Origin of the sequence: Chelativorans petroleitrophicus (assembly GCF_025398195.1) — a bacterium.
Lineage (GTDB): Bacteria > Pseudomonadota > Alphaproteobacteria > Rhizobiales > Rhizobiaceae > Chelativorans > Chelativorans petroleitrophicus.
Genome location: NZ_JAODNV010000003.1, coordinates 112,011 through 167,106, shown reverse-complemented (window position 1 = coordinate 167,106; position 55,096 = coordinate 112,011). Strand labels below are relative to the sequence as shown.

At 63.8% G+C, this 55,096-nt stretch carries 57 protein-coding genes, 1 tRNA gene and 1 other RNA gene (1 of these 59 running past the window's edge); 16 read left to right on the top strand and 43 right to left on the bottom strand.

What is annotated here, in order from left to right; all coding sequences use genetic code 11:
- The 10 genes from NYR54_RS01745 to NYR54_RS01700 all read left to right on the top strand — a co-directional run.
- Positions 1–225 carry the 3' portion of a hypothetical protein gene (locus tag NYR54_RS01745; RefSeq protein WP_261513684.1) on the top strand. The gene continues 144 nt to the left of window position 1, outside the view, so the window shows 225 of its 369 coding nt (coding positions 145–369); its start codon lies beyond the left edge, outside the window; it ends in the stop codon at positions 223–225.
- Entirely contained in the window at positions 222–1,835 is a 1,614-nt protein-coding gene (locus tag NYR54_RS01740; protein WP_261513683.1) for a terminase large subunit domain-containing protein, read from the top strand. The genes NYR54_RS01745 and NYR54_RS01740 overlap by 4 nt, the downstream gene beginning before the upstream one ends.
- The gene (locus tag NYR54_RS01735) at positions 1,826–2,167 is read left to right on the top strand and encodes an HNH endonuclease (protein WP_261513682.1); all 342 of its coding nucleotides are present in this window, start codon (positions 1,826–1,828) and stop codon (positions 2,165–2,167) included. Before NYR54_RS01740 ends, NYR54_RS01735 begins: the two co-directional genes overlap by 10 nt.
- Positions 2,152–3,411 carry a phage major capsid protein gene (locus NYR54_RS01730; protein ID WP_261513681.1) on the top strand — a complete coding sequence of 420 codons (1,260 nt, stop codon included), beginning with the start codon at positions 2,152–2,154 and terminating at the stop codon, positions 3,409–3,411. The genes NYR54_RS01735 and NYR54_RS01730 overlap by 16 nt, the downstream gene beginning before the upstream one ends.
- The gene (locus NYR54_RS01725) at positions 3,411–4,133 is read left to right on the top strand and encodes an HK97 family phage prohead protease (protein WP_261513680.1); all 723 of its coding nucleotides are present in this window, start codon (positions 3,411–3,413) and stop codon (positions 4,131–4,133) included. The genes NYR54_RS01730 and NYR54_RS01725 overlap by 1 nt, the downstream gene beginning before the upstream one ends.
- 2 nt (positions 4,134–4,135) lie before the next feature.
- Positions 4,136–4,687, top strand: coding sequence for a hypothetical protein (locus NYR54_RS01720; RefSeq protein ID WP_261513679.1), 552 nt, complete (start codon positions 4,136–4,138; stop codon positions 4,685–4,687).
- Positions 4,688–4,773: 86 nt separating this feature from the next.
- Positions 4,774–5,772, top strand: a complete 999-nt coding sequence (locus tag NYR54_RS01715) for a phage portal protein (RefSeq protein WP_261513678.1) — start codon at positions 4,774–4,776, stop codon at positions 5,770–5,772.
- A gap of 293 nt (positions 5,773–6,065) precedes the next feature.
- Positions 6,066–6,683 carry a hypothetical protein gene (locus NYR54_RS01710; protein WP_261513677.1) on the top strand — a complete coding sequence of 206 codons (618 nt, stop codon included), beginning with the start codon at positions 6,066–6,068 and terminating at the stop codon, positions 6,681–6,683.
- 4 nt (positions 6,684–6,687) lie between these two features.
- The gene (locus NYR54_RS01705) at positions 6,688–6,873 is read left to right on the top strand and encodes a hypothetical protein (RefSeq protein WP_261513676.1); all 186 of its coding nucleotides are present in this window, start codon (positions 6,688–6,690) and stop codon (positions 6,871–6,873) included.
- Complete coding sequence (locus tag NYR54_RS01700; protein WP_261513675.1) at positions 6,860–7,930, top strand: tyrosine-type recombinase/integrase; 1,071 nt, start codon at positions 6,860–6,862, stop codon at positions 7,928–7,930. The genes NYR54_RS01705 and NYR54_RS01700 overlap by 14 nt, the downstream gene beginning before the upstream one ends.
- Positions 7,931–7,937: 7 nt before the next feature.
- Here the strand turns inward: NYR54_RS01700 and NYR54_RS01695 are convergent.
- From NYR54_RS01695 to NYR54_RS01685, 3 genes are all read right to left on the bottom strand, one after another.
- Positions 7,938–8,013, bottom strand: a tRNA-Glu gene (locus NYR54_RS01695).
- A gap of 59 nt (positions 8,014–8,072) precedes the next feature.
- Positions 8,073–8,480 carry a VOC family protein gene (locus tag NYR54_RS01690; protein WP_261513673.1) on the bottom strand — a complete coding sequence of 136 codons (408 nt, stop codon included), beginning with the start codon at positions 8,478–8,480 and terminating at the stop codon, positions 8,073–8,075.
- The gene (locus tag NYR54_RS01685) at positions 8,477–8,878 is read right to left on the bottom strand and encodes a fimbrial protein (RefSeq protein ID WP_261513672.1); all 402 of its coding nucleotides are present in this window, start codon (positions 8,876–8,878) and stop codon (positions 8,477–8,479) included. Before NYR54_RS01685 ends, NYR54_RS01690 begins: the two co-directional genes overlap by 4 nt.
- A gap of 32 nt (positions 8,879–8,910) precedes the next feature.
- Here NYR54_RS01685 and NYR54_RS01680 point away from each other — a divergent pair, with 32 nt between their 5' ends.
- Positions 8,911–9,948 (top strand): RluA family pseudouridine synthase, encoded by a 1,038-nt coding sequence (locus NYR54_RS01680; RefSeq protein WP_261513670.1) that lies wholly within the window; start codon positions 8,911–8,913, stop codon positions 9,946–9,948.
- Between the two features lie 161 nt (positions 9,949–10,109).
- A complete protein-coding gene (gene rpoH / locus NYR54_RS01675) occupies positions 10,110–11,030 on the top strand; it encodes an RNA polymerase sigma factor RpoH (RefSeq protein ID WP_261513669.1) in 921 nt (306 codons plus the stop codon).
- Between the two features lie 21 nt (positions 11,031–11,051).
- Here the strand turns inward: rpoH and NYR54_RS01670 are convergent, their stop codons facing one another.
- Positions 11,052–12,635 carry a hypothetical protein gene (locus tag NYR54_RS01670; protein ID WP_261513668.1) on the bottom strand — a complete coding sequence of 528 codons (1,584 nt, stop codon included), beginning with the start codon at positions 12,633–12,635 and terminating at the stop codon, positions 11,052–11,054.
- 170 nt (positions 12,636–12,805) lie between these two features.
- Positions 12,806–14,104, bottom strand: a complete 1,299-nt coding sequence (locus NYR54_RS01665; RefSeq protein WP_261513667.1) for an adenylosuccinate synthase — start codon at positions 14,102–14,104, stop codon at positions 12,806–12,808.
- Between the two features lie 197 nt (positions 14,105–14,301).
- Between NYR54_RS01665 and NYR54_RS01660 the strand changes: the two genes are divergently transcribed.
- A complete protein-coding gene (locus NYR54_RS01660) occupies positions 14,302–15,228 on the top strand; it encodes a DMT family transporter (protein ID WP_261513666.1) in 927 nt (308 codons plus the stop codon).
- 72 nt (positions 15,229–15,300) lie between these two features.
- Here NYR54_RS01660 and serA read toward each other — a convergent pair whose 3' ends face one another.
- Both serA and NYR54_RS01650 read right to left on the bottom strand, forming a co-directional pair.
- Positions 15,301–16,899 carry a phosphoglycerate dehydrogenase gene (gene serA, locus NYR54_RS01655; protein WP_261513665.1) on the bottom strand — a complete coding sequence of 533 codons (1,599 nt, stop codon included), beginning with the start codon at positions 16,897–16,899 and terminating at the stop codon, positions 15,301–15,303.
- Between the two features lie 65 nt (positions 16,900–16,964).
- Complete coding sequence (locus NYR54_RS01650; protein ID WP_261513664.1) at positions 16,965–18,137, bottom strand: phosphoserine transaminase; 1,173 nt, start codon at positions 18,135–18,137, stop codon at positions 16,965–16,967.
- 199 nt (positions 18,138–18,336) lie between these two features.
- Here NYR54_RS01650 and NYR54_RS01645 point away from each other — a divergent pair, with 199 nt between their 5' ends.
- Entirely contained in the window at positions 18,337–18,585 is a 249-nt protein-coding gene (locus NYR54_RS01645) for a hypothetical protein (protein WP_261513663.1), read from the top strand.
- A gap of 73 nt (positions 18,586–18,658) precedes the next feature.
- Here the strand turns inward: NYR54_RS01645 and NYR54_RS01640 are convergent, their stop codons facing one another.
- The 20 genes from NYR54_RS01640 to rpmE form a co-directional block, all read right to left on the bottom strand.
- Positions 18,659–19,471, bottom strand: coding sequence for an outer membrane protein (locus NYR54_RS01640; protein WP_261513662.1), 813 nt, complete (start codon positions 19,469–19,471; stop codon positions 18,659–18,661).
- Positions 19,472–19,653: 182 nt separating this feature from the next.
- Positions 19,654–20,517: an outer membrane protein gene (locus NYR54_RS01635; protein WP_261513661.1), complete on the bottom strand. Its 864-nt coding sequence runs from the start codon at positions 20,515–20,517 to the stop codon at positions 19,654–19,656.
- Between the two features lie 140 nt (positions 20,518–20,657).
- A complete protein-coding gene (glmM, locus tag NYR54_RS01630) occupies positions 20,658–22,010 on the bottom strand; it encodes a phosphoglucosamine mutase (protein WP_261513660.1) in 1,353 nt (450 codons plus the stop codon).
- Between the two features lie 269 nt (positions 22,011–22,279).
- The gene (gene ftsH / locus NYR54_RS01625; protein WP_261513659.1) at positions 22,280–24,217 is read right to left on the bottom strand and encodes an ATP-dependent zinc metalloprotease FtsH; all 1,938 of its coding nucleotides are present in this window, start codon (positions 24,215–24,217) and stop codon (positions 22,280–22,282) included.
- Positions 24,218–24,341: 124 nt separating this feature from the next.
- Entirely contained in the window at positions 24,342–25,610 is a 1,269-nt protein-coding gene (tilS, locus tag NYR54_RS01620) for a tRNA lysidine(34) synthetase TilS (protein WP_261513658.1), read from the bottom strand.
- Positions 25,611–25,675: 65 nt separating this feature from the next.
- Positions 25,676–26,638, bottom strand: coding sequence for a tol-pal system protein YbgF (gene ybgF / locus NYR54_RS01615; RefSeq protein WP_261513657.1), 963 nt, complete (start codon positions 26,636–26,638; stop codon positions 25,676–25,678).
- 181 nt (positions 26,639–26,819) lie between these two features.
- On the bottom strand, positions 26,820–27,344 hold the full coding sequence (pal, locus tag NYR54_RS01610) for a peptidoglycan-associated lipoprotein Pal (protein WP_261513656.1): 525 nt from the start codon (positions 27,342–27,344) through the stop codon (positions 26,820–26,822).
- A gap of 181 nt (positions 27,345–27,525) precedes the next feature.
- Positions 27,526–28,842, bottom strand: a complete 1,317-nt coding sequence (gene tolB, locus NYR54_RS01605) for a Tol-Pal system beta propeller repeat protein TolB (protein ID WP_261513655.1) — start codon at positions 28,840–28,842, stop codon at positions 27,526–27,528.
- Between the two features lie 43 nt (positions 28,843–28,885).
- Positions 28,886–29,950 carry a hypothetical protein gene (locus NYR54_RS01600; protein ID WP_261513654.1) on the bottom strand — a complete coding sequence of 355 codons (1,065 nt, stop codon included), beginning with the start codon at positions 29,948–29,950 and terminating at the stop codon, positions 28,886–28,888.
- Between the two features lie 5 nt (positions 29,951–29,955).
- Positions 29,956–30,408: a protein TolR gene (tolR, locus tag NYR54_RS01595; RefSeq protein ID WP_261513653.1), complete on the bottom strand. Its 453-nt coding sequence runs from the start codon at positions 30,406–30,408 to the stop codon at positions 29,956–29,958.
- A complete protein-coding gene (tolQ, locus tag NYR54_RS01590) occupies positions 30,408–31,136 on the bottom strand; it encodes a protein TolQ (RefSeq protein ID WP_261513652.1) in 729 nt (242 codons plus the stop codon). The genes tolR and tolQ overlap by 1 nt, the downstream gene beginning before the upstream one ends.
- A 241-nt stretch (positions 31,137–31,377) precedes the next feature.
- Positions 31,378–31,842 (bottom strand): tol-pal system-associated acyl-CoA thioesterase, encoded by a 465-nt coding sequence (ybgC, locus tag NYR54_RS01585; RefSeq protein WP_261513651.1) that lies wholly within the window; start codon positions 31,840–31,842, stop codon positions 31,378–31,380.
- Positions 31,843–31,892: 50 nt separating this feature from the next.
- Complete coding sequence (gene ruvB / locus NYR54_RS01580) at positions 31,893–32,942, bottom strand: Holliday junction branch migration DNA helicase RuvB (protein ID WP_261513650.1); 1,050 nt, start codon at positions 32,940–32,942, stop codon at positions 31,893–31,895.
- Positions 32,939–33,208, bottom strand: a complete 270-nt coding sequence (locus NYR54_RS01575; protein ID WP_261513649.1) for a PIN domain-containing protein — start codon at positions 33,206–33,208, stop codon at positions 32,939–32,941. Before NYR54_RS01575 ends, ruvB begins: the two co-directional genes overlap by 4 nt.
- A 225-nt stretch (positions 33,209–33,433) precedes the next feature.
- Positions 33,434–34,054 (bottom strand): Holliday junction branch migration protein RuvA, encoded by a 621-nt coding sequence (gene ruvA / locus NYR54_RS01570; RefSeq protein ID WP_261513648.1) that lies wholly within the window; start codon positions 34,052–34,054, stop codon positions 33,434–33,436.
- Entirely contained in the window at positions 34,051–34,566 is a 516-nt protein-coding gene (ruvC, locus tag NYR54_RS01565; protein WP_261513647.1) for a crossover junction endodeoxyribonuclease RuvC, read from the bottom strand. The genes ruvA and ruvC overlap by 4 nt, the downstream gene beginning before the upstream one ends.
- Positions 34,567–34,667: 101 nt before the next feature.
- On the bottom strand, positions 34,668–35,195 hold the full coding sequence (rcdA, locus tag NYR54_RS01560) for a protease adaptor protein RcdA (protein WP_261513645.1): 528 nt from the start codon (positions 35,193–35,195) through the stop codon (positions 34,668–34,670).
- Between the two features lie 307 nt (positions 35,196–35,502).
- Positions 35,503–37,164, bottom strand: coding sequence for an acyl-CoA synthetase (locus NYR54_RS01555; RefSeq protein WP_261513644.1), 1,662 nt, complete (start codon positions 37,162–37,164; stop codon positions 35,503–35,505).
- A gap of 43 nt (positions 37,165–37,207) precedes the next feature.
- On the bottom strand, positions 37,208–37,981 hold the full coding sequence (locus tag NYR54_RS01550) for a sulfite exporter TauE/SafE family protein (RefSeq protein ID WP_261513643.1): 774 nt from the start codon (positions 37,979–37,981) through the stop codon (positions 37,208–37,210).
- Positions 37,982–38,200: 219 nt separating this feature from the next.
- Positions 38,201–38,422, bottom strand: a complete 222-nt coding sequence (rpmE, locus tag NYR54_RS01545) for a 50S ribosomal protein L31 (RefSeq protein ID WP_261513642.1) — start codon at positions 38,420–38,422, stop codon at positions 38,201–38,203.
- 193 nt (positions 38,423–38,615) lie between these two features.
- Between rpmE and NYR54_RS01540 the strand changes: the two genes are divergently transcribed.
- Positions 38,616–40,415, top strand: a complete 1,800-nt coding sequence (locus NYR54_RS01540; RefSeq protein WP_261513641.1) for an ABC transporter transmembrane domain-containing protein — start codon at positions 38,616–38,618, stop codon at positions 40,413–40,415.
- 6 nt (positions 40,416–40,421) lie between these two features.
- Here the strand turns inward: NYR54_RS01540 and NYR54_RS01535 are convergent, their stop codons facing one another.
- The 8 genes from NYR54_RS01535 to NYR54_RS01500 all read right to left on the bottom strand — a co-directional run bounded on the left by NYR54_RS01535 (position 40,422) and on the right by NYR54_RS01500 (position 46,948).
- Positions 40,422–41,453 (bottom strand): peptidoglycan -binding protein, encoded by a 1,032-nt coding sequence (locus NYR54_RS01535; RefSeq protein WP_261513640.1) that lies wholly within the window; start codon positions 41,451–41,453, stop codon positions 40,422–40,424.
- A 3-nt stretch (positions 41,454–41,456) separates the two neighbouring features.
- Positions 41,457–42,467: a MotA/TolQ/ExbB proton channel family protein gene (locus NYR54_RS01530; protein ID WP_261513639.1), complete on the bottom strand. Its 1,011-nt coding sequence runs from the start codon at positions 42,465–42,467 to the stop codon at positions 41,457–41,459.
- A 131-nt stretch (positions 42,468–42,598) separates the two neighbouring features.
- Complete coding sequence (locus NYR54_RS01525; RefSeq protein WP_261513638.1) at positions 42,599–43,393, bottom strand: inositol monophosphatase family protein; 795 nt, start codon at positions 43,391–43,393, stop codon at positions 42,599–42,601.
- Positions 43,394–43,424: 31 nt separating this feature from the next.
- The gene (efp, locus tag NYR54_RS01520) at positions 43,425–43,988 is read right to left on the bottom strand and encodes an elongation factor P (protein WP_261513637.1); all 564 of its coding nucleotides are present in this window, start codon (positions 43,986–43,988) and stop codon (positions 43,425–43,427) included.
- Between the two features lie 143 nt (positions 43,989–44,131).
- Positions 44,132–45,109: a tetratricopeptide repeat protein gene (locus NYR54_RS01515; RefSeq protein WP_261513636.1), complete on the bottom strand. Its 978-nt coding sequence runs from the start codon at positions 45,107–45,109 to the stop codon at positions 44,132–44,134.
- Positions 45,106–45,768, bottom strand: a complete 663-nt coding sequence (locus tag NYR54_RS01510; protein ID WP_261513635.1) for a thiamine phosphate synthase — start codon at positions 45,766–45,768, stop codon at positions 45,106–45,108. The genes NYR54_RS01515 and NYR54_RS01510 overlap by 4 nt, the downstream gene beginning before the upstream one ends.
- A gap of 145 nt (positions 45,769–45,913) precedes the next feature.
- On the bottom strand, positions 45,914–46,189 hold the full coding sequence (locus tag NYR54_RS01505) for an Rdx family protein (RefSeq protein WP_261513633.1): 276 nt from the start codon (positions 46,187–46,189) through the stop codon (positions 45,914–45,916).
- A 9-nt stretch (positions 46,190–46,198) separates the two neighbouring features.
- Positions 46,199–46,948 (bottom strand): YebC/PmpR family DNA-binding transcriptional regulator, encoded by a 750-nt coding sequence (locus NYR54_RS01500; RefSeq protein ID WP_261513632.1) that lies wholly within the window; start codon positions 46,946–46,948, stop codon positions 46,199–46,201.
- Between the two features lie 182 nt (positions 46,949–47,130).
- Here NYR54_RS01500 and NYR54_RS01495 point away from each other — a divergent pair, with 182 nt between their 5' ends.
- The gene (locus NYR54_RS01495; protein WP_261513631.1) at positions 47,131–47,931 is read left to right on the top strand and encodes an MBL fold metallo-hydrolase; all 801 of its coding nucleotides are present in this window, start codon (positions 47,131–47,133) and stop codon (positions 47,929–47,931) included.
- Here the strand turns inward: NYR54_RS01495 and NYR54_RS01490 are convergent.
- The 8 genes from NYR54_RS01490 to NYR54_RS01455 form a co-directional block, all read right to left on the bottom strand.
- On the bottom strand, positions 47,912–48,679 hold the full coding sequence (locus NYR54_RS01490) for a TerC family protein (RefSeq protein WP_261513629.1): 768 nt from the start codon (positions 48,677–48,679) through the stop codon (positions 47,912–47,914). The genes NYR54_RS01495 and NYR54_RS01490 overlap by 20 nt on opposite strands.
- A 64-nt stretch (positions 48,680–48,743) precedes the next feature.
- Complete coding sequence (locus tag NYR54_RS01485; RefSeq protein WP_261513627.1) at positions 48,744–49,568, bottom strand: TIGR00282 family metallophosphoesterase; 825 nt, start codon at positions 49,566–49,568, stop codon at positions 48,744–48,746.
- A gap of 8 nt (positions 49,569–49,576) precedes the next feature.
- Entirely contained in the window at positions 49,577–50,164 is a 588-nt protein-coding gene (locus NYR54_RS01480; protein ID WP_261513626.1) for a 5-formyltetrahydrofolate cyclo-ligase, read from the bottom strand.
- Positions 50,165–50,242: 78 nt separating this feature from the next.
- A non-coding RNA gene (gene ssrS, locus NYR54_RS01475) (6S RNA) lies at positions 50,243–50,399 on the bottom strand.
- Positions 50,400–50,562: 163 nt separating this feature from the next.
- Positions 50,563–51,348, bottom strand: coding sequence for a glutamine amidotransferase (locus NYR54_RS01470; protein ID WP_261513625.1), 786 nt, complete (start codon positions 51,346–51,348; stop codon positions 50,563–50,565).
- A gap of 10 nt (positions 51,349–51,358) precedes the next feature.
- Positions 51,359–51,829, bottom strand: coding sequence for a tellurite resistance TerB family protein (locus NYR54_RS01465; RefSeq protein WP_261513624.1), 471 nt, complete (start codon positions 51,827–51,829; stop codon positions 51,359–51,361).
- Between the two features lie 137 nt (positions 51,830–51,966).
- Positions 51,967–53,631, bottom strand: coding sequence for a heme biosynthesis protein HemY (locus NYR54_RS01460; RefSeq protein ID WP_261513623.1), 1,665 nt, complete (start codon positions 53,629–53,631; stop codon positions 51,967–51,969).
- Between the two features lie 8 nt (positions 53,632–53,639).
- Entirely contained in the window at positions 53,640–54,986 is a 1,347-nt protein-coding gene (locus NYR54_RS01455) for a COG4223 family protein (protein ID WP_261513622.1), read from the bottom strand.
- Positions 54,987–55,096 lie beyond the last annotated feature (110 nt).

Below are 55,096 nucleotides of genomic sequence, written 5' to 3'. Positions count from 1 at the left end.
CAGACCGATGGCCGCGTGGTCTTCGCCACGGCTCAGCCGATCGATGACATGTTCCCCGGCTACGTCGCCGCGCCGGGCGAGATGCTGGTCTATGCCGAAGGCTTCGACTTTGCGCCCGTCGAGAATGACGGCCTGTCGATCGGCGGCACGGGCCATACCGTCACCGAAGTGGGCGACATCGCAGGCGCATCGGGCGCGTGGGCGCTCATGGTGGTGCGCTCATGACGGCGAGCAAGCGCAAATCGGTCCCAATGGTCGGCACCTCCCTGGGAGGGGGGGTCGGGGGGGCGGGCTGTTCCTCTCTCGCTCCCGATCCGGAATCCGCCGCGGAAAAGGCCATTGCCTTCCTCGAGACACTCAGAATCCCCGAGGGGCCGAAGGCCGGGCAGAAGCTTCGCCTTGCTGATTTCCAGAAGCGGTTTGTGCGCGGCGCTCTCGCTCCCGAAAACATGGTGGCCGTTCTTTCAATAGGCCGCGGAAACTCGAAAACGGCCACGTCTTCCGCAATTGCGCTCGGCTCCGTCATGGGCATCTGGGACAAGCAGCCCAAGCGGGAAGTGCTCTTTGCCGCCAGAAACCGCGACCAGGCCAAGATCGCCTTCAACTTCCTGGTCGGCTTCATCGAAAGCCTGCCCAAGCGGGAACGTGAGAGATTCGTCATTCGGCGCGGCTCCCGGCTCGAGGTGGAATACACGGGCAATGGTGGCGGGCTTGCCCGATGCATCGCGGCGGATGGCCGTTCGATCCTGGGCGGCGCTCCGACACTCGCAATTCTTGACGAGCGCGCGGCTTGGGAAAAGGAGAAGGGCGACGCGCTCGAAAATGCCATTCTGTCCGGCCTGGGAAAGCGGAACGGCAAGGCGCTGATCATCTCGACCAGTGCGCCGGACGATGCGAACACATTTTCGCGTTGGTTAGACGAACCGCCACCCGGCACGTATGTGCAGGAACACCGCCCGCCTTTCGGCTTGCCGGCTGATGATGCGGAATCGCTCCTGGTCGCCAATCCGGGCGCTGCCGAGGGCATCGGTGCTTCGCTGGAGTGGTTGCAGGCACAAGCTCGCCGGGCGATCGCAAGGGGTGGAAGCGCGCTGTCATCGTTCCGCAACCTCAATCGCAACGAGCGCGTTTCGGCCGAAGATCGCTCCGTTCTGATCACCGTCGACGAATGGCTGGCGGCCGAAGTCTCTCCCGAGGAACTGCCGGAACGGAAGGGGCCGTGCATCCTTGGCGTTGATCTTGGCGGCTCCCGTTCCATGTCGGCCGCTGCGTTCTACTGGCCTGAAACGGGACGGCTGGAGGCTTTGGGCACATTCCCGAGCACTCCCAGCCTTGCCGATCGCGGCGCGTCCGATGGCGTCGGACGGCGCTATGTCGAGATGGCCGAACGCAAGGAGCTGTTCACGCTTGGCGACAACACAGTGCCGCCCGGCCCTTGGCTGGCCGAAGTGGTGAAGCTGGTCGAGGGCGCTTCCATCGCCTGCATCGTGGGTGACAGGTTCCGCCACGCTGAGTTCGTTGAGGCCATGGCGAAGGCGAACCTTCGCGTGCCGTTCATCTGGCGTGGGTTCGGCTGGAAAGACGGTGCGGAGGACATTGAACGCTTTCGTCGCGCGCTGTTCGACGGGCAGGTGAAAACCCTTCCTTCCCTGTTGCTCCGCTCCGCGTTCTCGGAAGCCGTCACGCTGGTTGATCCGGCAGGAAATCACAAACTGGCGAAAGCCCGCTCTCTCGGGCGCATAGACGCCGCTGCGGCGACGGTTCTTGCCGTGGCTGAGGGCGCGCGCCGGCTTGCCCGGCCTGTTCAGTCGGGGAGGGCCGTGTTGTGGGCGTGAAGCGTTATCACCGTCATAGCGATCATGTGACGCGCTCGAAGCGATGGAAGGCGCTGAGGTTTCAGGCACTTCGCCGCGACGGCTGGAAATGCGTCGAATGCGGCGCACGCGGCCGTCTGGAGGTTGATCACGTCAAGCCCGTTCGTGACCGGCCTGACCTCGCATTTGCGCTGGATAACCTCCAGTCGCTCTGTGTCGCCTGCCACTCCCGAAAGACCCGACTGGAATGCGGCTTGCGCCGTGACGATCCCGCCCGAATGGCGTGGAAAAACATCCTGCGCGGAATGCGCACTGAACCTAGAAAGGAACTTATAAAATGCTGGAAAGTGTAAAGATTTCTCGCCGTCAGAGTGAGATCAGGCAGGCGCTAGCCGAGCTCGTCGGTAAGCCTGAATTGACCGAGGACGAGACGCGTTCCATGGAAGCGCTCGACAAGGAATATCGGCAGAACGAAACCCGCTATCGCGCGGCGCTCATTACCGAGGACGAGGAACGCCGGGAAGCCGGCGCCGACCTCGAAAACCGCTCGGATCGTGAATATGCCGAGCTGATCGACCAATTCGAGCTGAGGCAGGTCGCCTTGTTCCTGGACGAAGGCCGGCAGCTCGACGGGCCGACCGCCGAGGTGGTGCAGGAGCTTCGCAGTCAGGGCGGCTATCGCGGTATCCCGGTTCCGTGGCAAGCGCTGGAGCGTCGTGCCGGCGAGACCATCGCTTCCGGCACGCCTGACCCGGTGCAGACCAGGCCCATCATCGATCGACTGTTTCCGCAGTCCGCCGCCGCCCGCATGGGCGCGCAGATGATCAACATCGACCACGGCGAAATCGAGTGGCCGGTGACGACGCAGGGCGCCACGACCGGCTGGCAGGCCACGGAAACCGGCGATGTGGGTGCTGCGCAGGCTTACCAGACCACGGATAAGCCGCTGGCGCCGAACAACACGCTCGGCACGCAGATGACCATCACGCGCAAGACGCTCAAGCAGTCCGGCGCGGCGTTGGAATCCGCGGTGCGCCGCGACATGAACAGCGCCATCGGCGCCGCGATGGACAAGGCGGTGTTTCTCGGGGCCGGTGCTTCCGGTGAGCCCGAGGGCGTGCTGACCAATTCCAGCTACGGCATCACCGAAACCGCCGTCTCGGCTGCCGCTTCCTGGGCCGCGTTCCGTGCCGCCGTGGTGCGCTTCCTGACGGCGAACGCGGCTTCCTCGCCGGATATGGTCAAGCTGCTCATTCGCCCGGAGGTGTGGGACGCGCTGGACGATACCATTTTCGACGCCGGCAGCGGCATCACCGAGTGGGACCGGCTGGTCAAGCACATTCCCGCTTCCAACATCACCATGTCGTCCAATGCCCTCGATGCCCCGGCCGGATCGCCGGCCGAATCGAGCGCGCTGCTCACCGTCACCGTGGGCGGCGTGGCGCCGATCTTCATCGGAACCTGGGGAGCCGTCGATTTGATCAGGGACCCCTACACCAAGGCCGCCAGTGGCGCGCTGGTGCTGACTGCCCTGGCGACGATGGATGTCACCGTGGCCCGCCCGGCGCAGCTCGAAATCCTCACGGGCATTCAGTAATGCTCTTGCACGGTGGCGTCATAGGCGAACTGGAAATTCGCCGTTCCAAACGTGGCGGGAGGCGGCTTAAGGGCCGCTTCCCCTACGGCAAGCGCGCCGTGCTGTCTGACGGCGGGCGCACTGGCCGGCCGAAGAAAGAGCGCTTCGCTCCGAGGGCCTTCTCGTACCGCGTGGAGGCCCCGGACAAAGAAATCCATCTCTTGATGGGGCATGACTTCAACCGGCCGCTTGCTTCCAAGCTGACCGGCACGCTCCAGCTGAGGGACACGCCGGAGGCGCTGACCTTCACGGCAGACATAACGCCGGAAATCGCGGCCACTTCCTACGGCCGGGATGTGCTGGCGCAAATCGACTCCGGCCTTGCCTACGGCATCTCGCCGGGCTTCCGCATTCCGCCTCGCCGGGCTGTCCCGAATGCCGAGAAGATCGAACAGGAACCGGATGACGGCACGATTGACGAGGACGGCGAGCCGCGCCGTGGCGCGATCATCCGCACGATCCTTTCGGCCTTGCTGTACGAGCTGAGCATCGTCACCCGGCCCGCCTACAAGGAATCGACTATCGAGACCGAAGACGAGCCGGGCGAGGAAGAGGAAGACGGCGAGGAAGAGGACAACGAACAGATCGCGGCCAGGAACTGGGAGATGACCAAATCCGGGCTGATCGTGCCAGAACCTCCCGACGCCGGCCTGAGGCGTGCTCTGGCGCGGTGGAGGGCATGACGATGGCGACGACAATTCGACAGACAGAAAGCGCGCCTGCGGCGTATCCCGAGGCCCCTGACGGGCTTTCCGAGGCTGCGCAGGCGCTCGACCCTGACATGATCTGGCAGCGGCTCGAAAGCTATATCGCTTGCCGCTGGACAGAGCGGGCCGTGATCTGGGTTGTCGAGGGCTGTGGCGAATGGCATCCGCCGCTCGCACCGGCCACGATCACGAAGGCGGAAATCTGGAGAGATGGCGTGTGGGTTGAAGTCGAACCCGCGCTATCGCCTTCGCCGTATGGCGGCTACGTTCTGCCCGGTGATGGCCCGTACCGCTTCACGGCAACGGTGGGCGGCGGCTCTCCAGCTCCCGAGGTTCCCGCCGCTGCTGAGGAGGCGTTTCGCCGGCTGGCTGAATACATGGCGGCCGACAAGGGCACGGCAGGGGCAAGCTCCGAAAGCACGAGCGTCGGGCCTATCTCGATATCGTCGCGCCGTTCCCCGAGCTGGATCGCGCAGGCAATGCAGAACTCAGGCGCGGGCGACCTCCTTCGCCCATATCGGAGGGTATGACCTTGGGCATTTTCGATTGGTTCCGTCGCTCTCCAGCGACTGAGAAGCGCGCGGCCGCATCCGGTTTCACTGCTGAGGTGATCCAGATGCGCGAAGCGTACATTTCGGGCAGACGAGGACTTGCCGAACTGACGGCCACGGCTCAGGGCTGCATCAGCTTGTGGGAAGGCGCGCTATCGCTGGCGGATGTTTCCGGCACCGATCTGCTGGATCGGCGGTCCATGGCGGTCCTGGCCCGTTCCTTGGCCCTGCGCGGCGAGGCGGTGTTCAAGATCGCAGAGGACGGGCTTGTGCCGTGCAGCGACTGGGATCTTCGTACCAGAAACGGAAAGCCGGTGGCCTACCGTGTCAGCATCCCGGAAGCCGGTGGCGGCACCTCCGAAACACTGCTCGCTGGCGAAGTGCTTCACGTCCGCATCGGCAGCGATCCGGCAGCACCGTATTACGGCCAGGCACCGCTGAAGCGGGCATCGCTGACGGCGGGGATGTTGAACGCGGTTGAGGCCGCGCTAGGGGAAGTGTTTGAAAATGCGCCAATTGGAAGCGCGATCGTGCCGTTTCCTGAAACGCCTGAGACCGACCTGGGGTCGCTCGGGCGCTCGTTCCGGGGCCAGCGTGGCCGCGTCCTGCTGCGGGAGAGCGTCCATGTTCATGCCGCTGGCGGCCCCGCACCGAATCAGGACTGGAAGCCTCAAAGCGTCTCGCCGGACCTGGAGAAGTCCATGACGGCCGAAACGCTGGAGGCCGCAAGGGGCGCCATCTGCGGTGCCTTTGGCGTGTTGCCGGCGCTCTTCGCCTCGAATGCACAAGGCCCGCTTGTGCGGGAGGCTCAACGCCATCTCGTTCAGTGGACCCTTCAACCGATCGCCGCACTTATAGCCGAGGAAGCTTCCGAGAAGCTGGGCAGCACCGTGGAAATCGACGTGCTGCGGCCGGTGCAGGCTTTCGACGTGGGCGGCCGCGCTCGCGCACTGTCCACCATCGTGCAGGCACTGGCGCAGGCGAAGGAATCCGGATTGTCGGCCGACGAACTGAATACCGCGCTGACCCTGGTGAACTGGGGACAGAACGACAAGGCGGCGTAGAGCAACAAGGCTGGCCACCTCGCGCATGTGCGGAACGGCCGGGATTAGACGGCGAGTGCCCGGTGCTGCCACCGAAAACCCCGTCGGCCTGTGGGGCGCTCTCCCGCCCGCGATAGGCTCCGGCAGTGCCGGATGAGGGTGGTTTCAGTAGGCCGGGGGCGGGATGCTCCCGGCCTTTTAGTTATCCCCTGCAACGTGCACGCCGTCAGCAGGATGCAGAGAGCACCATAGTTGACAACCGTGCATGGGAGGAGTATTTCCATCAACGACAATTCTTATTGGGGTGTAGCAGAATGGCGACCTCTGGCGAACTGGCGCACACATTATCCAAATCGCTCGGCTTCAAGCTGGGCACCGTCAACTATTACGGGCAACACCTTCGCGACGCCGGGCTTCTGGCCAAACATGGGCGGGGCACATCGGCGGCGACCATGACTGAAGAAGACGCCATCAATTGGCTCGTAGCTATGTGCGCGGCGGAAACTGCAAAATCCGCGCCCGGTGTTGTTGAGATGACTTTGACGACCCCGAGATCAAGTGAGCGTTGGTTCAAGGGGAGCGCCGACGACGTTACGACGCCGGAAGGCAGGCCGACCTTCTTGGATGCAAAGAATGTTCGTGAACTTTTGATGAGCATGCTTGCCGATGAGAAGGCCGGTAGGCTCGACCCCGTCCACATCCTGCTCGACTTCTACGCGGGCGGCGGTGAAGTCGAACTGAACGCATTTGGTGTTGACGAAGACTGGGGATTTGCCTGGGCCGTGGATCTGCGGTTCATCAGGACGCTAGGTTCTGGCGTAAAAGTCCGGTACCGCGATCCTGACGAAACGCCGATAGACGCGAAGCGCCAGACGATCAACCGCATTTGGCGTGGCGTTTTCGAGGACATAAACGCGATCCTGACTGCTTGAAATAATGGCAAACCGGCCCGCGCCTTTTACGCAAGCCGACGTCACCCGCGCCATCAAGGGCGCGCTGGCCGCTGGCGTGCAGGTGCGGGAGGTGATTGCCACTGCGGAGGGCGTTCGCATCATCCTCACCGGAAACGACAACGCCCGTAAGGGCGATGATTGGGATGACATCCGAAATGCGGCGCCGTAATCCCTATCCCGGCGTTACGCGCGTTGTCGACCGCCACGGCAAAGAGCGCTGGCGGTTCAGGATGAAGGGCAGGCCGTCCAGCTACCTACCCGGCCCTTACGGCTCAAAAGAGTTCGAGCGGGCCTATTATGCCGCGCTTGATGCCCGGATCGAGGTTGCACCGCGTTTCGATCCCGGCACGTTCAATTGGCTTGTCGAGCTATATCGGGCTGCGCCTGATTTCCAGAACCTGAAGGCTCGTTTCCAACGCAACCTCGCGCTGGAAATGGAGCGTTTCTGCCGCGAGCATGGCCATCGTTCCGTTGCCGGGCTGGACGCGGAAATTGTCGAGATACTCATAGGGCGGAAGGCAGGAACACCCGCCGCAGCGAACAAGCTTCTGAAATTATTGCGCCGACTGTGCACCTTCGCGGTGAAACGCAAGATCATCCGCACTGATCCAACCTATGGCGTGAAGCCGATCCGGTACGCGACGGACGGCTATCACGCATGGACGGAAGCGGAGATTGCCCAATTTGAGGCTCACCACGGCACTGAAAGCAAGGCTGTTTTGGCTATGCGCCTGATGCTTTACACGGGCGCTGCGCGGCAAGACGTGATCCGGCTCGGCTGGCAGAACGTAAGGGAAAACCTGATCGTCTACCGTCGCCATAAAACGGGCGGCGAGGCCGTTGTTCGCATTCACCCCGAGCTTGCCGAAGTGCTGGCGACCATTCCCGGCGACAAGATGCTCTTCCTGACCCATACGGGCGGGCGGCCCTACAAGCCCGAAACGTTCGCCAATTGGTTCAAGGACCAATGCCGCGCCGCTGGACTGCCACACTGCTCGACCCATGGGCTGCGGAAGGCGGGCGCGACACGGCTCGCAGAGCACGGCGCGACCGAATTTGAGATCATGACCTTTCTTGGCCACAAGACGCCAGACGAGGCGCGAACCTACGTGAAGACGGCAAATCGCGTTCGGCTGGCCGACTCTGCGGCTGAGAAACTGTTGTCCAACCACGTCGAAAGGTTGGACATTAACCGCCGTAAGGCACTGAAACTAAAGAGGAAATAGAGAATGATGGCACTCCCAAGGGGACTCGAACCCCTGTTTCCGCCGTGAGAGGGCGGCGTCCTAGACCGCTAGACGATGGGAGCGTCTTGAGAGCCGCGATATAGTCGTGATTTGCAGCAAATGCAACAGCCCAGCGCAAGACTCATACAGGCTTCTGTACCGGCTCAAGAAGATCCCATAGATTGCCGCAGAGATCAGCGAACACGGTCACCGTGCCGTAGGGTTCCTTTCGCGGCGCCTCGCGGAACATGACCCCTTGGGCGCGCATGCGGTGATAGTCGCGATCGAAGTCGTCCGTATGAAGGAACAGGAAGACGCGGCCGCCGCTCTGCCTGCCGATTGCGGCTTCCTGCTTGGGCCCTGTGGCCTTGGCTAGAAGCAATGAGGCTCCGGCGGCTTTCTGAGGGCTCATGACCACCCAGCGTTTGGCCGGTCCCAGTGGCGTATCCTCGATGAGATGGAAGCCGAGCTTGTCGCGATACCAGGCGATCGCCTCGTCATAATCGCGCACCAGAAGCGCGGCGAGCGCAATGCGGCGGGCGGCGGTCACTGCCCCTTCCACACCACGGAAAAGCGGCCCACCGGCTTCGCGGCGTCCATGTCGTAGAGGTGGATCGCTTCGCTGCCGTCCTTAAGCCTCAGATGCAGCGTGAGCTGGTTCCCGGACACAGCATGGGAGAGGATGCGCGCACCGGCGGGCAGAGCGATTTCGCCCTCAAGCGGTTCTTCCGACGGCACCGGCGAGACCGTCGAGGCAGGCGAAGCCGCACTGTCCTGCCCCGGTGTCAGCGATTTGTAGACAAGCGCCAGCACCACCGCCATAACGGCGGCAAACAGGATGGTGAGGTTGATGGCCATGAAGCGCACGAGCTTGCGGCGGACACGCTCGGCCGCCGGATCCAGCGGCTGGTCCTCCTCGGTTTCGTGCGGCGCGTTGGGCCCGTCCATCGATCGGTCTTTCACTCGCAAGGGCTTCGGCAATGAGCGACCCTGATAGCGAAGCCGGCGCGGAATGGAAAGAGGTGGAGGTTCAGGCGGCAAGTGCCGGCAGCCGTCTCGACCAGTGGCTCGCGGCCGAACTTGCACCCGATCTTTCGCGCAGCCGCGTTCAGGCGCTCATCCGCGCTGGCCTTGTGCGGCTGGGAGACGAGCCGGTGACAGAGGCCAAGCGCAAGGTCGCAGCAGGAGAACGTTTCGCCGTTGCGCTGCCGGAGCCAGAAGCGCCGGAGCCCGTGGCGGAGCCGATCCCGCTCGACATCCTATACGAGGATGGCGATCTCATCGTCATCAACAAGCCCGCCGGGCTCGTCGTCCATCCTGCGCCGGGAAACCGGACCGGCACGCTGGTGAACGCGCTGCTCCACCATTGCGGCGATGTGCTTTCGAGCATCGGCGGCGCGCATCGGCGCGGTATCGTGCACCGGCTCGACCGGGAGACGAGCGGTGTGATGGTGGCGGCCAAGACCGACGATGCGCACCGTGCGCTGGCTCAAGCCTTTGCCGATCACGGCCGGGAAGGCGAACTTGAGCGCGCCTATGTGGCGCTGGTTTGGGGTGTGCCGAAGCGGCTTGCGGGCACGGTCGACGCGCCGCTCGGCCGCGCGCCCCACGACCGCACGGCGCGCGCCGTGGTGTCAGAAGACCAGCCCGACGCGCGCCACGCCGTCACCCATTACCGCGTCTTGGAAACCTACGGTCCGGGCCTGCCCGAAGAGAAGATTGCCGCGCTTCTGGAATGCCGGCTCGAGACGGGCCGCACGCACCAGATCCGCGTTCACATGGCGCATATCGGCCATCCGGTGGTGGGCGATCCCGCCTATGGCCGTGCCTATCGCAGCAAGGTGCGGCGCCTGCCACCTCCACTGGCCGAGATGGTTGCCGCCTTCCCGCGCCAGGCGCTGCATGCACGTCTGCTCGCCTTCCGCCATCCGCGAACCGGCCAGTTGATGTGCTTCGAAGCTCCCGTCCCGGAAGATATGCGGGAACTCATCGCGGCTTTCGTCCGTTTGAACGGGTGACATCGCCGGTAAAAATTGCATTCCCGTCACGATTTGTTGACTGGGACGGTAAGCTTTTCTTTTTCCTTATTCGTACCTATATGTGAAATGGCGTGGTGCGCGTGCGGCCACGCAATTGCCCGCCTGTGGAGGGGGCTCCAACAAATCAAGGAGGGTGCTACATGGCCCAGACGTTGCCGAGCATTGTTTCGGGGGAGGGTGGCCTCGCCCGTTATCTTGAGGAAATCCGCCGATTTCCCATGCTGCAGCCGGAAGAGGAGTACATGCTTGCGAAACGCTATCGCGAGCATGGCGACACCGAAGCTGCGCACAAGCTTGTAACCAGCCACCTGCGGCTCGTGGCGAAGATCGCCATGGGCTATCGTGGCTATGGCCTGCCCATCGGAGAGGTCATCTCCGAGGGGAATGTCGGCCTCATGCAGGCCGTCAAGAAGTTTGAACCCGAGCGCGGCTTCCGCCTGGCCACCTACGCTATGTGGTGGATCAAGGCCGCGATTCAAGAATACATTTTGCGCTCGTGGAGCCTGGTGAAGATGGGCACCACGGCGAACCAGAAGCGCCTGTTCTTCAACCTGCGCAAGATCAAGGGCAAGATCCAGGCGCTAGACGAAGGCGATCTCAATCCCGAGCAGGTGGCCGAAATCGCCACGCGGCTGGACGTGAGTGAGGAGGAGGTGATCTCCATGAACCGCCGGCTCTCCGGCGACGCCTCGCTCAACGCGCCGATCCGCGCGACGGAAGGTGAGTCCGGCGAATGGCAGGACTGGCTTGTCGACGAGCGCGAGAGCCAGGAGGAAATGCTGGTCGAGCAGGACGAGCTGGAAGCGCGCCGGCGCATGCTGGAAGACGCGATGGGGGTGCTGAACGAGCGCGAGCGGCGCATCTTCGAGGCGCGTCGTCTGGCTGACGAACCGCTCACGCTCGAGGAGCTCTCGGGAGAGTTCGACATCAGTCGCGAGCGCGTGCGTCAGATTGAAGTGCGCGCTTTCGAGAAGGTCCAGCAGGCCGTGAAGGCTTCCGCCAAAAAGCAGGCGGAGGCCACCCGTGCCGCGCAGGAAGAGGCTCGCCGCGCCGCCATGTAGGGCGGCGCGGTTCTCCCGTTCCTATCCGCTGGTTGCGGCGCGCCAGCTCTCCATTGCCTCGCGGAAAATGCGTTCACCCGGCGTGCCCTTCTCCAGGGTGATCAGCGCCCGTCGGCCCGAGGCGTAGACGAGCGGAATATCGATCCAGTTCTCCCGCACCATCAGCGTCGAATTGGTCTGGATGTCGGCCTGCCGGTCGCTCAGCGCCACGAGGAAGAAGCCATCGGCGATCTTCGCCGGAATGCCGAGAAGCGGGCTCCCCGCATCCTGCTCATTCCGCTTCATGGCGATCCGCGAGACATTGTTAATGCTGCCACCCGGGAAGTCATCGGGCGTAAGGAAGATCAGCTCGATGATGTGGCTTGCCGGCAGCGACTGATCGACATTGCGCCGGATCGTCATCCTCAGCTGCAGGTCACGTCCGGGAATTGTGGCCTCGGCACGGATGACCGGCTCGGGGGGCAGTTCGTTGCCCGGTGATTCCTCGGCGATCGACCACACCACCGAGCCGTCGTTGGCAGAGCCTTCCGAAGTGCTGGTCCGTTCTTCATAGAAAATGGCCCTCTGGCCGACGGGGATACCCTCCTCGGCCTCATTTGCCGCATCGTCCGTTGCGGTATTGCCTTGGGTTGCCGCCGCAATGGAGGTTCCTTCGCCCAGCGTCGGCTCGCCGCCTGCGGGGCCTTCGTCCACTTCCCGGCCGTCCGGCAGAAGGCGTTGAGTGAACTTCCGGGACTGCTCCGTAGGGGCTGCTTCCGGCTGAGGCTGCTGCGGCGGCTCTGCGGCAGCTTCTACGGGCTCGTCTTCACTCGGCGTCTCGGTCGGCGCCTGTTCTGACGGGGCGGTATCGCCACTCAAGGAAGCAAGAATATCGTCAAAGTCTCCAAGGCCCGCGATGCGTGCCAGATCGTCGCGATAAGCCCAAGCTCCGACGCCCGCCCCAACTAGCAGCAGAAGTACCAAAAGCACGGCGACGAGCCTACCTGCCCCGCGGCGCGCAGGCTGCACGACGCCAGGCGGAGGCGGCATGATCTCCTCAATGGGCTCATCCGGCCTTTCATCGCCCAGCGACTCCGTCTCATCCGAGGAAACCGCTGGGATATCCTCCTCCGACTCGTCGTCCCGTGTAGCCGTCAGGAAGTCCGGCGGCGGGTTATCCGACGGCCTGTCGAAGGTTTCTTCCGGAGGCGTCTCGACCTGCGGGGCGTAAGCAGTATTGACTTCTTCCTCATGCGCCTCGGCCTCAGCCGCATCGGCGCTGACGGGCTCCGGGCTTGCCGCAGCAAGAGAGGAGAGAGGCGAGGCCTGCGGCTCGGGAGTCTTTTGCCAGGTCGCGCTGTTCAGCTCCGCCAGCAGCTCTTCCAACTCATCCCTGGCCTCAGGCGCAGCCGGTGGTGGCGCGTACTCCGCCTCCACCTTGGCAATGGCATCCTCAAGCATCTGCTTCTGGCGGGCTGCGAGCTCGGGTGAAGGGGGCGGCGTTGCGGCAGCTAGCTTGGCCTCGATGGTCGCGCGCGCCTTCGCGTAAATCTTTTCGCGTGCCTCAGGCGTGTTCTCCTTCAGGGCCTCAATGGCCTTCCGCAAAACCGCAGCAAAATCCGCCATTCCTGAACGTCCAATCTACTTTATTCGGGCAGATCAACTTCTCCCGCAACCTGCACGAAATTGTGGTGCGTCGGCAACATATCCCGGCCAATCATACGCTCACTTCGACAGAAACCTCACCGGGACCGCCGTAGACTCCTTCGTCTTGCAGGACAAGGATTCCCTGCACGCTAATCTTGGAACGGGTCTGTTACAAGAATGGCGTCCTCCCGCTCGGGACTGGTGGAGAGGATGGCTACCGGCGCTCCGATCAGCTCTTCGATGTGGCGCACATACTTGACTGCCTGGGCCGGCAGGTCATTCCAAGTGCGCGCGCCGCGGGTTGTTTTATTCCAGCCTTCCAGCGTCTCGTAGACCGGCTCAAGCCGCGCCTGCGCCCCCTGACTTGCCGGCAGATAGTCGATCACGCGGCCGTCTAGACGGTATCCCGTGCACACCTTGATCTCTGAAAGGCCGTCGAGCACGTCGAGCTTGGTCAGCGCAATGCCGTTTATGCCGTTAGCCACCACGGCCTGGCGGACCAGCACCGCATCGAACCAGCCACAGCGCCGCTTGCGGCCCGTGACCGTGCCGAACTCGTTTCCGCGCGTGCCGAGGAATTCGCCGATCTCGCCCGTCTGCTCCGTTGGAAAGGGCCCCTCGCCCACGCGGGTCGTGTAGGCCTTGGTGATGCCGAGCACATAGCCAACGGCGCCCGGCCCGAGGCCCGAGCCGGTCGCTGCCTGTCCGGCAACGGTGTTGGAGGAAGTCACGAAAGGATAGGTGCCGTGGTCGATATCGAGCATCGTGCCCTGCGCCCCCTCGAAGAGGATGCGGCTTCCCGCCCGGCGCGCCTCATCGAGAATCTTCCAGACACGGTCCACGAAGGGCAGCACCTGGTCCGCCACGGAGGAGAGTTCTTCCATGATCGCGACATGGCTGACTTCCGGATGCCCAAGCCCGCGCCGCAGCGCGTTGTGATGGGTAAGCAGCCTGTCCACCTTTGCTGGCAAGGTCTCCATGTCGGCAAGGTCCATCGCGCGGATCGCGCGGCGGCCGACCTTGTCCTCATAGGCAGGTCCGATGCCGCGCCGCGTGGTGCCGATCTTCGTGCCCGTATTGGAGGCCGCGTCCTCCCGGAAGGCGTCGAGCTCGCGGTGCAGCGACAGTATCAGTGCGGTGTTCTCGGCGATCTTCAGGTTTTCGGGCGTGACTTTCACCCCCTGAGCCTCAAGACGCTTGAGCTCCGCCACGAAAGCATGCGGATCAAAGACCACGCCGTTGCCGATCACCGACAGCTTGCCCGGACGCACCACGCCCGAGGGCAACAGCGAAAGCTTGTAGCTTTCCCCATCAATCACCAGCGTATGGCCGGCATTGTGCCCGCCCTGGAAGCGCACCACCACGTCGGCGCGCTCCGAAAGCCAGTCAACGATCTTTCCCTTGCCTTCGTCGCCCCACTGCGAGCCGACGACAACCACATTCGCCATGAAATCCTTCCTTCAGGAAAGCCACCCATACTTATGGTGTCCAAATGTGGCTCTATAGCCCCCCGCGCCGCTGGATGCGACCCTTCTTTCGCGCTCCATGGTCCTGCCGCGGGGATTTCTTGCCGCCACTTCGATTTACGGGCGGCGACGGAGGCGCTATTGCCTTCCGGTCTTCGAGATTGTCCCGGAAACCGCGCATGCACACCAAGGCCTATGTCTTGCTGCTGGCCACCACCCTCTTCTGGGGCGGCAACGCCGTTGCCGGAAAGCTTGCGGTAGGACATGTGTCGCCTTTTGCGCTTACCACGCTGCGCTGGCTTCTAAGCCTTGTCGTCCTGCTGCCCTTCGCTATGGGGCCCCTTCGCCGCGACTGGCCGAAGATCCGCCGGTCCCTGCCGTTCATGGCCATGCTGGGCGTGTTGGGTTTCACCTTCTTCAACGCCGCCATGTACAGCGCGCTGCTCTTCACCTCGGCGGTCAATGTTTCCATCGAGCAGGCGGCGATCCCCATGGTCATCATCGTGCTCAATTTTCTCATCTTCCGGGTGAGAGCAAGCCTGCTGCAGCTTGTCGGCTTCCTGCTTTCGCTGGCCGGCGTTGCCCTGACGGCGAGCCACGGCGATCTTACGCGGCTCGCCTCCCTTGACGTCAACACAGGCGATCTCCTAATGATGCTGGCGGTCGTGTCCTACGGCATCTATACGGTCGCGCTGCGCTTCAAGCCCGATATCCACTGGCTGAGCACGATCACGGTACTGTCCGCGGCCGCCCTGATCAGCTCCCTGCCGTTCCTCGCCTGGGAGTATGGCAGCGCCAGCCTTCTGTTTCCCGACACGCCCGGCTGGCTGATCGCGGCCTATACGGCCATATTCCCTTCGGTCCTGGCGCAGGTCTTCTACATCTGGGGAAACGAAATGATCGGCGCCAACCGCGCGGGGCTCTTCGTCAACCTAGTGCCGATTTTCGGCACGCTGCTTTCGATCCTCATCGTCGGCGAAGCCTTCCAACCCTACCATGCGGTGGCGATGGGGCTGGTCTTCTGCGGCATTTGGCTTGCCGAATACAGCGGGCGGAAGATGACGGGCACCGCACCTCATGTGCGCGCACCCTCTGGAGAAAAGTGACCGGCAAAGCTGGAAGCAGCAACGCCCATGGTAGAAGGCCCCGGTTTTCTTCTGCCGGGGCCTTCGCCGTCGTTATGCGCTCACGTCAAAGTGCAGGCGCTTGGCTGAAAGGATCGAGCCGCTGGCAAGGAGCTCCTGTATCACGTTTTCAGGGAATGGCGCGTCGAGATAAAGCAGCGCGATGGCATCGCCCCCCGGCCGGTTGCGGCCAAGCTGGAAGTTGGCGATGTTCACTCCGTGCTTGGCGCACACCGTGCCCAGAAGACCGATGATGCCGGGCGTGTCGTAGTTGGTCGTATAGACCATGTGCTCGCCCACTTCGGCGTCGAGATTGATGCCCTTGATCTGGATGAAGCGCGGCTTGCCGTCGGAGAACACCGTGCCGGCGATGCTGCGCGTCTTGCTGGCCGTCTTGACCGTCAGCTTGATATAGCCGTCGAACACGCCGGACTTGTCGCGCTTGACCTCCGAGACGATGATGCCGCGCTCCTTGGCCATGATCGGGGCCGACACCATGTTGACGTCGGAAACCTGCGGCCGGATCAGCCCCGCCAGGGCAGCGCTCACGAGCGCGCGCGTGTTCATCGCCGCGGTGGAGCCGTCGAACAGCACCTCGACCTCGCGGATGGAGTCCTCGGTCACCTGGCCCACGAAAGCGCCCAGCACCTCCGCGAGCTTGATGAAGGGTTTCAGGCGCGGCGCCTCCTCTGCGGAGATCGAGGGCATGTTGATGGCGTTGGTGACGGCACCCTTGATCAGGTAGTCCGACATCTGCTCAGCAATCTGCAGCGCCACGTTCTCCTGCGCCTCGGTCGTCGCCGCGCCCAGATGCGGCGTGCAGACCACGTTCGGCAGGTTGAAAAGCGGGTTTTCCGTCGCCGGCTCGACCTCGAAGACGTCAATGCCCGCACCCGCCACCTTGCCGGACTTCAGCGCCTCGACCAGGTCCTTCTCGACGATGAGGCCGCCGCGCGCGCAGTTGATGATGCGCACGCCGTCCTTCATCTTCGCGATCGCCGCCGCATCGATGATGCCGCGCGTCTTGTCGGTGAGCGGCGTGTGGAGCGTGATGAAGTCGGCCCGCGCGAACAGCTCGTCCAGCTCCACCTTCTCCACCCCGAGCTCCTCGGCCCTCGCTTCCGAAAGGAACGGATCATAGGCCACCACATGCATCTTGAGGCCGATGGCGCGCATGGCGACCACCGAGCCGATATTGCCGCAGCCGATGATGCCCAGCGTCTTGCCGGTGATCTCCACACCCATGAAGCGGTTCTTCTCCCACTTGCCCGCATGCGTGGAAGCGTTGGCCTCGGGGATCTGCCGCGCCACGGCGAACAGCAGGGCGATCGCGTGTTCGGCTGTCGTGATGGAGTTGCCGAAGGGCGTGTTCATCACAATGATGCCGCGGCGCGAAGCGGCAGGAATATCGACATTGTCAACGCCGATGCCGGCGCGGCCGACCACCTTCAGATTGGTTGCCGCATTGATCAGCTTTTCTGTCACCTTGGTGGCCGAGCGGATGGCGAGGCCGTCATACTTGCCGATGACGGAAAGCAGCTTCTCCTTGTCCTTGCCGAGCTCGGGCTCGTAGTCGACCTCGATCCCGTGATCGCGGAAAATTTCGACGGCTGTGGGAGAAAGCTTGTCCGAAACGAGGACGCGAGGTGCCATTGAGGGCTCCTTTCAGATGTGTGCCTTGAAATTGGGGCGGCCGCACGGGTGCTGCCGATGAAAGCTCAGGCGCGTTGAAGTGCCGCCTTTTGCGTTTGGAAAGCCCAGCCAAGCCATGGCATGAGCGCTTCGAGATCCGAGGTCTCGACCGTGGCGCCGGCCCAGATTCTGAGTCCCGGAGGGGCATCGCGATAGTGGCCGATGTCGTAGGCCACGCCTTCCTTGTCGAGGGCGGATACGATCCCCTTGGCAAAGGCCGCCTTGGCGTCGTCATCGAGCCTTGCCACCTCCTCGTCCACGATGGACAGGCACACGGAGGTGTTGGAGCGCGTGGAAGGATCCTCCGCCAGATGCGCAAGCCAAGCGCTTTCGCCGACATAGCGGTCAATGACGGCGAAATTCGCGTCGGCTCTGGCGATCAGACCGTCGAGCCCGCCGATGGACTTCGCCCATTCAAGAGCGTCTAGGTAGTCCTCCACGCACAGCATGGAGGGCGTGTTGATGGTCTCGCCGCGGAAGATGCCTTCGATCAGCTTTCCGCCCTTGGTGAGGCGGAAGATTTTGGGCAGCGGCCAGGAGGGCGTGTAGGTTTCCAGCCGCTCGACGGCGCGGGGGCTCAGGATCAGCACGCCATGCGCCGCCTCGCCGCCTAGAACCTTCTGCCAGGAGAAGGTGACGACATCCAGCTTGGCAAAATCGAGCCGCTGCGCGAAAGCCGCCGACGTCGCGTCGCAGATCGTCAGCCCCTTGCGATCGGCGGGAATGAAATCCGCGTTCGGCACGCGCACGCCGGATGTGGTTCCGTTCCAGGTGAAGACCACGTCGCGGTCGAAATCCACCGCGCTCAAGTCCGGCAGCTTGCCGTAATCCGCCTCGATGCGGCGCACATCCTCAAGCCTGAGCTGCTTGACGACATCCGTCACCCAGCCCGCGCCGAAGGATTCCCAGGCCAGCATGTCGACGCCGCGCGCGCCGAGAAGAGACCAGAGCGCCATCTCGACGGCGCCCGTATCGGAGGCGGGGACGATGCCGATTCGATAGTCGGCTGGCACCTCGAGCACCTCGCGCGTCAGTTCGATGGCTCGGGAGAGCCTTTCCTTGCCGATTTTTGCCCGGTGAGAACGGCCGACCGCGGCATTCTTCAGCGCCTCCGGCGTCCAGCCGGGGCGCTTTGCGCAAGGTCCAGAGGAGAAATGGGGACGGGCCGGACGGATGTCCGGTTTGGGGAGTGTGCTCATTTTGATCTATCCTTCCAGATAGCACGCCCCTCGGTGGGGAGGGGTGGCCCGCGGACGTCGTTAGCGGAAGCGCCCAAAAACCGCAACCCCAAATGCGATTCGGTCACACCTGCCGTGCAATCGTGCCTCCTCCCATTGCCGTTTCCTCTGAGAAGCAGATAAGTTATGGGCGTGGTTTGCTCCCACGGAAGGACCGGACATGGAAGAAAACTACGATTCGTTTGCGGTCACCATCAGCACCGTCTTTGGCGCGATCATCGTCGGCGGCCTGATGGCTGCGGCGCTTGTCTATGGCGAGCGCGACGCCTTCTTCTTTGCCCTAGGCGCAGCCACGGCGGCATGGCTGGCGGGCTATGCCATCTTTTTCGACCGGCCGCGCACTTTCATGGCTCTGGTCGGGATCGCCGTGCTGATGTCGCTCGGCGCGACGATCATCCTGGCCTTCTGAGACGCCTTCCAGACATTGCGGAATGAAAAAGGCGGGCTATCCGGCCCGCCTCTTGGGGCATTTCTTTATCAGCTCACCACAGCTCAAGCCGCAGGCCGAGACGCACCTCGTGGGTCGAAAAGCCCGGGTCCTGCCCCTGCAGTCCCGTCGCCCCCGCAGTCGCACTGGCAGCGTCCCAGCCGAACATGTCGCCATCGTCGATCTTCATGTAGCGGTAGCCGAGATCGACCTTCATGTTGTCGGAGATGTCGTAGGTCAAACCGGCCATTAAGGCATAGGTGAAGCGCCAGTCCGATTCGCCCGGATGGGTTGCCCCCGGATTTGCGACGCATGGCACCCCGCCGCAGAAATTGCGGCTGCGCAGATCGTCCCAATGCAGATAGGTGTAGCCGAGGCCAGCGCCCACATAGGGCGTAAAACCCACGAAGGTGCCGAGATCGACATAGGCATTGGCCATAACCGCATAGGCCGCGAGATCGGCCTCTCCTTCCGTGCGGCACGCCGGGCCGAGGCTCGCATCGCACGGGCCGGAGCCCGTGAAAGTGGAGCTCAGCCGGTCCACCGTCACGTCCGCTCTCAGCATGTCGGTGAAGGAATAGCCGACGCCCAAGCCGAAAGTGAATTCGTCCGAGAGATTGGCGGAGGCAGCAGTGTGGCTGCTGTAAGTGCCGACGTCAAAGGTCCGGTAGGTGAAGTCGCCTTCCGGCCTTGTGCTTACATTGTAGCCGATGTCGCCGCGCAGATACCACCCAGAGCCGATCTCCACCGGCCTCAGATGCGGCGCATGCTCAAGAACCGGCAGATCGTAGTCTGCGGCCAAGGCAGGGACCGTCAGGCAAAGGGCCACGACCGATGCTGCAGCCGGCAGGCTCAAGGACTTGTGCATGAGATTCCCCACTCCGCGAATCGCGGCAAAGACCCCGCGGGCCTCCGCCGCTTAGAGAGGGATTGTTAACCATGGTGGTTAAGGACGGGTTAAGGATAACGAACCATTGACACGAGCTGCCCGCACAAAGCAAACCGCCCGGCGAGGTACCGGGCGGTTTGAGATAAAAGGGTGATGAAACGCTATTTGTAGATCGGCGGCTCGTAAGGAGGCTCGTAGGGTGGCGGATCATAGGCCACCACACGAGGCACCGAGCAATGAAGGCTCGGACCGCCCAGCGCGTAGCGCAGGCCGGCGCGCACCTCATGCACGTTGAACCCGTCGTCGAAGCCGGGCCCCACACCGAGACCGGATTCCTCGAACATGCGTCCGCCCTCGATCCGGGTGAAGCGATAGCCCGCGTCGAGCTGCAGGTTCTCCGTCAGGCAGTAGGAGGCGCCCGCCATCAGCGCCCAGGCGAAACGCCAGTTCGAGGCACCCTCGTGAACGACAAGGCCGGTTGTCGCGTCGTTTACGAGATCATCCCACTGCACATAGGCGCCGCCGATGCCCGCGCCGACATACGGCGTGACGCCATGATACGTGCCCAGATCCACATAGGCGTTGGCCATCAGGAGCAGAGCGCTGAAAGCGGATGTGTCCACGGAACTGCACGGACCGCCACCGGGGGTACAAGAGACACCCGTCGTGGTACCGCGGAAATCCGCGTCAAACCAATAATCGGCCGTGAAATCCGTGCGCAGATAGCGCGTGATCTGATATCCGACGCCGCCGCCGATCGACAGGGCGCCCTTCAAGTCGGTGCTGTCGAAGTCGTCGGTATCCGGATCGGGAGCGCATCCGGGGCACCCGTAGGTGATGTATTCGGTGCCGCGCAGATCCGCCCAATGATAGTTGATGTCGCCGCGCAAGTACCAGCCGCCGATGGCGACCGGCTTTTCGATGATCTGAGGTGGCGGCGGAACCACCACCGGCGGCTCATAAAGATCCGCAGCTTGAACTGCCGTTGCAAGACCCAGCGCAGCGGCCGCAACAAGCGGTACCATCCCCCATTTCAGCATGTTCCATCCCCCTGATGCCGCTGTGCCCCCACAGTCCGGCCGGTTGAATCATGCTGAAGATTGCAGGAAAAAAGTTAAACTGCGCTTAACCTTAACAAGCGGGCTTGTTTAGCCGGCGGCAGGGTTCAGGCCGCCGACTTCGCCTCCGAAATGGCGCCCACGATTTCATCGACGACCGACTGGACGAGTTCGGGGTTGTCGCCTTCCGCCATCACGCGGATCAGCGGCTCTGTACCGGAAGGCCGGATGACCAGCCTGCCGCTGTCGCCGAGCTTCGCCTGCGCATCGGAGATCGCCGCCTTCACGGGCGCGCTTTCCAGAGGCTTCCCGTTGCCGGTGCGCACATTCTTGAGCACCTGGGGAACCGGCTCAAACTTGCGGCAGACCTCGCTTGCCGGCCGGTTCTCCCGTTTGATGCAGGCAAGCACCTGCAAAGCCGTAACCAGCCCGTCGCCGGAGGTCGAGAAATCGGACAGGATCACGTGACCGGACTGCTCGCCGCCGACATTGAGGCCGTGCGCGCGCATATGCTCCACCACATAGCGATCGCCCACCTTGGTGCGATGAAGGGCCAGGCCGCGGCTAGCCAGGAACCGCTCCAGGCCAAGATTGGACATGACTGTGGCCGCGATGCCGCCGCCCGTAAGCCGTCCCCTCTCATGCCAAGATTGTGCGATCAGCGCCATGATCTGATCGCCGTCGATCACGTTGCCGTTCTCGTCGACCATCACCACTCGGTCGGCATCCCCGTCGAGGGCGATACCGATATCGGCGCGCACCTCGTGCACCTTCTTGACGAGGCTTGCCGGATGGGTGGACCCGCATTCCAGATTGATGTTGAGGCCGTTCGGCTCCACATGGATCGGCACGACCTCCGCGCCGAGCTCCCACAGCGCCGCAGGCGCGACACGATAGGCCGCGCCGTTGGCGCAGTCGATGACGATGCGCAAGCCCGAAAGAGACAGATCGCGCGGCAGCGTGCGCTTGGCCGCCTCGATATAGCGGTCATGCACGCCATCGATGCGCTTGGCGCGGCCAAGCATGTCGGCATCGGCCAGCGCGAGTTCGACATCCTTGTCGAGCATGGCCTCGATGCGCGCTTCGATTTCGTCGGAGAGCTTGTAGCCGTCCGGACCAAACAGCTTGATGCCGTTGTCCTGGAACGGATTGTGCGAGGCCGAGATCATAACGCCGATATCGGCCCTCAGCGAGCGCACCAGCATAGCGACAGCCGGCGTCGGGATGGGCCCCAGCAGAAAGACGTCCATGCCGGCCGCGCAGAAGCCCGACACCAGCGCATTCTCGATCATGTAGCCGGAAAGGCGGGTGTCCTTGCCGAGTACCACCCGGTGCCGATGATTACCGTTCTGGAAGGTCAGTCCCACGGCCATGCCAACCCGCATCGCCACCTCGGCGGTCATGGGAAATCTGTTGGCGCGGCCACGGATTCCGTCGGTCCCGAAATACTGTTTCGACATGCTTTTGCGTACCAATTTCCTTTGTCGCAAGGCGCCGGTCTCACCTGATATTTGCCACAGCCCCGGGCGGAGGGACGTATCAATTTATGTGAGGGGATGTAATTGGTCCAGATGAACGGGCGATTGTCCACTATACTTAAAATTGGGTAATTGTTCGATCATCCGGCTGTAGACAGCGGCTCAGGTGCATGCACATGAGCGGGATTTGCCCGCTCATGTGGAGGTCTCGGGTCTCACGCAGGGATTTCAGGAGGAAGAGAGTTCGAGCCTCAGCCCTGCGGCTGAGGCTCCATTCCGGCATCAGGCTCTTCGCCGCCCTTCTTTCCCTCTTTGCGCGCACCGGCCTTGGGCACGGTCGAGCCGCGGGAAGGCGGCGTGTCATCGCCTAGATCGCGGGCGGGCTTCTCGCCCCGGATGATGGCCCGGATCTCCTCGCCCGAAAGGGTCTCATATTCGAGTAGCCCTTCAGCAACGGCGACCCACTCATCCCGCTTGGAGGTGAGTATCTTGCGCGCTGTATCGTAAGCCTCGTCGATCAGGCGGCGCACCTCGGCATCGATCTTCTGCTGCGTTTCCTCCGACATGTTCTGCTGGCGGGTGACGGAATGGCCGAGGAAGACCTCTTCCTGGTTCTCGCCGTAGGCCACCTGTCCGAGCTTGTCGGAGAAGCCCCACCGCGTCACCATGGCGCGGGCGAGCTTCGTCGCCTGCTCGATGTCGGAGGCGGCACCCGAGGTTATGTTCTCCTTGCCGAACTTCAGCTCTTCCGCCACGCGCCCGCCCATCATGATGGCGAGCCGCGAGATCATCCATTTGTAGCTCATGGAATAGCGGTCGCCTTCGGGAAGCTGCATGACCATGCCGAGAGCGCGCCCGCGCGGGATGATGGTTGCCTTGTGGACCGGATCGGCTGCCGGCACGTTGAGCGCCACGACCGCGTGGCCGGCCTCGTGATAGGCCGTCAACTCCTTTTCCTCCTGGGTCATGGCGTGCGAGCGTCGCTCGGCGCCCATCATGACCTTGTCCTTGGCGTCCTCAAACTCCTGCATGGTGACGAGACGCTTGTTGCGCCGCGCAGCCATGAGAGCCGCCTCATTGACGAGGTTGGCGAGGTCCGCACCGGAGAAGCCCGGCGTGCCGCGGGCGATCGTCTTCAGATCGACATTGGGTGCCAGCGGCACGTTCCGCACATGCACCTTGAGAATCTTTTCGCGGCCCGCAATGTCTGGGTTCGGCACCACCACTTGGCGGTCGAAGCGGCCTGGACGCAGCAGTGCGGGGTCGAGCACGTCAGGCCGGTTGGTGGCGGCGATCAGGATGATGCCCTCATTGGCCTCGAAGCCGTCCATCTCGACCAGCAGCTGGTTCAGCGTCTGCTCGCGCTCATCATTCCCGCCGCCGAGACCCGCGCCGCGATGACGGCCGACAGCGTCGATCTCGTCAATGAAGATGATGCAGGGCGCGTTCTTCTTCGCCTGGTCGAACATATCGCGCACACGCGAAGCGCCCACGCCCACGAACATCTCGACGAAGTCGGAGCCGGAGATGGTGAAGAAGGGAACGTTCGCCTCGCCGGCCACAGACCGCGCCAGCAGCGTCTTGCCCGTTCCGGGAGGGCCGACGAGCAGCACGCCGCGCGGGATCTTTCCGCCAAGGCGCTGGAACTTCTGGGGATCACGCAGGAATTCGACGATCTCCTCCAGATCCTGCTTTGCCTCGTCTACGCCAGCCACGTCCTGAAAGGTGACGCGGCCATGCGCCTCCGTCAGCAGCTTGGCCTTGGACTTGCCGAAGCCCATCGCGCGCCCGGAGCCAGACTGCATCTGCCGCATGAAGAAAATCCACACGGCGAGGATGAGGATCATCGGCAGCCAGGAGATGAAATAGCCGAGAATGGAGCTGGAACCGTCGGTTTCCGGCCGCGCAGTGATCGTCACATTCCGCTCTTCCAGCCGCTCGACCAGAGTGGGATCGCCGGGCGAATAGGTCTGGAACGGCGTGCGGTTATCGACGTAAGTGCCCGTTATCCGGTTGCCTGTGATGGTAACACTCTCAACGCGGCCATCGGCCAATTCATCGAGAAACTGGGAATAAGCGATCTCGCGTGTAGCGCCTCGCTGCTGCGGAGCCTGGAAAAGGTTGAACAGCGCGATAAGCAGAACCGCGATAATCGCCCACAGCGCGAAGTTTCTGTAATTTGGATTCATGTGCGTTCCATAGGTGCGCCGAGGCCGGCATCGTCCGTGGCACTGTAGTGCCTAACATAGGGAGCAAGCACAACGTTGCCAAGCGCCGCAGCGGCCTGATTCCGACTCTGAAAAGAGATGGTTATCATCCGACTTCCTTTTTGTGGCTTCGCCAAGGCAGCGGCGGCAGAGAGGGCGCGCCGATGAGCCTGCCTACGGCCTCCGCGGGAGCAAGATCGAAAGAGGGAAGAAGTTCCGACCACGGCCCAAGGATCGGCTCACAGGCGACATGGGGCGAATCCGTTGCACGCGCGAGCCGGGCCCCGCCTTTCCAAAGGCCAGGCTCGGCCGCCAGCGCCGCGCGGACAAGCTCGGCAGGTGCATCGAAGCCCGACACCTCCGCCTCCCGCGCGTAGTCCTGCCCGAGAGCCGCAACGGCAAGATCCTGAGCTGCGTCTCGGGAGCGGAGGCGATACCGTCCGTCCCAGTGGACTTCCTCCGAGAGCGGCACCCGCGGCAGGTTGCGCAGCTCCCGATGGAAATGGAGATATCCATGCCGGCAGGTCACCACCGACCTTGAGAGGGTGGTGCGGCCCCCCTCGCCCGTTTGGGCGAGCAGGTTCGCTGTGCGCTCCTCGTCCGGCAGATGCGGCGTGCCTCCGGCGACGGCGAGCAAAATGCGCAGCACGTAAAGGGCGCTCTCCCTGTCCGCCCCCTTCAGATCAGCGAGCGGGAGACGGAGAAGGCCGGGAGCAACCCCTTCTGCAAGCGCAGCAATGAACGCGGCCGCCCGGCGGCCAGCCTCTTCGCGCGCCGCAGAGGCTTCCCGAGCCCTCGCCAGAAGCGAGGGAACGGCCTCCTCGCCAAGGTCCAGCCGGATGCGGCTTCGTTCGAAGCGCCGGTCACGATTGGACGGGTCCTCAATCCATTCGATTCCGCGCGCCTTCAGGAACATGCGCAGCGCCTGCCGCCTCGTCGCAAGCAAAGGACGTACAAACCAAACGCCACCTCTATAGAGCGTGGCGGGCGCGATGCCCGCGAGCCCCCTGCCCTCACCGCGGGCGAGGCGCATGGTGACGGTTTCGGCCTGATCGTCGACGGTATGCCCAGTCAGCACCAGATCGGTGCCTGCTTCACTGGCCGCGCGGGCAAGCAGAGCCAAGCGCGCCCGGCGGGCCGCTTCGGCAATTCGCGTGGCAGGTTTCGGCCCTTGCCAGGCAAGCACACGATGGGCGATCCCATACTCGCGGACAAGGCAGCCCACAGCATGCGCCTCCTCGGCCGATTCGGCACGCAGACCGTGATCGACCGTGACGGCCAAGAGCGACGGCGCATGCGCCTGCTTTCGCAAATAGTCCTGAAGAAGAAAGAGAAGGGCGAGTGAATCGCCACCGCCCGAAACCGCGACGACCACGGTTTTACGTGCGGAAAAGTCAAAAGGGGAAAAAAGTGCGCCCGGGTCGGGCAAGGGTGACGCGCTCAACAACCCGCGAGCGCCTGTTCCCGTTTGACGCGCTCCTGAAGAGCGGCGGATATGTCGGGATAACGGTGGCCGATCTCGGTATAGGTGGCGCAGGCCACGTCGCGCTGATTGAGGGCCGCGAGGGCGACACCCAGCTTGAGCAGCATCTCCGGCGCCTTCGGGGAGTTCGGATAGTTGCGGTTTGCCTGCAGAAAGATTTCCGCCGCCTCGCGGTAGCGATCCTGGCCGAGCACGGCCTCGCCCAGCCAGAAATTCGCGTCGGCTACCTGCTCACCGTCAGGGAAACGTTCGAGATACTGGCGGAACCCAGCCTCGGCCATGCGGTAGTCGCCCGACAGGATGAACCCATACGCATTTCGATACGCCTCGTCGGGATTGTTCGCGGGGGGGAGCGCGGCGACCACCGTGTCGTCGCTCACGGGCGTGCCTTGCAGCAGATCGATGGGCTGCCCCCCAGGAGCGGTTGCGACTACATTGCCGTTTTCATCGAAGGTGATCGTGCCGAGCGTGCGCGGCGGCTCGCCGCGCCGGACAATTTCCACGCCCGGCAGCGCATCGTCGGGCCCGACGGGCGGCCGGGACGCGGTGGCGGGCGCGGTGTCGGCAGGGCGGGTGGGCCCCGTCAGTTCCGAGCGCCGCTCGGATGGCGGCTCGCCCGAGGCGGTGCCCTCAAGCTGCTGGAAGCGGAACTCGGTATCCTCCTGCATGCGGCGCATCTGGTCCTGCATCTGCAGTATCTGGAAATTGAGTTCCTCCACCAGCCCGTTCAGGCGGCGGATCTCTTCCTCAAGGGCCGTGACGCGCGGATCGGCCTGCGCCAGGATCAAGGGGCTCGCAGGCGCCGGCTGCGCCGAGCGAACAGGGGATGCGGCCGTGAGCGGCATAGCCGCGACCGTCCCCCCCGTGACGGTCATGAAAGCCAAAGCCGCAATTCCGAAAATGAGTCTTCGGGAAAGCATTCCGTTCTCGCTTTCAACAGCAAACGATCGGGCGGATGGTCCACCCGCCCATTCCCTATCAGGTCGCGAGACTTCGGCCAAATTTTGATTTAAACGAGTCACAGGGGCGAGGCGGAACACGGGTAAGCCCGGACAGGCCTGACCCAACTTGCTTTCCGCCGCGTCCTCGCCACCGTCTATGTCAGGTTCCGGCTCCGTTCAGCACCGTGACGGCCCGGCGGTTCTGCGACCAGCAGGAGATGTCGTCGCACACGGCCACCGGCCGCTCCTTACCGTAGGAGATGGTGCGGATGCGGTTTGCCGCAACGCCCCGCGAAACGAGGAAGTCCCTCACGGCCGCGGCACGGCGGGCGCCGAGCGCGAGGTTGTATTCGCGCGTGCCGCGCTCGTCGGCATGGCCTTCGATCGTGATCGCATAGGAAGGATACTGGTTCAGCCATTGCGCCTGGCGAATGAGGGTGGCCTGCGCGTCGGCGCGGATGACGGAGGAGTCGGTGTCGAAGAAAACGCGGTCGCCCACGGAGACGGTGAATTCCTGCTGCGATCCGGGCGCGGCCGTACCGCCTAGACCTGCCCCTCCCGCCCCCAGGCCAAGATCAGCGGCCGTGTTTGGAATCTGATTCTGCGTCCGGCATCCGGCAACCGCCAGGGCGGCGACGAACGCAATGACAGCCGGATGTTTCGTCAGGCTTGCAATACGGCGCATTGCCGTTAACTCCCTCGCATTGGAAGAAATTCCTTTAGCGCTCAGTAACCATGCAAGGGTTAATGCACGCTCAAGGAACAAGGTTAATGTTTCGTTGCGTCGTCCCCTCGGCCCGATGGAGGAACGTGAATCAGGCCCATTTGCGGACGGTAAGCGCAAATGCGGCTGAAAGGCGGCAGGACTATTTCAGCAATGGCGACCAGGCCGGGTCCGAGGCGAAATTCGGCGTTGGAATAGGCTGTTCGTTGCGTCCCGTCAGGTCAATGGAATAGAGCTTAGGCCCGGCCGATCCAGCATCCTGCCGGAAGAACATGATGACACGGCCATTGGGCGACCAGGTCGGGCCCTCCTGAAGGAAGCCGGTCGAGAGAATCCGCTCGCCCGAACCGTCGGTGCGCATGACACCGATCTGGAATTCGCCGCCACTCTGCTTGGTAAACGCGATCAGGTCGCCGCGCGGCGACCAGACCGGCGTCGAATAGATGCCGTCGCCGAAGGAGATCCGCTGCTGATTGCTGCCGTCAGCGTTCATCACATAGATCTGCGCGCGGCCGCCGCGGTCGGAGGTGAAGACGATGCGGTTGCCGTCGGGCGAATAGGAGGGCGAGGTGTCGATGGCATTGGTGTCAGTGAGCCGCGCGGTGTTGCGGGTGCGCAAATCCATCGTGAAGATGTTGGAATTGCCGTCATCGCGCAGCAGGCTCATGATCACCTTGTCGCCGTTGGGCGAGAAGCGCGGCGCGAAGGTCATGCCAGGGAAATTGCCCACCAGCTCGCGCTGGCCGGTCTCAAGCTGCAGCAGATAGACCTGCGGCTCGCCGCTTTCATAGGACATGTAGGTGATTTCCTGCCGCTCCGGCGAGAAGCGCGGCGTCAGCACGATCGAACGGCCATCGGAAAGATAGCGATGGTTCGCGCCGTCCTGATCCATGATGGCGAGCCGCTTGACGCGGTTGTTGCGGGGCCCCGATTCATCAACATAGACGATGCGGCTGTCGAAATAGCCCTTCTCTCCCGTGAACTGCTCATAGATCGTGTCTGCGATGATGTGCGCGATGCGCCGCCAGTTCTGGGGATCGGCGAAGAACTGCTCGCCCACGAGCTGCTGGCCGGCGAACGTGTCCCACAGCCGGAATTCGGTCCTGAGCCTCCCGTCCGGCTCCCGCGTCACACGGCCAGTGACAACGGCCTGCGCATTAATGACTTTCCAGTCCTCGAAGCGCGGCGCCACATCAGGATTCGATACTTTTTCTATAAAAGCCGCTTTGTCTATGGGCGCGAAGAGGCCGGAGCGCCGGAGGTCCGCCGCCACCACGCCGGAAACATCCGCCCCCATGCCTTCAGCCGAAAGAAACTCAGTAATGGCTATCGGCACGGGTTCGACAACACCCTGGTTGATGTCGATCTCGACCAGAGCGCGCGCCGGAGCGGCGGCCAGCGCGATCATCGCCAGGACCAGGCTTGCGGTGGCGAGGATTGCCTTCAGGGAATTCTGCATCAGCTCGTGCCTCTCGGTTACTCGGAGCGGGAACCGGTTCGGATCAGAACATATCGGTCGGGTCGAAATGCACAATGACGTCCGCCCAAGCGCTGTACTTCTCGGCGGGCAGATCGTAGGGGCCGCATTGCAGGATGGCACGGCGGGCCGATTCTGCTGCCGCGCGCGCGATGCTGGAGCCGTCCCCGCCGGAAATGACTTGCGGGCTGCCCTCCACCGCGCCGCTCGGATCGAGCCGGAACTTCAGGGAGACCCTAAGGTTCTCCGCGTCGAGCGCGCCCACCGGCACGTTCCAGCAGCGCTGGATCTGCGCGCGCAGCGCGTCCATCTCGCTCTGCGTCAGCTTCTCGCCGCCTGTGGTCTCCCGGCCGCCCAGGGCTGCCTCCTGCTGCGACCGTTTGGCACCGCCGCCGGAGGCTTCCTCCTTGTTGAGGAGGGCCGCCACCTGATCGAGCAGCTCCTCATTTTTCTTCGGCTCGCTGCGCGTCTGCGCCTGTGCCGCCTTGGCCGGCTCCTCCGCCCGCTTCTGCTCGGGCGCCTTGGCCGTCTGCGGCCGGGGCGGCTGCGGCCTTGCTTGCGGAACCGGCGCCGTAGGCGGCAGATTAAGGCTCTCTGCCTCGGCGTTCTCGGCCACCAGCGGGTCGGGCACCGGGTCCGGCGTGATTTCCCGGCGCGGCTGCGGCTCCGGCGTCCGCTCGGTCGCCGCAACCTGCGTCTCCCCTGTCGGAGCGGGCACTTCCTCGGCGGCAGGCTTTTCCTCGGGCCTCGGTTGCGGCCTTTCCGCCGCCTTGGGCTCGGAAGCGCTTTCCACCGGCCTCGGCTTCGCATCGGGTGTAGGCGGCGGCTTCAGATCGGTGTCCGCTTCGCCCACCTTCTGCGCGTTTTCCACCGGGTCCGGCCTGCGGGTCGGGGCGGGCGCCGGGCGCGGAGCGACCGCGGCCTGCTTTTCGCCCTCCTGGATCTGGGTCAGGCTCTCGACCGGAATGATATCGACGGGCAGCGATTCCACATCCGCCACCTCATATGCGCGCGGCGCCGACAGCGAGAAAAGCCCTATGCCGAGGAGCGCAGCGTGAAGCGTAACCGATGTGGCAAGGCCGGCCTTCATGGATATCAGCCGTCCTGTTCCTGCAAGGTGACGAGGCCGAGATTGCGGAAGCCGGCGGCAGAAATGCGCGCCATCACGCGCATCACCGTTCCGTAATCGGCGGAGCGGTCGCCCCGCACGTAAATCCGCTCTTCATAGCCGGCCTGCGCGATGGCCTGGAGCTTGGGCACGACCTCATCCAAGGGGATTTCCGTTTCCTGGAGGAAAATCTGCCCTTCATTGTTGATCGAGACGGTGATCGGCTGCGTATCGGCGTTGAGCGCCTTGGCTTGCGTCTCCGGCAGGTCGATGGGAACCCCTACCGTCAGCAGAGGTGCCGCCACCATGAAGATGATAAGCAGAACGAGCATCACGTCCACGAACGGCGTGACGTTGATCTCCGACATCGGCTGGTGCCGCCGGCCGCGACGCCGGCGCCCGTTCGCGCCGCCACTGGGTGAAGCCACCGACAGGCCCATCAGGCATACTCCTCGGCACGGGTTCGCGGCGCCACCTTCTCATCGATTTGCCGCGACAGTATGGCGGAGAACTCGTCGGCAAAGCCTTCCATCCGCGCGCCGAGACGGCCCGCGTCGGCCGTCAGCTTGTTATAGGCGATGACGGCCGGAATGGCCGCGAGAAGCCCCATAGCCGTCGCCAGCAGTGCCTCGGCGATGCCGGGCGCCACCACGGCAAGATTGGTGGATTTCGAGCCGGCAATGGCCTGGAAGGAGGTCATGATGCCCACCACTGTGCCGAACAGGCCAATGAAGGGCGCGGAGGATCCGACCGAGGCGAGAAAGCCGAGCTTGCCCTCGAGCCGCTCCATCTCGCGCGCCAGCGCGAGGTCCATCGCCTTGTCGATGCGTGTCTGCAGCCCGAGCGGCGAGCGCGCGCCCTTCTCGAAGCTTTTCTTCCATTCGCGCATCGCAGCGACGAAGATCGCGCCCATTCCGGTGGTCTTGCGCTCGGAAAGCGAACGGTATAGCTCCTCCAGCGACTGACCCGACCAGAACACCTGCTCGAAGCGGTTAAGCGCTCGGCGCATGCGCGCATAGGCGAGCGTCTTGTCTACGATGATGGCCCAAGTCCAGATCGAGGCACCGAGAAGCCCGATCATGACCAGCTTCACCACCCATCCTGCCTGCCAGAACAGCGCCCAGATGGACAAATCCCCACCCGGCGCGGCGAGCGCTACACTTTCCATGACTTAACGTCCTTGCAAAAACCGGGCATAGATGCTTGATCCGTCTTTGACCGCCTGCTCCCACCCGACCGAGCTGCGGTGCCCCGGCGGGGCCCCCGTCCGCGCCTTTTTTCGAGAAAATTTGGTCAAAGGAAGGCGCAGGAGCTGCCGTTGGCGCCTTTATTCTGATGGCTGGTTATAGTTAATTAAGCGTTAGCGCCGGAAGGCGTTCTGCCGCATCCGGAGAGCCGCGCGCGGGCGATTATTGCGGTCGCCGCACGAAGAGACCTGCCCATTCTTTCGGAAAACGGCGCGGCCTGCCGTCAGCATCGACGATCGCGGCCTCGACCCGAGCCTTCACGAGAAGCTCGCCCTCGCGCGAAAGCTCCTGGTCCATGAAGATGCGCGCGCCGGAAACCCTCTCCACGCGCGTGTCCACGGTGATGATGTCGTCCATGCGCGCAGGCCTTATGAAGTCGATCTCCATGCGCCGCACCACCCAGGCAAGCCGCTCGCCATGCCTGCCATCGGCAAGCTCCGTATGATGCACGCCGGTAAGGCGCAGGAAATCCGAGCGTCCGCGCTCCAGGAATTCCAGATAACGTGCGTGGTAGACGACGCCGGTGAAGTCTGTATCGGCAAAGTAGATGCGGGCCTTTAGCCGGTGGCCGTCCGGCGTCAGCTTTCCGCTGATTCCCGCGGTCAGGTCGTCATCCTTATCAGCCATAGAGCATTGCCTTTAGATTGACCGTTACGGCGCAAGGCATTTCTCGGCGATCAAAGCCCATCCTCCCCTTCCTCGAACAGGCTGATCTGCGTCTGCGCGAGATCCTTCGGAGGATTGAGCCCAAGATGCCTCCATGCCTTGTCGGCCAGCACGCGTCCGCGCGGAGTGCGCTGGATGAAGCCCTGCTGGATGAGGTAGGGCTCGATGATGTCTTCGATGGCGTCGCGCGGTTCAGACAGCGCGGCGGCAATGGTCTCGATCCCGACAGGCCCGCCGCCGAAATTCTCCACGATCATGGAAAGATAGCGCCGGTCGAGCTGATCGAGCCCAAGCGAATCCACCTCCAGCCGCGAGAGCGCGGAATCGGCGATCTCCCGCGTGACCTTCTGAGCGCCCGCCACGGAGGCGAAGTCGCGCACACGGCGCAGAAGCCGGCCGGCAATGCGCGGCGTGCCGCGGGCCCGCCTTGCGATCTCCTCCGCCCCATCTTCGGTGAGCGGCAGGCCCAGGATGCGCGCGCCGCGCTCCACGACCGCCTTGAGCTCCTCGACGGAATAGAACTCCAGCCGGATCGGAATGCCAAAACGGTCTCGTAGAGGCGTGGTGAGCAAACCCAGACGCGTGGTTGCCGCCACGAGCGTGAACTTCGCAAGGTCGATCTTGACCGAGCGCGCCGCTGGACCTTCACCAATGATCAGGTCGAGCTGATAGTCCTCCATGGCCGGATAGAGAATCTCTTCCACGGCCGGATTGAGACGATGGATCTCGTCGATGAACAGGACGTCACGGTCTTCGAGATTGGTGAGAAGGGCCGCCAGATCGCCCGCCTTGGCGATCACCGGCCCTGAGGTCGCACGGAAGTTCACGCCAAGCTCGCGCGCCATGATCTGCGCCAGCGTTGTCTTCCCCAGGCCAGGCGGGCCGACGAAGAGCACGTGGTCGAGTGCCTCGCCACGCCCGCGCGCCGCCTCGATAAAGACCTTCAGATTGGCGCGCGCCGCCTTCTGGCCCACGAACTCGTCGAGGGTCTGCGGCCGCATGGTCGCGTCCGCATCCTCGCCGCGCTTGGCTGCGGAGATGAGGCGAGCGGCATCGCTCATGACAGAAGCTCCATACCCTCGTTCCGGTTTGCCGCCCCTGCATCCAACGTCACCGCGCGGATGCAGACGGCTTTGATGTTGCACATCGCAATCAGCAGCTCCGGAAGATGATCAGTGCCGTCTTCCTTTGCCGTCTCGACGGCCGCGGCAACCAGTTCCTGCTGTTCGAATACAACATCGTTCACGTCGAGCAACTCGCTGAGCAGTGCCAGAACATCATTACGGGGATAGCCGTAGGTGCGTCCGAACGACCAGACAAGCTCCAAAAAGCATACACCGGCTCGCCGGCCGAACGGCGCGCAAGCAGGCTTTGGGCCTTTGCGAGCTGCCCCCGATCGTCACCGACAAAGAGGCGCAGCAGAACATTCGTATCAACCCCGATCATTCACGTGCGCGCAGTGCCTGCTTGGAAGCGCCGGCAGCAATGCCCTCCTCGACCCCCTGCAATGTCTTCGGCCCGGAGTAAGGATTCATGCGGAAACAAGGGAAGCTCATCGAGCAAGCTCCTTCAGCCCAAGCCGGATCAGGGTTCCCGTATCCGCTCCCTCGCCGGCTGTCTTCAGGGCCGCTGCAATGGCGTTTGCCGCCACGTCGCGCGAATAGCCCAGATTGGCGAGAGCGGAGACGGCATCCGACACGGGTGCTGGCGCTACGCCCTCGCCCAGCTCCTGCTTGAGGCCAATCGTGACGGCTGCTTCGCCCGCGAAAGCCGGCGCCTTGCTCTTCAGCTCCGTGACGATGCGCTCGGCGACCTTGCGGCCAACGCCCGGCGCGCGAGCCACCATGGCCACATCCTTGAGCGCAATAGCATTGGCGAGCTCGGCAGGCGTGAGGGTCGACAGCACCGAAAGCGCCACCTTGGCGCCGACCCCCTGAACATTGCTTTGCAGCAGACGAAACCATTCGCGTTCGAGCGCCGTCTGGAATCCATACAGGCGGATCATGTCCTCGCGCACATAGGTCTCGATGAAGAGCGTGACCGCGGCCCCCACGCCCGGAAGGGAGGAAAGGGTGCGGGCAGGGCAATGAGCGACATATCCCACCCCGCCCACATCGATGACGACGTGATCGTCGCCGATTTCGTCCACAATGCCTTTGAGCTTTCCGATCATGCCTGTGCTTCCAGGGCCAGCCGTGCCGCCGGCGTTTGGCGGTGATGCGCATGGCAGATGGCGATGGCGGTGGCATCGGCCGCGTCGTCCGTGTCGAAGCTGGCCCGGGGCAACAGCACCTTCACCATCATGTGGATCTGGCGCTTGTCGCCGTGGCCGACTCCGATCACTGCCTTCTTGACGGCGTTTGGAGCGTATTCGGCCACGCGCAGGCCCGCGCGCGCCGGAACTAGCATGGCAATTCCGCGCGCCTGGCCAAGCTTCAGCGTCGCCACCGCGTCCTTGTTGACGAAGGTTGCCTCCACCGCCGCTTCGTGCGGGGCGTGCGTGCCGAGCACGTCCATCAAACCGTCGTGAAGCTGGCACAGCCGTGTCGCAAGATCGGATTTGTCGTCCGAGCGCACAGTTCCCGCCGCAACGAAGCGAAGCGAGTTGCCCAACGCTTCGATGACCGCCCAGCCGGTGCGCCTCAGCCCCGGATCAATTCCGATGATGCGAATCGCGTCTGCCATGATGCCACCATAGCCGCGCGCAGCACCCTGCCGCCAGTGAACTTCTAGACGCCGCCACGACGGCGCCGGAGCAACCTTGCAGGCGGCGAGGCGGAGAGGCGTCAGACCCGCCCGAAAGCGGTCTGAAGCAGGGTGATCTGATCGAAGACAGGGTTGACGGAACGGGATCTGTCAGGCGCGGCAGCAGCCCCCTGACCGTAGATTTCCTCGTCCATACGGCGCACCAGCGCCTCAAGCCGCAGGGAGCGCTCCACGAGAGAACGGAACCGTTCGGGCAGTTCCCCCCAGGCCGGCGCGCTCTCATAGGCCGAGGCCGTATCGAGCCGTACTTTCTGCTTTTCGGCGGCCACCTGCTCGCGCGTCATCTCACCGCAATTGGCGGCCCGCTGCAGAAGGAGCCAGGAGGCGAGTTGCATCAGCCGGGTGGTGAGCCGCATCGACTCGGCAGCATAAAGCGCCGCGGCCGCCCGCGACAGCGTCTTTGCCGCCGCCCGGCCTTCTCCGTCGAGATATTCCGCCGTCTCCTCGACCAGGCCCATGCCCTCATTGTAAAGCGGCTTGAAGGACGCGGAGAAAACCCGCCGTTCCGCCAGCCTAACCATGTTGGCGCCGCTCGTACTGCCGATCATCCTGCTCTGCCCACCTCTCGCCGAAGCGTCTATGCGTCCCGTCGGTAGCGGAAAATGCGCCGCGCCGCTGGCGAACGCAAGCCCCTTGCTTAACGGAAAGTTAACAGGCCCCACGAGACAAAAAAAGAGCCGCGGATGCGGCTCTCAGGAGTTAAACAGGGAGGCGTCAAACAGAATGGCTCCAGCCACTCGGTAAGAATCCAGATCACTGGATACGCACAGTAAACACATGTAAGGCTTAACGGGCGGTTAATGAACCGCCCGGTCTTCAATTAAAATTTCTGTGGAAACTTTGCACGGACACCCCTTAGAGCGTCTTGGCCAGTTCCCGCAGACGGAATTTCTGGATCTTTCCTGTCGATGTCTTGGGAATCTCGGTGAAGACCACATGCCGGGGGCATTTGAAGGAGGCGAGCAGCCGCCTGCAATGCGCTATGATCTCTTCCGCAGTGGCGTTCGCACCGGGTTTGAGCTCCACGAAGGCGACAGGCGTCTCGCCCCATTTCTCATCGGCACGGGCCACCACGCCACAGGCGGCGACGGCCGCGTGCTTATAGATCGCATCCTCCACCTCGATCGAGGAAATGTTCTCGCCGCCGGAGATGATGATGTCCTTTGAGCGATCCTTGAGCTGGATGTAGCCATCCGGATGCAGCACGCCCAGGTCTCCGGAATGGAACCAGCCTCCGGCGAACGCCTCGTCCGTGGCCTTCTTGTTTTTCAGATACCCTTTCATGACGATGTTGCCGCGGAACATCACCTCGCCGAGAGTTGTGCCGTCGGCGGGCACCCGCTGCATCGTCTCCGGGTTCATCACGGTCAGTTCTTCCAGCGCGGCGTAGCGCACGCCCTGCCGCGCCTTCCGGGACGCCTGGCCCGCACTGTCAAGCTCATTCCACTCCATATGCCACTCATTGACCACCGCAGGGCCGTAGGTCTCCGTGAGGCCGTAGAGATGGTTGACCACGAAGCCGGCCTCCGTCATCGCGGAAAGCACCGCCTCAGGCGGTGGCGCGGCGGCGGTATTGAATATCACCGTCTGGGAGAACGTCCGCTTCTCCGCCTCGCTTGCGCCAAGCAGCGTCGACATGACGATGGGCGCTCCGCACAGATGGGTCACGCCGTGGTCGGCGATGGCGTCATACATGGCCTTGGCCCTGACCCAGCGCAGGCAGACATGGGTTCCGGCCGTGAGCGCCAGCGTCCACGGAAAGCACCAGCCGTTGCAGTGGAACATCGGCAATGTCCACAGATAGACCGGATGCTGGCTCATGTGGGCGTGAATCGTGTTGGCGTAGGCCATCAGCGCCGCGCCGCGATGATGATAGACGACGCCCTTGGGATTGCCCGTCGTGCCTGAGGTGTAGTTGAGCGAGATCGCATCCCACTCGTCATCCGGCATTGCCCAGGAGAAGCCTTCGTCACCCGAGCTTACGAACTCCTCGTAATCGTGGCTGCCGATACGCTCGCCTTTCGGATAGGGTGCGTTCTCGGGATATTCGGGGTCGTCATAGTCGATCACCAGCGGTTTCACCGTCGCCCGCGCCAGAGCATCCCTCATGACGGCGGAGAATTCGCGGTCAATGATGACCACCTTGCTTTCGGCATGGTCGAGCTGAAAGGCGATCACCGCGGCGTCCAGCCGCGTGTTGATGGAGTGCAGCACCGCCTTTGTCATCGGCACGCCGAAATGCGCCTCCAGCATGGCCGGCGTGTTGGACAGCATCACCGAAACCGTGTCGCCCTTCCCGATACCGTGCCGGGAGAGCGCAGACGCGAGCTTGACCGAACGCCGCCAGAAATCGCGATAGCTTGTCCGCTGCCTGCCGTGAATGATGGCCGTATGGTCGGGAAACACCTTGGCCGCACGCTCAAGCAAGGTGAGCGGCGTCAGCGGCTGATAGTTGGCCGGGTTTCTATCGAGGTCCTGCTCATACGGATTTTGGCTCACGGCTTCCCCTCCCAACATAGCGGAGTCGAGACCCTATTTCTAAACCACAAGCGCGCGGACCTCACCAGCCCCAAAGGCCGGTGACGCCGTCATGGATCAGCTTCAGCGAAACGATCAGGATCATGATGTACATGAAGGGATAGAAGATCTCCGGCCGCATGCGCTTCACGATCCAAGCGCCGGCAAGGGTGGCCAACGGCGCAAACGGCATGAGAATGGCCGAGGCCGCGAGATTGGTCGTATCGAACTGGCCGAGCGCAAAATAGGGAATCACCTTCACCGCGTTGACCACGGCGAAGAAGATCACGCTCGTGCCGGTATAAATTTTCGGATCATGCCTGAGCGGCAGCGCATAGATCTGAAAGGGCGGGCCTCCCGCATGCGCCACGAAGCTGGTGAAGCCTGACACCGTGCCCCAGAAAAAGCCTTTCGGGGGGTTGTGTCGGCTCGCCCGCTGGTCGCGCCGCAACTTGCCGATCGCCCAGCGCAGGAAAAAGAGGAAGGTGATGATGCCGACGATGAGGCGCACATGGTCCGCCGTCACGACCGCCGCGGTCAACCAGCCTATCACGATGCCCACAAACGCGCCGGGCAGCATGATGGCAATGAGACGCTTGTCGATGAAGCCCCGCCAGGTCCACAGCGAGACGATGTCCATGACGATAAGCACTGGCAGCAGGATGGCGGCCGCCTGCACCGGCGAAACCACGAGTGCCAGAAGGGGCACGCCCAGAAGAGCCATAGCTCCGCCGAACCCGCCCTTGGACAGGCCGACAAGGATGACCGCCGGAATTCCGACGAGGTAGAAATGCGGATCGGTCAGGAGAGAAATCATGTCGGCATATCTGTTGCCGCAAGGGCATAACCCGGCAATCGCGCTTTGGCGAGAGGGCTGCGCTTGATTTCAGGGCCGCTGCGCAGGAAACCGGAGAGAACGGGCTAAAGCCTCATCCGGCGTTCACCGGTCGGCGTGGCAGGTTCAGGCCCATCAGGGAAGGTGACATGAAAAACCCGCCGAAACGGCGGGCTTTCGTGTCGATCTTCCGGCCGGCACTCAGATGCCCAGGCCCTCGTAGCGCTTCTTGAACTTCGACAACCGGCCGCCGCGGTCCACCAGCGTCTGCTGACCGCCGGTCCATGCCGGATGCGTCGTGGGGTCGATATCGAGGTGCAGCGTGTCGCCCTCCTTGCCCCAGGTCGAGCGCGTCTCGTATTCCGTGCCGTCCGTCATGACGATTTTGATCATGTGGTAGTCGGGATGGATGTCGGCCTTCATCGGTCTGTCCTGATCTGCTTGCACCTTCGGTGCCGCATCTGCGGTTGCGGCAACTTGCCCGTGCGGAAAACTTGAACCGGCGACCTTCGGCCGCTACGGCTTCAAAAAGGTTCGCGTGCCTATACATCACGCGTCCGCTGGAGACAAGGCCGGCCGGGCCGGAAATCTCGAACCAAGCCGGAAGGGCTTCGCAATGGCAATAACGGACGGATCGCGGGAAACGGCAAGGCGCTCGCTCGGGCCCCTGCGCAGGCTGGTACCGTATGTCCTCCGCTATCGCGGCCTGACGGTCGGCGCGATCGTCTTCCTGCTGCTGGCGGCGGCAGCCACGCTGACCCTTCCGATCGCCGTCAGGCGGATGATCGATCACGGCTTTTCCGAGTCAGACAGCGCCTTCATCGCCAGCTACTTCTCCATGCTCATCGGGGTGGCGGCCGTGCTGGCGGTGGCTTCGGCGCTGCGCTACTACTTCGTCGTCATGCTGGGCGAGCGCGTGGTAACGGACCTGCGGCGCGACATCTTCGCCCATGTCATACAGCTTTCTCCCGCCTTTTTTGACCGCGCGCAGTCGGGCGAAATCGTCTCCAGGCTCACGGCGGACGCGACACAGGTGAAGGCGGCGGTCGGCGCCACGGCCTCGGTGGCGCTCCGAAACACCATCATGGGCGTAGGCGCAGTCACCATGATGGTGGTAACCAGCCCGCGCCTCTCACTTCTCGTCGTCGCCGCCATCCCGTTCATCGTCGTGCCAATCGTGGCCTTCGGCCGGTCCGTAAGGCGGCGGACACGCCGTGCCCAGGATGCGCTGGCCGATGCCGCCGCCTTTGCCGGCGAGCAGATCGGCGCGGTACGCGTGTTGCAGGCCTTCACCAATGAAAGGGCGGCGGCAAAGCGCTTCTCCTCCGCCGTAGAGACGGCCTTTGAGGCAGCCCGCGCCTCCATCCGCGCGCGTGCCGTACTCACTTTCTTCGCCATCTTCGCCACCTCCGCCTCGGTGGTGGCTGTACTGTGGGTAGGCTCCCACGACGTTCTGTCGGGCGCGATGAGCGCGGGCACTTTGGGCCAGTTTCTGCTTTATGCGGTACTCGCGGCGGGCGCCCTGGGCGCACTCTCCGAGGTCTGGGGCGAACTCTCGCAAGCTGCGGGCGCTGCCGAGCGCATGGGCGAGCTTCTGGATGAGGTGCCGACCGTCGCGGCACCGACCAATCCCGTCGCCCTGCCGCCGCCGCAGGGCGAGGTCGAGTTCCGGGACATAAGTTTCTCCTATCCCGCGCGGCCCAATGTTTCGGCACTGCACCGGCTCTCCTTCAGAGTGGCGCCAGGCGAGACCGTCGCGATCGTAGGACCGTCCGGCGCGGGCAAAAGCACGATCTTCTCGCTGCTCCTGCGCTATTACGACCCGGACAGCGGCGAAGTGCTGATCGACGGAACCGACATCAGGCGTGCCGATCCGAGCGCGGTGCGCGAGCGTATCGCCATCGTCCCGCAGGAGGTGACGGTGTTGGCCGCGAGTGCCGCCGAGAACATCGCCTTCGGCAGGCCCGGCGCTTCGCGCGCGGAAGTGGAGGCGGCAGCAAAGGCCGCGCTGGCGCATGATTTCATCATGGCATTGGAGAACGGGTACGATACGCCGGTAGGAGAGCGCGGCGTGACGCTTTCGGGCGGCCAGCGGCAGCGGCTTGCGATTGCTCGCGCCATTCTGCGCGATGCGCCCATCCTGCTGCTTGACGAGGCGACCTCCGCGCTCGATGCCGAAAGCGAAACGCTCGTGCAAACCGCCCTCGAGAGGCTGATGAAGGGGCGCACCACCATCGTCATCGCGCACCGGCTCGCCACAATCCTGAAGGCCGACCGCATTTTTGTGATGGAGGACGGCCAAATCATCGAGGAAGGCAGCCACGCCGATCTCGTAGCAAAAGGCGGCATCTATGCGCGGCTTGCAAGCCTGCAGTTCGAGGCAGGTGCCGATATGGTCAGGAAAGCGGCGGAGTAGAGTCTCTTACCCTTCCGTCAGCTTCAGCTCGATGCGGCGGTTTCTCGCGCGCGCCTCCGGCGTATCGGCCGGGTCGAGCGGCTGGAACTCGCCAAAGCCCGCGGCCACCAGCCGCTCGGCCGGCACGCCGTTTTCAATGAGGAATTTCACCACGGCGATGGCGCGCGCGGCCGACAGCTCCCAGTTGTCGCGATAACGGCCGGTTCCCGACAGCGGGACGTTGTCCGTATGCCCGTCCACGCGCAGCACCCAGTCGATCTCGGGCGGAATTTCCTCCTGCAGCTCCAGAATGGCGCCCGCCAGCTTCCGCATTTCTTCCTGACCGCTGTCGTTGATCTCCGTCTGGCCGGAGGCAAACAGGACCTCCGACTGGAAGACGAAGCGGTCGCCCACGATGCGGATATTTTCGCGGTCGGAAAGGATTTCGCGTAGGCGGCCGAAGAAGTCGGAACGGTAGCGGTTCAGCTCCTGCACGCGCTGGGCGAGCGCGACGTTCAGGCGGCGGCCCAGATCGGCGATCTTGGCCTGGGACTCCCGGTCGCGCTGTTCGGAAACGTCGAGCGCGGCCTCCAGCGCAGCGATCTGCTGGCGCAGGGCGGAAATCTGCTGGTTGAGGAGCTCCACCTGTGAGAGGGCGCGCTGGCTGATCTGGCGCTCCGACTCCAACTCACCGGTGAGCTGGCCGATGCGCTCCTCAGCCGCCTCGCTCTGCCCAGAGCCGCTGGCAAGAAGCTGCTCTAGACGGGACTGCTCCGCCTCCGCCAAGGCCAGGGAGGCGCGCAGGCTGGCAATCTGGTCCTCGGCATCCTGATTGCTGGCGCGTTCCAGAGCGAGAAGCTGCGTCAGTTCGTTGATCTGGGCGTTGAGGCGGTCGAGGACAGCATCTCGGCTGGTGATCTCCCGGCTCAGGAAAAACTGCGCCAGAACGAAAACCGACAAAAGGAACATGATGGCCAGAAGCAGGGTCGACAGCGCGTCGACAAACCCCGGCCAGTAATCAATTCCCCGATGTTGGCGGCGCGTGCGTGCCAGCGCCATCGCTTATTTTCCCCGTTCTTCCAGCGAAGCGGCAATCCGGTCCAGGGTTTCGCGCAGAGCCTTCTGGTCAGCAGCCTGGGCCTCCACCCAATCGCGCATCATCTGCTGCTCGTGGCGCATGTTTTTCACCAGTCCCGAAATGCCCTCTGCCAGCGAGGCCATGGCGGCGGCGGTGCGCGGATTGCTGCCACCGGTCTCCTGAACCGTGTGCAAGCGCTCGGCCAGTATCTTCAACTCTTCTGACGCACCATTCTTGGAGTCCGCGATGTCGGAGCTCAGATCGGTGACGGTCGAAAGCCAGTTCTCCAGCTCCGTATAGAAGCGGTTCTGCGCACGGCCCGCCTGCAGATCGAGGAAGCCCAAAATCAGCGAGCCGGACAGGCCGAAGAGCGAGGACGAGAACGCGGTGCCCATGCCGCTGAGCGGCGCCGAAAGCCCTGCCTTGAGGGAATCCAGGATATCGTTCACGTTACCCGCGCCGGCATCGAGCGACTGGATCGTGTCCCCGATGGAACCGATGGTCTGAAGCAGGCCCCAGAAAGTGCCAAGCAGGCCGAGGAAAACGAGCAGCCCGATCAGGTAGCGGGATATATCCCGGCTTTCATCGAGCCGCGTGGCGATCGAATCGAGGATCGAGCGCATGGAGGAAGGCGAAAGCGCCATAGTGGAGGAGCGGCTGAGCAACGCCTTCATGGGAGCGAGCAGCACCGGCTCCGTCGCCTCGGTGCCGGCGAGGAAGGAATTCACCCAGCGCACTTCCCGAAAGAGGCGCACGACCTGCGCGAAGGCGAGCAGGATGCCGACCGCCAGCACGCCGAGAATGAGCCCGTTAAGCCCCGGATTACTCTGAAAGGCAGTCGAAATCTGCCGGTAGAGAATGGCCGCCACGAAACCCGAAATCGCCAGGAAGACCACCATGGAATAGAGGAACACGTGAGGGCTCGAAAGGCGGCGCGGATCGAACCTTTGATCGACGATTGGCTCCTCTGCCCCCAGCGATTTCATGAAGGCCATATGCTCCTCGAATGCGATTTCCTCGCGAAAGTGGCCGAGACTCTAAACGGAATTGTGACCAAATTGAAATATGTATCGGCGCCTCGCCGGACTTCCTCCCCTGAAAGCCGTTCTTACGCTGATTTCGCAGATCAGCTGACGGGCTTCTTCAATGTTTCAAGCAGCGTCCGGTGCACCGCCTCGTTCCCGGCAACGACGGAGCCGGTGTCAAACATGTTCTGACCGCCCCCGCGATCTGTCACGAAACCGCCTGCCTCCCGGACCATCAGAATGCCGGCTGCGATGTCCCAGGGGGAAAGCGCATCCTCCCAGAAGCCGTCCATCCGCCCGGCCGCCACATAGGCAAGATCAAGCGCGGCGGAGCCCAGGCGGCGGATGCCCGCGGCCTCGGCCATCACATTACGCAGGTCCAGAAGCGCCCGGCCATGATGACCGCGGCCGAGATGGGGAATGCCTGTGCCGATGACGCAGTCCGAAAGCTGACGGCGCGCGGCCACGCGCATACGCCTGTCGTTGAAGAACGCTCCGCTTCCGCGTTCGGCTGTATAGAGCTCATCCATCGCAGGATTGTAGATCACCCCGGCGACAAGCTGGCCCTGCCGCTCCAGCGCGATGGAAATGGAGAAGATCGGGATGCCGTGCAGGAAGTTGGTGGTGCCGTCCAGCGGGTCGACAATCCAGCGGTGCTGCTGGTCGTCGCCCTCCACAACGCCGCGCTCCTCCATAAGGAAGGAATAGCCCGGCCGCGCGCGCGAAAGCTCGGTGAAAAGGATCTCCTCGGCACGGCGGTCGGCCTGGCTGACGTAATCGCCGGGCCCCTTGAGCGAGACCTGGAGATTCTGCACCTCGCCAAAATCACGAGCGAGCGAACGCCCGGCCTTCATCGCGGCCTGGACCATGACATTGATGATGGCCGAGCGCGCCATTGGATAATGTCCTCTGAAAGATGCTGCGCCGTCAGTCGGCGCGGCGCAGATAGGTTATCTCGTCCGTATCGACGACGATCTTTTCGCCCGCGGTGATGAAGGGCGGCACCATGATGCGTACGCCATTCTCCAGCACGGCCGGCTTGTAGGAGGAGGCTGCCGTCTGGCCCTTGACCACGGGATCGGCCTCGGCGACCTCGAGCGTGACCTGCGGCGGCAGCGAGATGCCGATCGGCTTTTCCTCGTAGAGCTCCACCGTCACCGTCATGCCTTCCTTGAGGAAGGCCGCGCGGTCGCCGACAAAATCCTTTTGCAGCTCTAGCTGCTCGTAGGTCTCCGAATCCATGAAGACGAGCGCGTCACCCTGCTCGTAGAGGTAGGTGAACTCCTTCTGCTCCAGACGCACCCGCTCCACCGTCTCGGCCGAGCGGAAACGCTCGTTGAGCTTCGTGCCGTCGATCAGGTTCTTGAGCTCCACCTGATTGTAGGCACCGCCCTTGCCAGGCTTTACATGGTTGGTCTTGACTGCGACCCACAGCCCGCCATTGTGTTCGATGACGTTGCCGGGGCGGATTTCGTTGCCGTTGATCTTCATTCGCTGCTCGTCCCGTAGTCACGTTGGCGCCTCAAGACCACAAAACACTCAGCGAGGCAAGACGGGGATGAAACGATAGCGGATTCGGACGCCGGCCGCCCCGGTGCAGCCGGCTCTCCTGCCCGCGCCCTTCCTCTCTTTGCTTATCTCAGCCGGTTTGCCTGCTCGCTCGCCTCCTCGATCTCCTCATCCGTCAATCCCATCAGGAAATCCTCCATAAGGGGATCGGTGAGGCCCGAGCGTTTGGCGAGAATGTACCAGGCGGCAGCAAGGATGGAGTCAGGCTCGGTGCCGATGCCTGCGCGGTAGAGCTTGGCCACGCGGTTCTGGGCCGCCGCGTTTCCGCCCTCGGCGGCGCGCTTGAGCCAAGCGAAGCCCTGCTCAGGGTCGGCGGGGCCGCCGCGGCCTTCCACGAGCCAGGTGCCAAGATCGAGCTGGGCGGTGTCGTAGTTCTGACGGGCGGCAAGCTCCAGATACCGGCGTGCCTCCGTCTCATCGCGCTCGCGTCCGCCGAAGCCGGTGGAGAGCGCCTGCGCCATCGCATATTGCGCGTCGGCTAGGCCGGCTTCGGCTGCACGCTCGTACCAGGTTACGGCCTCGCGCTGATGGGCCTCGTCACCATCCTCGACAAGCATTTGGGCAAGGTTGAACTGCGCCTCGGGCTCGCCCGCCTCGGCGGCGCTTCGCATGAGCGTGACGGCTTTCTCGCGGTCCTGCTCCGTGAAACGGCCGTCAAGCAACAAAAGAGCGTATTGGAGCTGCGCCTCGGGAACACCCTGCTCGGCGGCCCGAGCGTACCATTTGGCCGCCTCCTCAGCATCCCGCGGCACGCCAAGGCCGCGCGCATAGATTTCCGCGATCAGGGTCTGGGCGGCGGGATCGCCCGCCTCAGCGCGCGGCCGCGCCAGCTCCAGCGCCGTCAGGTAGTAGCCACGCTGAAACGCCCCGAAGGCCTCATCGAGCCGCTTCCCGAAGCGGCTCGGATCGGGCTGCGGTGCTGGAAGCAGCCGGTCCTGCTTCTCCTGCGTTGCTGCACCGGCGCCCGTCCCCTCCTGTGCCAGAGCCGGGTGACCGGCTGCGACGAGCGACAGAAGAACAACGAAGGCGGTGAGACACCTCATGGCTCGGCTTCCGCAAAGGAGGGAGCGTGCTTGTCAAGCAGCGCGTTGGCCTCGGCCACCTCGCGGGCGGGATCGGCTCCCGGCGCGAAGACCGCATTGCCGAGAGCGACGAATTCCGCACCGGTTTTCGCCACATCCACGACCGATCCCGTGTGCGAACCGGCCAGTACGATGCAGGGAATGCGGATCATCTCCGCCCACCAGGCGCCAAGCGTGAGATTGCGCGGATGCGGCTCGGGCCGCACGTCATAGCCGAAACGGCCGAAGAAGATGTAGTCAGGCTGCATCTCGCCCAGCTCCAGCGCATCGTCGCGGTTTGCCGCTCCACCGCATCCGACCATCATCCGGCCTTGATGCTTCGCAATTATCTCGGCCAGCTCCGCTTTGGAGCCTTCGAAATGAACGCCGTCAGCCTGTACCCGTGCAGCAATCCGCGGCTCTCCCGCCACCATAACGGCAACGCCGCGCGCCTGCGCCAGCCGGGTCAACGCCTCCGCACGCGCCTGGAACTCCGCTTCTTCCGCATCGTAAGGCGGGATAATGAGGGAAGCGACATCGCCTCCGGAAAGGGCAGCCTCTACAAGCGCTTCCTCTCCGGAGGAAGGCGCGGGTGCAATCAGGACGAGACGGCATCTGTCAGGTATGCTTGTTTCGCTCATGTCGCGCTCGCCCTGCCCTCGCGGCCGTTCCGGTCTGAATGGAGCATAGACGGAGCCACGGCAAGGCCCCGCTCGCTCCCTATTTGCATCTGAGAGGTATGTGGATCAAGCTGAGTGGCAGGCGCGTACTCAACGGGCGCCTGCCCTAATTTTTCTCCACGTGGCCGAGACGGCGCTCCGGCGCGACCACATCTCGCACGCGGCGCTTCAGCTCCGCGGCATCCGGAAAACCGCCGTCGCGCTTGCGCTCCCAGACGACCTCACCGTCGCAAACGACCTCGAAGATGCCGCCCGTACCCGGCCTGAGGCTCACCTCCTCCAATTCCTCGGAAAAGGTAAACAGAAGCTCCTGCGCCATCCAGCCAGCGCGCAACAGCCACTGGCACTGGGTGCAGTAGGTTATCGTTACGCGGTGGGCCATTCCGGTCCGTCAGGCTGCGCTGAGCTTCGCCATGGTCGCGTCGTCGACCTCGAAGTTGGCATAGACGTTCTGCACGTCGTCATCGTCCTCCAGCACAGCGATGAGCTTGAGCACGGACTGAGCCTTTTCCTCGTCCACAGGCGTGCCCGTCTGCGGCCGCCAGACGGTCTTGACGGACTCCGCCTCGCCAAGCACCGCCTCCAGCGCGGAGGTGACCTCGCCAATGTCCTCGAAGGCGCAGGTGATCACGTGCCCGTTCTCGTCCGACTGCACGTCTTCAGCGCCCGCCTCGATGGCAGCCTCCATCACCTTCTCGGCGTCGGCGACATCGGCCGGATAGAGGATTTCACCAACGCGGTTGAACATGAAGGAGACCGAACCCGTCTCGCCCAGCGATCCACCGGCCTTGGTGAAGGCGGCGCGCACATTGGAGGCAGTTCTGTTGCGGTTGTCGGTGAGGGCCTCGACTATGATAGCCACGCCGCCCGGCCCATAGCCTTCATAGCGCACTTCCTCATAGTTCTCCGCCTCGGTGCCGGAAGCCTTTTTGATGGCCCGTTCGATATTCTCCTTGGGCATCGACTGGGCCTTGGCGTTCTGTACCGCCAGGCGCAGGCGCGGGTTCATCGCCGGATCCGGCAAGCCGGACTTTGCGGCCACCGTGATCTCGCGCGCCAGCTTTGAAAAGATCTTGGACCGCGCCGCATCTTGGCGGCCCTTGCGGTGCATGATGTTCTTGAATTGGGAATGGCCGGCCATGGGGCTCCTTCGTCGCAAACACGTCCTGAAATATCGCGGATTTGCGGCCTTATAGTGAAAACGGGCCTTCAGGTCCAGAACGCGCGGGGCTTGCGGGCCTCACGCAATGGTTACGCGGCCTTCCATGGCGAAGAGTACCATTCTGGATTAATCTAACCGGCGCGGACCTGCCGGAGACGCCGATGCCCGTGCTTCGCCTCCTTGCCTTTATACTGGTCTTCCTGCCCGCTCCGCTCGCCCTGGCGCAGACGGTCGAGCGGCCAAGCACCTGCCTCGCCGTCGCAAACGCATTGCCTCGGGCCACCTATGTGAGCCTGCGCACAGCCGCCGGCGGGGAAAGCGTGACCATCACCTATGCCGGGCACTCCACCTACATCATCGAGACACCGGCAGGCGTGCGGATCGCCACCGATTTCTCAGGCCTGTACGGCACGGAGCCGCGGCCCGACATCGTCACCATGAACAAGGCGCATTCGAGCCACTACACGCCCTATCCCGACCCGGCTATCGAACACGTGCTCACGGGCTGGAATCCCGACGGGGACGGCCCGATACGACATTCGCTGCTCGTGGAGGACGTCTACATCCGCAACGTGACCACTGACATCCGCGGGCCGGGCACGATGGAGAAAGACGGCAACTCCATCTTCATCTTCGAGGTGGCGGGCCTGTGCATCGGCCATCTGGGCCACCTCCACCACCGGCTGGAGGATTCCCACTATGCCGCGATAGGACGGCTCGACGTGCTGATGGTGCCGATCGATGGCGGGCTGACGCTTTCGCTCGACGGCATGAGCGAGATCGCGCGGCGCCTTTCCTCCTCCATCATCATGCCCATGCACCGCTTCTCGACACCCATCGAAGCCTTTTCCACCCGCATGGGCGAGCGTTTCGACATCGCCTTTCTCGACGAGCGCACAATCACGGTCTCCATGGGCACTCTGCCCAGCCGGCCCACGATCATCATTCTCCGGGGCGTGTAGCCTCCTGCTGGGCCATGCGCTTGCGCCGCGCCAGCATGTTGAGCGCCTCGACCATGGCCGAAAAGCCCATGGCGGTATAGACGTATCCCTTGGGCACGTGAAAGCCGAAACCGTCCGCGATCAGCGTCATGCCGATCATGAGCAGGAAGCCCAGCGCCAGCATTACAACTGTCGGGTTGGCGGCGATGAAGCGCGACAGCGGCTCGGCGGCGATCAGCATAACGGTCACCGCGGTGATGACGGCGATGAACATGATAGCCAGATGATCCGTCATCCCGACAGCAGTGATGATGGAGTCGATCGAAAAAACAAGATCAAGCATGAGGATCTGCACGATGGCCGCCCCCATTCCGAGCGTGGCGGCCTTGGCAACCAGGTTTTCCTTCGGGTCGTGCGGATCGACCGAGTGGTGGATTTCCTTCGTCGCCTTCCAGACGAGGAAAAGGCCTCCGGCGATAAGGATGAGGTCCCTCCAGGAGAATCCGTGATCGAAAAGCGTGAAGACCGGCGTCGTGAGCTGCACGATGAAAGAGATGGTACCGAGGAGCGCGAGTCTTAGAATGAGTGCTCCGCTGATCCCGAGCCTGCGGGCGAGCTTCTGATTCTCCTGCGGCAGCTTGTTCGTGAGAATGGAGATGAAGATGAGATTGTCGATGCCGAGCACGATCTCGAGCACCACGAGCGTCACAAGCGCTATCCAGGCTTCAGGGCTGGCGACGAAATCGAAGTGAGAGAGAAGCCAATCCATCGAGGGTCGTCCTCCGGACAAAGGCGGCAGAGTTTGGCAGAGGTAGGGGCCGCGCGCACCGAGGTCAACGCCAGAAAGGCGGAATCGTCTCCTCCAGTCTCGGTCCCAGCCTGAGCGGCGCGATCTTCTCCGCGAGGCCGGTGCGGTCGGAGATCTCCAACCCGACGCCGCAAATGGTTGCGGGTCCGTTGGCCGCCTCGAAGCGGCCCTTCGGCACCTTGGTGATGAACCGGTTGAGCGGCTCTTCCTTGTCGAAGCCGAGCGAGGAATCGAAGTCGCCGCACATGCCTGCATCGGTAATGTAGGCGGTGCCGCCGTTGAGAATCTGATGATCGGCGGTCGGCTGATGCGTGTGCGTGCCGATGACGGCACTCACCCGGCCGTCCACGAAATGGCCGAAGCACACCTTCTCGGAAGTTGCTTCGGCATGAAAATCGATGATCGCCACATCGGCCTGTTCTCCGAGCGGGCAGGCGGCAAGCTCTTCCTCCGCCGTGCGGAACGGGTCATCCAGATCGGGCTGCATGAAGATACGGCCCATGATGTTGGCAACCAGAACGCGCGCTCCGTTCCGGGCTAGATAGAGGCCCGAGCCGCGGCCCGGCGTACCCCTAGGGAAGTTGGCGGGCCGCAGGAACCGCTCCTCGCGCGAGGCGAAGCTCAGCGCCTCGCGTTGGTCCCATACGTGGTTTCCGGTCGTGACCACGTCGGCACCGGCTTTCAGGGTTTCCTGAAAGATTTCCTCAGTGATGCCGAACCCGCCGGCGGCGTTTTCACCATTCACCACCACGAAATCGAGCCGGAAATCAGAGATGAAGCCTGGAAGCCGTTGCCAAACCGCCGTGCGGCCGGTGCGGCCGACCATGTCGCCAAGAAAGAGAATCCGCATGACCGCTCTTACCCGGCGGGAGGGAACCGGCGCAAGCCGCTCTCTGTCAGGATTTCGGGGATGATGACGTCATGGGGCTCGTCGGGCACCTGCGGCACTTCTTGGCAATCAAAGGCGATACCGACGAGACGGCGAGCATGGCCGTTTGCCTTGAGCCGCGCAATGGCGCGGTCATAGTAGCCGGCGCCATAGCCGATGCGGTGTCCGCGCCGGTCGAAGGCTGCAAGCGGCACGAGCATCAGATCAGGTTCGAGCACAGCTGCGCTTGCGTCGAGACCCTTGGTGCCGAAGCCCATATCGACAAGCGGCGCATCGGGCAGAAACTCGCGGAAGACGATGGTCTCCCGGTCGAGGATGGCGGGCAGGCAGAGGCGGGCGCCGCGCTTTCTCAGCGCCTCCATCAGCGGCCGCACATCGACTTCCGACCGCATGGGCCAGAAGCCCGAAACGGCCGTGCCAGCAGGCGGCGCAAGCGCCTCCACCCAATTCGCGAAGCTGAGGGACGCTTCGATGCGCCAGCGCGGATCGAGCGCATCGCGACGCGCGAGCGCCTCCTGCCGCAGTGTCTTTTTCAGTTCCCGGGGTGTGACTTCCATGCCCCCTTGTAGCGGAACCCGAAAGCTCCGGCGAAGCGGAAAACGACACACGCAAGGGAAGGGGGCGACATTGGCATATGGCGATCCGCGACAACCGATGGAATGCTCGATCCCGGGAACCTACAAAGTAGGTGGGCGCCATATGACCAAGTCCACGGACAAGGTCAGGGACAGCTCCCTTCAGGATCGATAAGGCCCCGGGGATGTGGATTCCTGTCGCGAGGCGCAGACCGCCAGCGCCTATATAGGCCACGAGCCCGCGGCATGCCAGCGACGACGCACAAGTTGGCGCACAATTTTTGGGCCTTCAATTGCGCTGCTTTGACCTGCCCCCCTGCGCTTCCTGTGGCGGGAAATTACGACATCCCGCAAAGGCCTCCGCAAAGAGGAACCGGTCGTTAGGCGATCCCGCGCTTGCCCACTTTCCTCTGACCGAGCGGCCTCTGCGCCTCCGCTTCGTCGCCCGCCTGCACGCGAGCCTCCCTGCCGCCGCCGAAGACGATGTCCAGGAAATCGACCAGCCACTGCTTCAGGTGCGTGTCCCAGATGAGGCGGCCACCCAGATGATCCCGGCCCGGCTGCGCGCCGGGCAGCACGAAGCGATGCGCCCCGCGCACCACCCAGCGCTGCATCATCAGGCGCGTCAGCTCCGCGTGGAACTGGATGCCCCAGGCGTTGCGGCCGTACCGGAAGGCTTGATTGGGATAATGTTCAGCGGTGGCCAGCAGCGTGGCGCCTGAGGGAAGCGAAAAGCCCTCGCGGTGAAACTGGTAGACCATCTCCGGCCAGTGCATCAGCCGGCGTCCCTCTTCGGTGGCCCGCAGCGGATACCAGCCAATCTCCACCAGGCCGTCATCACGGCTCTTCACCTGCCCGCCCAGATGCTTCACCAGCATCTGGGCGCCAAGGCAAATGCCGAGAAACGGTTTTTCTTCTTTCAGGGGAACGGCCAGCCATTCCGTCTCACGGCGGATGAAATCGTCTTGGTCGTTGGCGCTCATCGGGCCGCCGAACACCACTGCCCCGGCATGCTCCGCGAGCGTTTCGGGCAGGGGATCGCCCAGCGGCGGGCGGCGGATATCGAGCGTAAAGCCCGAGCGCTGCAGAAGCTGGCCTACCCGGCCGGGGCTCGACAGCTCCTGATGCAACACTATCAGGATCTTCTTTTCTCCGTCCCCGCCCATGGGTGCGCTTCTATTCGCCTCCCTCCCCGTCCGCCGTCCGCACGCTCTGACGCATCAGCACCCGAGTGCGCGAATCGACCCCGATCAACTCGGCAACGCGCCAGACCAGATTGTCTTCCAGCTCGTGCATCTCTCCGTCTGCAAAGACGATTTCCCACATCAGCCGGATGAACTCCGCCCGTGCATCCTCATCGAGGTTCCGATTGAGCACGCTTGTAAATACGTAGAGGTCCACCGCCTCGGCTTCCGCCTCTTCACCGGCCTTCATCAGGGCCTTCAGATCGGCGCCCCTGAGATTATAGGCTTTCGACAGCGCTTCCCTCAGCCGTTTCTGCTCGTCCGGACTCGCCACGCCGTCCGCACTCATGACGTGAATCAACAGGGCGGCAGCCGCCACGCGCGGGTCATCAACGGTGAGCTTGCCCGTGCCGTTGCCGCCCGCCGGCAGATCTCTGAGGAATGAAAGAATACGCTCGAACATCATAGGCCTTATGGAATCGTCAGCGCCATGTTTGGAGAGCGGCGGCGGAGCGCACAAGCGCCCCAAGCGGCCACCTGGGGAAAATGTCTCTTCGTGGCCACGGTTCCTCAGGCTCTGTTGCGGACGTGTCACGCCATTCAAAACAGGCGGAAGTTCCTCGAGGTGCTGGCCTCCTCCTCCGGCTCGACGCCGGGGTCGTCCGGTAGCGGAGGTCTTGGCTCTTCAGCCTCATCTTTTCCGTCCGGGATCACGGGCGTGATGCGCTGCACCGGCTTCTCCTCGATGTGGGGACGCGCCTCCCCTGCATCACGTGCGGCGCTGGCGGCCTCGTCCTTTGCCGGAGCGGGCGGGACCTTGGTTTCCCAGGCTGCCGCCGGCTCGTCCACTCGGGCATTAGACGCCGAAACAGCTTCGTCCGGCGGACGATGGGCTTCCTCTGCATTCACCTCGGCCGAGCGGTGACTGCCTTCCGGCAGCGCCGTCAGCGCCTCTTCGGCATCGATGATCTGACCGGGACGTTCCATCGGAACGCGCCACTCAAAGGCGTCGAGTTCGCCCGTCACAGGAGAGGCGGGCATCCAGCGCTCGGCCACATAGCCGTCCGCCACCCAGGCGGGATCGCGTGGCGCGCGCACGGCCTTGGCCAGCCAGTGCCGCACACGGCCCTGATCGCCCGTCTCCGCTTCCTCGATATCGGCGAGGAGAAGGAAGGCCCCCTCGCGCGGGGAAAGCCGCACGGCCGCTTCGGCGGCGGCGCGGGCCTGGGCGAACTCGCCGGCATCCAGCGCGGCGCGGGCCACCGCCAGCTCCGATTCGACGTGGTTGGGCCGGAGCCGCGCCAGCTTCCGGGCCCGCGTCAGCCGGTCATGGGTGGAATCGCCCGGCCGCGCATGGACGTAGACCTCAACCACTTCCGGATGGGGCGTCTTCTTCCAAACCGTCTCCAGCACCTTGGTCGCCCGGCGCAGATCGTTCTGCCGCAGAAGCGCGCGAGCCGCGGTCACCGCCGCCGGCACAAAATCCGGCTGCAGGCGGTGAGCCTCCAGAGCGTTGGCGCGCGCCATCGCAGGATCGCTGTCAAGCTCATCCATCGCCTGGGCAGTGAGCAATACGGCGCGGCGGCGCGCCTGGGCCTCGCGCTCCCCGGGGTGCGCGGGTTTCTGTGCCTCTACCAGCGCCAGCGCACCCTTCCAGTCGCGCTCCTCGACCCTCGCTTCCAGCGTGGCTTTCATCGCCCAGCCAAGTTGCGGCGCGGTTCTGGCGGCCTGTGCGGCGTAGTGGCGGGCGGCCTCGCGCTCGCCCATGCGCTCCGCTTCCAGATAAAGCCCGCGCAGGCCGAGAAGCCGCATCTCCGGGTCCTCGACCATGGCGGCAAACTTCTTGCGTGCCGCCTCGTGATCGCCTTCCAGAAGGGCGGCCTGAGCATCGAGCAGGTGCAGAAGCGGCTCCTGATCCGACGAGAGCAGCTTGGCAGCCTGCTTGCCCATGCGGCGAGCAAGACCCGCGTCGCCGGCACCAGCGGCAATGAGACCGGTGGAGAGCGACTGATAACCGCGATCGCGCCGCCGCGCTCTGAAATAGCGGGCCACCGCATAGGGGCTGCGCCAGAGACCGCGCAGAATCCACCACAGAAGCATGACCGCTGCGACCACAGCCACCACCAGCACGGCGGCCATCATCAGCGTGACTTCGTAGCGGTAGCCGCCGAAGGTGATCACCAGATCCCCCGGACGCTCGGCAAGCCACGCAAAGCCAAGGCCTAGAAACAGAACGAGAACGAAAAAGACGAGAACACGGACCATCGGCTTCCTCAAGCGGGGTTCAGCGCATCGGAAAGCGCATTTTCCAGCACCTCCTCGGCTGCGATGCGGGCGCGCAGCTTCTCGGCGAAATCGCTCGCGGCCTCCTTCGCCGCCGCCGGAAGCGAGTCGTACTCCGCGATCGCGGCGGCGTGATCCCCGCGCTGCACAGCGGCTTCCATGCGCGCGGCGATCGCCTCCGGCGTCTCACCTTCCACCTCGCCGACGGGACGCACCTTCACGGCCGAGCGCGCGCTCGCCATCAGCCGGTCGAGAAAGCCCGCATCCGGCGGGAGGGCGGTCGTAGCCGAAACGATCCGCGAGGCGGCGTCCGACGCCGCGGCAACCAGTTCAGCGTCAGTGGGAACTCCGGTGTCGGCATAGCGTGTCAGGGGCTCGACCGCCGCCGGATTGGGCGCAAGGGCCGTGTATGTTTCCAGTTCGCCCGCGAAGGGCTCTCCGCGCTCCACCGCCGAACGCAGCGCGGATGCCGCGACGATAAGGGCAAGGCGCGGCCCCTCGTCCTGGCGTTCCACCCGCTCCTCAAGCGCTGTGAGTCGCGAGATAATCTCATCCAGCCTTTGTGCATTCGCAGTCGCCGATTGCCGTGCTTCCTGGGCGGCCTGCTCCGAACCGGTGATGCGTTCCTCAGCTGCGGCGAGCCGCCCGCTCAGCTCCGCACTGCCCTCCGCCTGACCCGCGATCTGTGCCAGGTCGGCTAAGCGGTCTTCCACATCCGTGAGGCGCTGCTCAATGGGCACGAGCGCTGCCGCTCCAGGCGCCAAGCGGGGCACTTCCTGAAGCGCCTTGACGCTTTCGTTCAGCCCGCCGATCTGCGATTCCATCGCCGTGACCCGCTGGCGCAGCTCGTCAACAGCCGGAGCCAGCGCCTGATCTGCGGGAGGATTGGAGGCCTGCGCGCTGGCTCTCTCCTCAAGCAGCCGTGCGAGTGCACTGTCGAGCGCCTGTACCTGTTGGCGGAGACTCTCGAGGGCAGGATCGGGCGCCGTGTTTTCCGGAGAATATCGTTCGACAAACCACACGCCGCCGGCACCGGCCGCTCCGCCCACGAGTCCGGCAATCACGGCTAGCGCGGCAACGCCCGCCCTTCGCGGACGGGTGGGTTCTTCACGCTGAGGCTCGGAGGGGGCCTCACCTTCCGGAGTTGCCTGAGTAGCGCCGGCCGTCTCGGTCTCTCCTGTGTTCACAGGCTCCTCAGGCGCCGTGTCCGCCGTCCGAGCGCCTTCGCGGTCCGCAGCGCCGGTCTCTCCTTCAGCCGAGGCAGCCTCCTCGGCCTTCACCGCGACGGCCTCGTCTGCATTGCGCTCAACCGCCTCTGCCTCGAGATCAATGGTCACCGGTTCTCGGCTGGCCTTTGAATGGCGCGTTCTAGGCGTTTTGACCATCCGGCAGCTCCTGTCGTCTCGCTGTTGTGCAGCGCAGCACACCTACCACAGCCGCGCCGCCC

Bases quoted from the DNA above. Each gene is read 5' to 3' on its own strand.
- NYR54_RS01740 (WP_261513683.1), top strand. From the start codon at position 222: ATGACGGCGAGCAAGCGCAAATCGGTCCCAATGGTCGGCACCTCCCTG.
- NYR54_RS01730 (WP_261513681.1), top strand. From the start codon at position 2,152: ATGCTGGAAAGTGTAAAGATTTCTCGCCGTCAGAGTGAGATCAGGCAG.
- NYR54_RS01725 (WP_261513680.1), top strand. From the start codon at position 3,411: ATGCTCTTGCACGGTGGCGTCATAGGCGAACTGGAAATTCGCCGTTCC.
- NYR54_RS01720 (WP_261513679.1), top strand. From the start codon at position 4,136: ATGGCGACGACAATTCGACAGACAGAAAGCGCGCCTGCGGCGTATCCC.
- NYR54_RS01715 (WP_261513678.1), top strand. From the start codon at position 4,774: ATGCGCGAAGCGTACATTTCGGGCAGACGAGGACTTGCCGAACTGACG.
- NYR54_RS01710 (WP_261513677.1), top strand. From the start codon at position 6,066: ATGGCGACCTCTGGCGAACTGGCGCACACATTATCCAAATCGCTCGGC.
- NYR54_RS01705 (WP_261513676.1), top strand. From the start codon at position 6,688: ATGGCAAACCGGCCCGCGCCTTTTACGCAAGCCGACGTCACCCGCGCC.
- NYR54_RS01700 (WP_261513675.1), top strand. From the start codon at position 6,860: ATGCGGCGCCGTAATCCCTATCCCGGCGTTACGCGCGTTGTCGACCGC.
- NYR54_RS01685 (WP_261513672.1), bottom strand. From the start codon at position 8,878: ATGGACGGGCCCAACGCGCCGCACGAAACCGAGGAGGACCAGCCGCTG.
- NYR54_RS01680 (WP_261513670.1), top strand. From the start codon at position 8,911: ATGAGCGACCCTGATAGCGAAGCCGGCGCGGAATGGAAAGAGGTGGAG.
- rpoH (WP_261513669.1), top strand. From the start codon at position 10,110: ATGGCCCAGACGTTGCCGAGCATTGTTTCGGGGGAGGGTGGCCTCGCC.
- NYR54_RS01670 (WP_261513668.1), bottom strand. From the start codon at position 12,635: ATGGCGGATTTTGCTGCGGTTTTGCGGAAGGCCATTGAGGCCCTGAAG.
- NYR54_RS01665 (WP_261513667.1), bottom strand. From the start codon at position 14,104: ATGGCGAATGTGGTTGTCGTCGGCTCGCAGTGGGGCGACGAAGGCAAG.
- NYR54_RS01660 (WP_261513666.1), top strand. From the start codon at position 14,302: ATGCACACCAAGGCCTATGTCTTGCTGCTGGCCACCACCCTCTTCTGG.
- serA (WP_261513665.1), bottom strand. From the start codon at position 16,899: ATGGCACCTCGCGTCCTCGTTTCGGACAAGCTTTCTCCCACAGCCGTC.
- NYR54_RS01650 (WP_261513664.1), bottom strand. From the start codon at position 18,137: ATGAGCACACTCCCCAAACCGGACATCCGTCCGGCCCGTCCCCATTTC.
- NYR54_RS01645 (WP_261513663.1), top strand. From the start codon at position 18,337: ATGGAAGAAAACTACGATTCGTTTGCGGTCACCATCAGCACCGTCTTT.
- NYR54_RS01640 (WP_261513662.1), bottom strand. From the start codon at position 19,471: ATGCACAAGTCCTTGAGCCTGCCGGCTGCAGCATCGGTCGTGGCCCTT.
- NYR54_RS01635 (WP_261513661.1), bottom strand. From the start codon at position 20,517: ATGGTACCGCTTGTTGCGGCCGCTGCGCTGGGTCTTGCAACGGCAGTT.
- glmM (WP_261513660.1), bottom strand. From the start codon at position 22,010: ATGTCGAAACAGTATTTCGGGACCGACGGAATCCGTGGCCGCGCCAAC.
- ftsH (WP_261513659.1), bottom strand. From the start codon at position 24,217: ATGAATCCAAATTACAGAAACTTCGCGCTGTGGGCGATTATCGCGGTT.
- ybgF (WP_261513657.1), bottom strand. From the start codon at position 26,638: ATGCTTTCCCGAAGACTCATTTTCGGAATTGCGGCTTTGGCTTTCATG.
- pal (WP_261513656.1), bottom strand. From the start codon at position 27,344: ATGCGCCGTATTGCAAGCCTGACGAAACATCCGGCTGTCATTGCGTTC.
- tolB (WP_261513655.1), bottom strand. From the start codon at position 28,842: ATGCAGAATTCCCTGAAGGCAATCCTCGCCACCGCAAGCCTGGTCCTG.
- NYR54_RS01600 (WP_261513654.1), bottom strand. From the start codon at position 29,950: ATGAAGGCCGGCCTTGCCACATCGGTTACGCTTCACGCTGCGCTCCTC.
- tolR (WP_261513653.1), bottom strand. From the start codon at position 30,408: ATGGGCCTGTCGGTGGCTTCACCCAGTGGCGGCGCGAACGGGCGCCGG.
- tolQ (WP_261513652.1), bottom strand. From the start codon at position 31,136: ATGGAAAGTGTAGCGCTCGCCGCGCCGGGTGGGGATTTGTCCATCTGG.
- ybgC (WP_261513651.1), bottom strand. From the start codon at position 31,842: ATGGCTGATAAGGATGACGACCTGACCGCGGGAATCAGCGGAAAGCTG.
- ruvB (WP_261513650.1), bottom strand. From the start codon at position 32,942: ATGAGCGATGCCGCTCGCCTCATCTCCGCAGCCAAGCGCGGCGAGGAT.
- ruvA (WP_261513648.1), bottom strand. From the start codon at position 34,054: ATGATCGGAAAGCTCAAAGGCATTGTGGACGAAATCGGCGACGATCAC.
- ruvC (WP_261513647.1), bottom strand. From the start codon at position 34,566: ATGGCAGACGCGATTCGCATCATCGGAATTGATCCGGGGCTGAGGCGC.
- rcdA (WP_261513645.1), bottom strand. From the start codon at position 35,195: ATGATCGGCAGTACGAGCGGCGCCAACATGGTTAGGCTGGCGGAACGG.
- NYR54_RS01555 (WP_261513644.1), bottom strand. From the start codon at position 37,164: ATGTTGGGAGGGGAAGCCGTGAGCCAAAATCCGTATGAGCAGGACCTC.
- NYR54_RS01550 (WP_261513643.1), bottom strand. From the start codon at position 37,981: ATGATTTCTCTCCTGACCGATCCGCATTTCTACCTCGTCGGAATTCCG.
- rpmE (WP_261513642.1), bottom strand. From the start codon at position 38,422: ATGAAGGCCGACATCCATCCCGACTACCACATGATCAAAATCGTCATG.
- NYR54_RS01540 (WP_261513641.1), top strand. From the start codon at position 38,616: ATGGCAATAACGGACGGATCGCGGGAAACGGCAAGGCGCTCGCTCGGG.
- NYR54_RS01535 (WP_261513640.1), bottom strand. From the start codon at position 41,453: ATGGCGCTGGCACGCACGCGCCGCCAACATCGGGGAATTGATTACTGG.
- NYR54_RS01530 (WP_261513639.1), bottom strand. From the start codon at position 42,467: ATGGCCTTCATGAAATCGCTGGGGGCAGAGGAGCCAATCGTCGATCAA.
- NYR54_RS01525 (WP_261513638.1), bottom strand. From the start codon at position 43,393: ATGGCGCGCTCGGCCATCATCAATGTCATGGTCCAGGCCGCGATGAAG.
- efp (WP_261513637.1), bottom strand. From the start codon at position 43,988: ATGAAGATCAACGGCAACGAAATCCGCCCCGGCAACGTCATCGAACAC.
- NYR54_RS01515 (WP_261513636.1), bottom strand. From the start codon at position 45,109: ATGAGGTGTCTCACCGCCTTCGTTGTTCTTCTGTCGCTCGTCGCAGCC.
- NYR54_RS01510 (WP_261513635.1), bottom strand. From the start codon at position 45,768: ATGAGCGAAACAAGCATACCTGACAGATGCCGTCTCGTCCTGATTGCA.
- NYR54_RS01505 (WP_261513633.1), bottom strand. From the start codon at position 46,189: ATGGCCCACCGCGTAACGATAACCTACTGCACCCAGTGCCAGTGGCTG.
- NYR54_RS01500 (WP_261513632.1), bottom strand. From the start codon at position 46,948: ATGGCCGGCCATTCCCAATTCAAGAACATCATGCACCGCAAGGGCCGC.
- NYR54_RS01495 (WP_261513631.1), top strand. From the start codon at position 47,131: ATGCCCGTGCTTCGCCTCCTTGCCTTTATACTGGTCTTCCTGCCCGCT.
- NYR54_RS01490 (WP_261513629.1), bottom strand. From the start codon at position 48,679: ATGGATTGGCTTCTCTCTCACTTCGATTTCGTCGCCAGCCCTGAAGCC.
- NYR54_RS01485 (WP_261513627.1), bottom strand. From the start codon at position 49,568: ATGCGGATTCTCTTTCTTGGCGACATGGTCGGCCGCACCGGCCGCACG.
- NYR54_RS01480 (WP_261513626.1), bottom strand. From the start codon at position 50,164: ATGGAAGTCACACCCCGGGAACTGAAAAAGACACTGCGGCAGGAGGCG.
- NYR54_RS01470 (WP_261513625.1), bottom strand. From the start codon at position 51,348: ATGGGCGGGGACGGAGAAAAGAAGATCCTGATAGTGTTGCATCAGGAG.
- NYR54_RS01465 (WP_261513624.1), bottom strand. From the start codon at position 51,829: ATGTTCGAGCGTATTCTTTCATTCCTCAGAGATCTGCCGGCGGGCGGC.
- NYR54_RS01460 (WP_261513623.1), bottom strand. From the start codon at position 53,631: ATGGTCCGTGTTCTCGTCTTTTTCGTTCTCGTTCTGTTTCTAGGCCTT.